General features: G+C 37.4%; 66 protein-coding genes and 2 pseudogenes (1 of these 68 only partly in view). 41 read left to right on the top strand and 27 right to left on the bottom strand.

Annotated elements, in window-relative coordinates; genetic code table 11:
* Together AMD01_RS04305 and AMD01_RS04300 are read left to right on the top strand one after the other, a co-directional pair.
* Positions 1–199: the 3' end of an ABC transporter permease gene (locus AMD01_RS04305; protein ID WP_053400182.1), read on the top strand. It extends 923 nt beyond the left edge of the window; only the last 199 of its 1,122 coding nucleotides appear in the window; the start codon falls outside the window, past its left edge; the stop codon is at positions 197–199.
* Positions 200–901 (top strand): annotated as a pseudogene (locus AMD01_RS04300) (ABC transporter ATP-binding protein). It abuts the gene before it with no gap.
* Positions 902–942: 41 nt separating this feature from the next.
* On the opposite strand, the gene AMD01_RS04295 reads toward AMD01_RS04300, so the two are convergent.
* Positions 943–1,884 carry a DMT family transporter gene (locus tag AMD01_RS04295; protein WP_053400181.1) on the bottom strand — a complete coding sequence of 314 codons (942 nt, stop codon included), beginning with the start codon at positions 1,882–1,884 and terminating at the stop codon, positions 943–945.
* Positions 1,885–2,042: 158 nt separating this feature from the next.
* On the opposite strand from AMD01_RS04295, the gene AMD01_RS04290 reads away from it, so the two are divergent.
* From AMD01_RS04290 to AMD01_RS04250, 9 genes are all read left to right on the top strand, one after another.
* Positions 2,043–3,419 carry an aminotransferase-like domain-containing protein gene (locus AMD01_RS04290; RefSeq protein ID WP_053400180.1) on the top strand — a complete coding sequence of 459 codons (1,377 nt, stop codon included), beginning with the start codon at positions 2,043–2,045 and terminating at the stop codon, positions 3,417–3,419.
* A 264-nt stretch (positions 3,420–3,683) separates the two neighbouring features.
* Entirely contained in the window at positions 3,684–4,304 is a 621-nt protein-coding gene (locus tag AMD01_RS04285; protein ID WP_053400179.1) for a hypothetical protein, read from the top strand.
* A gap of 193 nt (positions 4,305–4,497) precedes the next feature.
* Positions 4,498–5,304: a class I fructose-bisphosphate aldolase gene (locus tag AMD01_RS04280; protein ID WP_053400178.1), complete on the top strand. Its 807-nt coding sequence runs from the start codon at positions 4,498–4,500 to the stop codon at positions 5,302–5,304.
* Positions 5,305–5,369: 65 nt separating this feature from the next.
* Positions 5,370–5,915 carry a glycerol-3-phosphate responsive antiterminator gene (locus tag AMD01_RS04275; RefSeq protein WP_053400177.1) on the top strand — a complete coding sequence of 182 codons (546 nt, stop codon included), beginning with the start codon at positions 5,370–5,372 and terminating at the stop codon, positions 5,913–5,915.
* A 144-nt stretch (positions 5,916–6,059) separates the two neighbouring features.
* Entirely contained in the window at positions 6,060–7,322 is a 1,263-nt protein-coding gene (locus tag AMD01_RS04270) for a PTS galactitol transporter subunit IIC (protein ID WP_053400176.1), read from the top strand.
* 11 nt (positions 7,323–7,333) lie between these two features.
* Positions 7,334–8,851: an FGGY-family carbohydrate kinase gene (locus AMD01_RS04265; protein WP_053400175.1), complete on the top strand. Its 1,518-nt coding sequence runs from the start codon at positions 7,334–7,336 to the stop codon at positions 8,849–8,851.
* Position 8,852: 1 nt separating this feature from the next.
* Positions 8,853–9,611: a 3-oxoacyl-ACP reductase family protein gene (locus tag AMD01_RS04260; protein ID WP_053400174.1), complete on the top strand. Its 759-nt coding sequence runs from the start codon at positions 8,853–8,855 to the stop codon at positions 9,609–9,611.
* Between the two features lie 15 nt (positions 9,612–9,626).
* The gene (locus AMD01_RS04255) at positions 9,627–10,622 is read left to right on the top strand and encodes a 2-hydroxyacid dehydrogenase (protein WP_053400173.1); all 996 of its coding nucleotides are present in this window, start codon (positions 9,627–9,629) and stop codon (positions 10,620–10,622) included.
* 417 nt (positions 10,623–11,039) lie between these two features.
* Complete coding sequence (locus AMD01_RS04250; RefSeq protein WP_053400172.1) at positions 11,040–11,645, top strand: hypothetical protein; 606 nt, start codon at positions 11,040–11,042, stop codon at positions 11,643–11,645.
* A gap of 193 nt (positions 11,646–11,838) precedes the next feature.
* On the opposite strand, the gene AMD01_RS04245 is transcribed toward AMD01_RS04250, so the two are convergent.
* From AMD01_RS04245 to amaP, 3 genes are read right to left on the bottom strand one after another with little or no spacing between them, the layout of a single operon-like run.
* A complete protein-coding gene (locus tag AMD01_RS04245; protein WP_053400171.1) occupies positions 11,839–12,282 on the bottom strand; it encodes an Asp23/Gls24 family envelope stress response protein in 444 nt (147 codons plus the stop codon).
* Positions 12,283–12,307: 25 nt separating this feature from the next.
* Positions 12,308–12,520, bottom strand: coding sequence for a DUF2273 domain-containing protein (locus AMD01_RS04240; RefSeq protein WP_245638883.1), 213 nt, complete (start codon positions 12,518–12,520; stop codon positions 12,308–12,310).
* A 12-nt stretch (positions 12,521–12,532) separates the two neighbouring features.
* Positions 12,533–13,075 (bottom strand): alkaline shock response membrane anchor protein AmaP, encoded by a 543-nt coding sequence (gene amaP / locus AMD01_RS04235; protein WP_053400169.1) that lies wholly within the window; start codon positions 13,073–13,075, stop codon positions 12,533–12,535.
* Positions 13,076–13,449: 374 nt separating this feature from the next.
* Here amaP and AMD01_RS04230 point away from each other — a divergent pair, with 374 nt between their 5' ends.
* Positions 13,450–14,202, top strand: a complete 753-nt coding sequence (locus tag AMD01_RS04230) for an SDR family oxidoreductase (protein ID WP_053400168.1) — start codon at positions 13,450–13,452, stop codon at positions 14,200–14,202.
* 301 nt (positions 14,203–14,503) lie between these two features.
* Here the strand turns inward: AMD01_RS04230 and AMD01_RS04225 are convergent, their stop codons facing one another.
* The 3 genes from AMD01_RS04225 to AMD01_RS04215 form a co-directional block, all read right to left on the bottom strand.
* Positions 14,504–15,034, bottom strand: coding sequence for a BclA C-terminal domain-containing protein (locus AMD01_RS04225; RefSeq protein WP_245638882.1), 531 nt, complete (start codon positions 15,032–15,034; stop codon positions 14,504–14,506).
* A 103-nt stretch (positions 15,035–15,137) separates the two neighbouring features.
* Positions 15,138–15,497: an S-Ena type endospore appendage gene (locus tag AMD01_RS04220; RefSeq protein WP_053400166.1), complete on the bottom strand. Its 360-nt coding sequence runs from the start codon at positions 15,495–15,497 to the stop codon at positions 15,138–15,140.
* A 30-nt stretch (positions 15,498–15,527) separates the two neighbouring features.
* Positions 15,528–15,902 carry an S-Ena type endospore appendage gene (locus tag AMD01_RS04215; RefSeq protein ID WP_053400165.1) on the bottom strand — a complete coding sequence of 125 codons (375 nt, stop codon included), beginning with the start codon at positions 15,900–15,902 and terminating at the stop codon, positions 15,528–15,530.
* A gap of 138 nt (positions 15,903–16,040) precedes the next feature.
* Between AMD01_RS04215 and AMD01_RS04210 the strand changes: the two genes are divergently transcribed.
* Positions 16,041–16,859, top strand: a complete 819-nt coding sequence (locus AMD01_RS04210; RefSeq protein ID WP_053400164.1) for an S-Ena type endospore appendage — start codon at positions 16,041–16,043, stop codon at positions 16,857–16,859.
* A gap of 123 nt (positions 16,860–16,982) precedes the next feature.
* Positions 16,983–18,860, top strand: coding sequence for a molecular chaperone HtpG (gene htpG / locus AMD01_RS04205; RefSeq protein WP_053400163.1), 1,878 nt, complete (start codon positions 16,983–16,985; stop codon positions 18,858–18,860).
* Between the two features lie 64 nt (positions 18,861–18,924).
* Here the strand turns inward: htpG and AMD01_RS04200 are convergent, their stop codons facing one another.
* Positions 18,925–20,286, bottom strand: a complete 1,362-nt coding sequence (locus AMD01_RS04200) for an amino acid permease (protein WP_053400162.1) — start codon at positions 20,284–20,286, stop codon at positions 18,925–18,927.
* Positions 20,287–20,708: 422 nt separating this feature from the next.
* On the opposite strand from AMD01_RS04200, the gene AMD01_RS04195 reads away from it, so the two are divergent.
* From AMD01_RS04195 to AMD01_RS04170, 6 genes are all read left to right on the top strand, one after another.
* Complete coding sequence (locus AMD01_RS04195) at positions 20,709–20,969, top strand: hypothetical protein (protein ID WP_053400161.1); 261 nt, start codon at positions 20,709–20,711, stop codon at positions 20,967–20,969.
* Positions 20,970–21,139: 170 nt separating this feature from the next.
* A complete protein-coding gene (locus AMD01_RS04190) occupies positions 21,140–22,240 on the top strand; it encodes a hypothetical protein (protein WP_053400160.1) in 1,101 nt (366 codons plus the stop codon).
* A 124-nt stretch (positions 22,241–22,364) separates the two neighbouring features.
* Positions 22,365–23,495: a hypothetical protein gene (locus AMD01_RS04185; protein ID WP_053400159.1), complete on the top strand. Its 1,131-nt coding sequence runs from the start codon at positions 22,365–22,367 to the stop codon at positions 23,493–23,495.
* Between the two features lie 120 nt (positions 23,496–23,615).
* Positions 23,616–24,326 (top strand): pirin family protein, encoded by a 711-nt coding sequence (locus AMD01_RS04180; RefSeq protein ID WP_053400158.1) that lies wholly within the window; start codon positions 23,616–23,618, stop codon positions 24,324–24,326.
* 3 nt (positions 24,327–24,329) lie between these two features.
* A complete protein-coding gene (locus tag AMD01_RS04175) occupies positions 24,330–24,605 on the top strand; it encodes a hypothetical protein (RefSeq protein WP_053400157.1) in 276 nt (91 codons plus the stop codon).
* 147 nt (positions 24,606–24,752) lie between these two features.
* Positions 24,753–25,166 (top strand): hypothetical protein, encoded by a 414-nt coding sequence (locus AMD01_RS04170; protein WP_053400156.1) that lies wholly within the window; start codon positions 24,753–24,755, stop codon positions 25,164–25,166.
* A 99-nt stretch (positions 25,167–25,265) separates the two neighbouring features.
* Here AMD01_RS04170 and AMD01_RS04165 read toward each other — a convergent pair whose 3' ends face one another.
* The 3 genes from AMD01_RS04165 to AMD01_RS04155 all read right to left on the bottom strand — a co-directional run bounded on the left by AMD01_RS04165 (position 25,266) and on the right by AMD01_RS04155 (position 27,518).
* The gene (locus AMD01_RS04165; protein ID WP_053400155.1) at positions 25,266–25,529 is read right to left on the bottom strand and encodes a GlsB/YeaQ/YmgE family stress response membrane protein; all 264 of its coding nucleotides are present in this window, start codon (positions 25,527–25,529) and stop codon (positions 25,266–25,268) included.
* Between the two features lie 357 nt (positions 25,530–25,886).
* On the bottom strand, positions 25,887–26,672 hold the full coding sequence (locus tag AMD01_RS04160; RefSeq protein ID WP_053400154.1) for an SDR family oxidoreductase: 786 nt from the start codon (positions 26,670–26,672) through the stop codon (positions 25,887–25,889).
* 108 nt (positions 26,673–26,780) lie between these two features.
* Positions 26,781–27,518, bottom strand: a complete 738-nt coding sequence (locus AMD01_RS04155) for an SDR family NAD(P)-dependent oxidoreductase (protein WP_053400153.1) — start codon at positions 27,516–27,518, stop codon at positions 26,781–26,783.
* A gap of 194 nt (positions 27,519–27,712) precedes the next feature.
* Between AMD01_RS04155 and AMD01_RS04150 the strand changes: the two genes are divergently transcribed.
* The 3 genes from AMD01_RS04150 (at position 27,713) to AMD01_RS04145 (ending at position 29,012) form a co-directional block, all read left to right on the top strand.
* Positions 27,713–28,342, top strand: coding sequence for a TetR/AcrR family transcriptional regulator (locus AMD01_RS04150; protein ID WP_053400152.1), 630 nt, complete (start codon positions 27,713–27,715; stop codon positions 28,340–28,342).
* Between the two features lie 4 nt (positions 28,343–28,346).
* Positions 28,347–28,628: a hypothetical protein gene (locus AMD01_RS23900; RefSeq protein ID WP_157052613.1), complete on the top strand. Its 282-nt coding sequence runs from the start codon at positions 28,347–28,349 to the stop codon at positions 28,626–28,628.
* Between the two features lie 165 nt (positions 28,629–28,793).
* Positions 28,794–29,012 carry a hypothetical protein gene (locus tag AMD01_RS04145; protein WP_157052612.1) on the top strand — a complete coding sequence of 73 codons (219 nt, stop codon included), beginning with the start codon at positions 28,794–28,796 and terminating at the stop codon, positions 29,010–29,012.
* 113 nt (positions 29,013–29,125) lie between these two features.
* Here the strand turns inward: AMD01_RS04145 and AMD01_RS04140 are convergent, their stop codons facing one another.
* The gene (locus AMD01_RS04140) at positions 29,126–29,704 is read right to left on the bottom strand and encodes an SMI1/KNR4 family protein (RefSeq protein WP_053400150.1); all 579 of its coding nucleotides are present in this window, start codon (positions 29,702–29,704) and stop codon (positions 29,126–29,128) included.
* Positions 29,705–30,111: 407 nt separating this feature from the next.
* Between AMD01_RS04140 and AMD01_RS04135 the strand changes: the two genes are divergently transcribed.
* Genes AMD01_RS04135 through AMD01_RS04125 form a run of 3 tightly spaced genes read left to right on the top strand, consistent with a single transcriptional unit; the run spans position 30,112 to position 31,527 of the window.
* On the top strand, positions 30,112–30,546 hold the full coding sequence (locus AMD01_RS04135) for a MarR family winged helix-turn-helix transcriptional regulator (protein ID WP_053400149.1): 435 nt from the start codon (positions 30,112–30,114) through the stop codon (positions 30,544–30,546).
* An 18-nt stretch (positions 30,547–30,564) separates the two neighbouring features.
* Positions 30,565–31,200: a nitroreductase family protein gene (locus AMD01_RS04130; protein WP_053400148.1), complete on the top strand. Its 636-nt coding sequence runs from the start codon at positions 30,565–30,567 to the stop codon at positions 31,198–31,200.
* Positions 31,201–31,227: 27 nt separating this feature from the next.
* Complete coding sequence (locus AMD01_RS04125) at positions 31,228–31,527, top strand: putative quinol monooxygenase (RefSeq protein WP_053400147.1); 300 nt, start codon at positions 31,228–31,230, stop codon at positions 31,525–31,527.
* 127 nt (positions 31,528–31,654) lie between these two features.
* Here AMD01_RS04125 and AMD01_RS04120 read toward each other — a convergent pair whose 3' ends face one another.
* A complete protein-coding gene (locus AMD01_RS04120; RefSeq protein ID WP_157052611.1) occupies positions 31,655–32,083 on the bottom strand; it encodes a hypothetical protein in 429 nt (142 codons plus the stop codon).
* A gap of 290 nt (positions 32,084–32,373) precedes the next feature.
* Here AMD01_RS04120 and AMD01_RS04115 point away from each other — a divergent pair, with 290 nt between their 5' ends.
* The 3 genes from AMD01_RS04115 (at position 32,374) to AMD01_RS04105 (ending at position 34,759) form a co-directional block, all read left to right on the top strand.
* Positions 32,374–32,943 (top strand): MEDS domain-containing protein, encoded by a 570-nt coding sequence (locus AMD01_RS04115; RefSeq protein WP_053400145.1) that lies wholly within the window; start codon positions 32,374–32,376, stop codon positions 32,941–32,943.
* Positions 32,944–33,171: 228 nt separating this feature from the next.
* On the top strand, positions 33,172–34,005 hold the full coding sequence (locus AMD01_RS04110; protein WP_053400144.1) for an STAS domain-containing protein: 834 nt from the start codon (positions 33,172–33,174) through the stop codon (positions 34,003–34,005).
* A gap of 397 nt (positions 34,006–34,402) precedes the next feature.
* Complete coding sequence (locus AMD01_RS04105; RefSeq protein ID WP_053400143.1) at positions 34,403–34,759, top strand: hypothetical protein; 357 nt, start codon at positions 34,403–34,405, stop codon at positions 34,757–34,759.
* A gap of 260 nt (positions 34,760–35,019) precedes the next feature.
* Here the strand turns inward: AMD01_RS04105 and AMD01_RS04100 are convergent, their stop codons facing one another.
* Both AMD01_RS04100 and AMD01_RS04095 read right to left on the bottom strand, forming a co-directional pair.
* On the bottom strand, positions 35,020–35,280 hold the full coding sequence (locus AMD01_RS04100) for a hypothetical protein (RefSeq protein WP_053400142.1): 261 nt from the start codon (positions 35,278–35,280) through the stop codon (positions 35,020–35,022).
* 97 nt (positions 35,281–35,377) lie between these two features.
* Complete coding sequence (locus AMD01_RS04095) at positions 35,378–35,563, bottom strand: hypothetical protein (protein ID WP_157052610.1); 186 nt, start codon at positions 35,561–35,563, stop codon at positions 35,378–35,380.
* A 534-nt stretch (positions 35,564–36,097) separates the two neighbouring features.
* Between AMD01_RS04095 and AMD01_RS04090 the strand changes: the two genes are divergently transcribed.
* Both AMD01_RS04090 and AMD01_RS04085 read left to right on the top strand, forming a co-directional pair.
* Positions 36,098–36,589, top strand: a complete 492-nt coding sequence (locus AMD01_RS04090) for a hypothetical protein (RefSeq protein WP_053400140.1) — start codon at positions 36,098–36,100, stop codon at positions 36,587–36,589.
* A 75-nt stretch (positions 36,590–36,664) separates the two neighbouring features.
* Complete coding sequence (locus AMD01_RS04085; protein ID WP_157052609.1) at positions 36,665–36,922, top strand: hypothetical protein; 258 nt, start codon at positions 36,665–36,667, stop codon at positions 36,920–36,922.
* A gap of 644 nt (positions 36,923–37,566) precedes the next feature.
* Here the strand turns inward: AMD01_RS04085 and AMD01_RS24640 are convergent.
* The 6 genes and pseudogenes from AMD01_RS24640 to AMD01_RS04055 all read right to left on the bottom strand — a co-directional run.
* Positions 37,567–37,827 (bottom strand): annotated as a pseudogene (locus AMD01_RS24640) (CPCC family cysteine-rich protein); the annotation flags it as partial.
* Between the two features lie 123 nt (positions 37,828–37,950).
* Entirely contained in the window at positions 37,951–38,475 is a 525-nt protein-coding gene (gene msrA / locus AMD01_RS04075) for a peptide-methionine (S)-S-oxide reductase MsrA (RefSeq protein ID WP_425415111.1), read from the bottom strand.
* 224 nt (positions 38,476–38,699) lie between these two features.
* A complete protein-coding gene (locus tag AMD01_RS04070; protein ID WP_053400137.1) occupies positions 38,700–39,851 on the bottom strand; it encodes an MGDG synthase family glycosyltransferase in 1,152 nt (383 codons plus the stop codon).
* Between the two features lie 262 nt (positions 39,852–40,113).
* A complete protein-coding gene (locus tag AMD01_RS04065) occupies positions 40,114–41,487 on the bottom strand; it encodes a sensor histidine kinase (protein WP_053400136.1) in 1,374 nt (457 codons plus the stop codon).
* 4 nt (positions 41,488–41,491) lie between these two features.
* Positions 41,492–42,190 carry a response regulator transcription factor gene (locus tag AMD01_RS04060; protein WP_053400135.1) on the bottom strand — a complete coding sequence of 233 codons (699 nt, stop codon included), beginning with the start codon at positions 42,188–42,190 and terminating at the stop codon, positions 41,492–41,494.
* A 69-nt stretch (positions 42,191–42,259) separates the two neighbouring features.
* Positions 42,260–43,000, bottom strand: coding sequence for a DedA family protein (locus tag AMD01_RS04055; RefSeq protein WP_157052607.1), 741 nt, complete (start codon positions 42,998–43,000; stop codon positions 42,260–42,262).
* Positions 43,001–43,380: 380 nt separating this feature from the next.
* On the opposite strand from AMD01_RS04055, the gene AMD01_RS24635 reads away from it, so the two are divergent.
* From AMD01_RS24635 to AMD01_RS04040, 4 genes are all read left to right on the top strand, one after another.
* Positions 43,381–43,551 (top strand): hypothetical protein, encoded by a 171-nt coding sequence (locus tag AMD01_RS24635; protein ID WP_245638881.1) that lies wholly within the window; start codon positions 43,381–43,383, stop codon positions 43,549–43,551.
* Between the two features lie 12 nt (positions 43,552–43,563).
* Entirely contained in the window at positions 43,564–44,223 is a 660-nt protein-coding gene (locus AMD01_RS04050; protein ID WP_245638880.1) for a COG4705 family protein, read from the top strand.
* Between the two features lie 212 nt (positions 44,224–44,435).
* Positions 44,436–44,699: a hypothetical protein gene (locus tag AMD01_RS04045; protein WP_053400133.1), complete on the top strand. Its 264-nt coding sequence runs from the start codon at positions 44,436–44,438 to the stop codon at positions 44,697–44,699.
* A gap of 261 nt (positions 44,700–44,960) precedes the next feature.
* Positions 44,961–45,314 (top strand): hypothetical protein, encoded by a 354-nt coding sequence (locus AMD01_RS04040; RefSeq protein WP_053400132.1) that lies wholly within the window; start codon positions 44,961–44,963, stop codon positions 45,312–45,314.
* Between the two features lie 124 nt (positions 45,315–45,438).
* Here AMD01_RS04040 and AMD01_RS04035 read toward each other — a convergent pair whose 3' ends face one another.
* Both AMD01_RS04035 and AMD01_RS04030 read right to left on the bottom strand, forming a co-directional pair.
* On the bottom strand, positions 45,439–46,545 hold the full coding sequence (locus tag AMD01_RS04035; protein WP_053400131.1) for a cell adhesion domain-containing protein: 1,107 nt from the start codon (positions 46,543–46,545) through the stop codon (positions 45,439–45,441).
* Positions 46,546–46,985: 440 nt separating this feature from the next.
* Entirely contained in the window at positions 46,986–47,561 is a 576-nt protein-coding gene (locus AMD01_RS04030; RefSeq protein ID WP_281176834.1) for a GNAT family N-acetyltransferase, read from the bottom strand.
* A gap of 422 nt (positions 47,562–47,983) precedes the next feature.
* On the opposite strand from AMD01_RS04030, the gene AMD01_RS04025 reads away from it, so the two are divergent.
* The 3 genes from AMD01_RS04025 (at position 47,984) to AMD01_RS04015 (ending at position 49,514) form a co-directional block, all read left to right on the top strand.
* The gene (locus AMD01_RS04025; RefSeq protein WP_053400129.1) at positions 47,984–48,268 is read left to right on the top strand and encodes a CD3324 family protein; all 285 of its coding nucleotides are present in this window, start codon (positions 47,984–47,986) and stop codon (positions 48,266–48,268) included.
* 142 nt (positions 48,269–48,410) lie between these two features.
* Positions 48,411–48,854, top strand: coding sequence for a GNAT family N-acetyltransferase (locus AMD01_RS04020; RefSeq protein ID WP_053400128.1), 444 nt, complete (start codon positions 48,411–48,413; stop codon positions 48,852–48,854).
* Between the two features lie 69 nt (positions 48,855–48,923).
* A complete protein-coding gene (locus AMD01_RS04015; RefSeq protein ID WP_053400127.1) occupies positions 48,924–49,514 on the top strand; it encodes a GNAT family N-acetyltransferase in 591 nt (196 codons plus the stop codon).
* Between the two features lie 135 nt (positions 49,515–49,649).
* On the opposite strand, the gene AMD01_RS04010 is transcribed toward AMD01_RS04015, so the two are convergent.
* Complete coding sequence (locus AMD01_RS04010; protein WP_053400126.1) at positions 49,650–50,102, bottom strand: VOC family protein; 453 nt, start codon at positions 50,100–50,102, stop codon at positions 49,650–49,652.
* A gap of 241 nt (positions 50,103–50,343) precedes the next feature.
* Between AMD01_RS04010 and AMD01_RS04005 the strand changes: the two genes are divergently transcribed.
* From AMD01_RS04005 to AMD01_RS03995, 3 genes are all read left to right on the top strand, one after another.
* Positions 50,344–50,994: a suppressor of fused domain protein gene (locus tag AMD01_RS04005; RefSeq protein ID WP_053400125.1), complete on the top strand. Its 651-nt coding sequence runs from the start codon at positions 50,344–50,346 to the stop codon at positions 50,992–50,994.
* A 616-nt stretch (positions 50,995–51,610) separates the two neighbouring features.
* Positions 51,611–52,012 (top strand): hypothetical protein, encoded by a 402-nt coding sequence (locus AMD01_RS25005; protein ID WP_342666964.1) that lies wholly within the window; start codon positions 51,611–51,613, stop codon positions 52,010–52,012.
* A gap of 134 nt (positions 52,013–52,146) precedes the next feature.
* The gene (locus tag AMD01_RS03995; RefSeq protein ID WP_053400124.1) at positions 52,147–52,572 is read left to right on the top strand and encodes a hypothetical protein; all 426 of its coding nucleotides are present in this window, start codon (positions 52,147–52,149) and stop codon (positions 52,570–52,572) included.
* Positions 52,573–53,687: 1,115 nt separating this feature from the next.
* Here the strand turns inward: AMD01_RS03995 and AMD01_RS03985 are convergent.
* The 3 genes from AMD01_RS03985 to AMD01_RS03975 all read right to left on the bottom strand — a co-directional run.
* Positions 53,688–55,391, bottom strand: coding sequence for an MFS transporter (locus AMD01_RS03985; protein ID WP_053400122.1), 1,704 nt, complete (start codon positions 55,389–55,391; stop codon positions 53,688–53,690).
* Positions 55,392–55,521: 130 nt separating this feature from the next.
* Positions 55,522–56,148 (bottom strand): TetR/AcrR family transcriptional regulator, encoded by a 627-nt coding sequence (locus tag AMD01_RS03980; RefSeq protein ID WP_053400121.1) that lies wholly within the window; start codon positions 56,146–56,148, stop codon positions 55,522–55,524.
* A gap of 695 nt (positions 56,149–56,843) precedes the next feature.
* The coding region (locus AMD01_RS03975; RefSeq protein ID WP_157052606.1) for an MBL fold metallo-hydrolase at positions 56,844–57,201 on the bottom strand (358 nt) is incomplete at its 5' end.

Raw genomic sequence — 57,201 nt, 5'->3', positions numbered from 1 at the left:
GTTCGGTATTGTCATCGGAATTGGATTAACATACTTAACGGCCCTTGTATTTCCAAAGGATATGCCCTTTAACTTAGATGTAAAATTACTCATTTTATATGGTATTTCCTTATTAATTATCAGCTTATTAAGTTCAATCGTCTCGGTACGACAAATAACAAAAATTGATCCGCTAACAGCTTTGGGGAGAGTGGAATAAATGAGTGGTATTGAATTACATCACGTAACAAAACAGTATGAACAAGGTTCTTCAACTGTCATAGCACTAAAGGAAGTATCTATGCGTGTAAATTCGGGTGAACTGGTTGCAATTGCAGGACCATCTGGATCAGGTAAAAGTACGATACTTTCCATTATTGGGGCATTAATTAAACCCACATCTGGAAGTGTACTCGTCAACAACCAGGACGTAGCTCGTTTAAATGAAAAAGAGTTAGCTGAATTTCGCTTGACTGAAATCGGATTTATTTTACAATCATCGAATTTAATTCCGTATTTATCAGTGCTAGATCAGTTAATTTTAGTCAAAAAAATGGCTGGTATGGTACAAGCAGAAGACCGTGTGTTTGCCAGAAAGCTACTTGCAGATCTTGGATTAGGAGATAAGTTTGCCAAAAAGCCTAACGAATTATCAGGAGGAGAGCGCTAGCGAGTAGCAATTGCTAGATCTTTATTCAATCAACCAAGCATTATCCTTGCCGATGAACCGACAGCAAGCCTAGATTCAAACCGTGCCCATGAAGTGGTAAATCTAATTGGCGACGAAGTGAAAAAAAGAAAAAAGGCGGCTATTATGGTGACACATGATGAGCGGATGCTAGCATATTGTGATCGTGTTTATCACATGGAGGATGGAAAACTAACCTTACAAACAAAAGTAAAACCTTCAACGATCGGTTAAATGACTAAAAACAGCGGAGATTATCTACCGCTGTTTTTCTATTATAGGGGCTGATTATCACTCTGGTTTTTAGAAGAAGGCAAGATTTCTGTTGCCGATCCCTCCTTTTTTAATACCGGCGCATTTTTCCCAATCATCACAGAGAACACAACAATAAGAGCCGTAATCATCGTAAATAACGTAATCGATTCTCCTAAAAATAATCCGGCAAACATAATCATTAAAAACGGCTGTAGATATTGGATTTGACTTACTCGTGCAATCCCACCTAGCGCCATTCCTTTATACCAGGCGACGTACGCAAGAAATTGACTGACGATGGTTAGATAAAGAAAGCCTCCCCACGCTTCAATCGGTGCATGAAGCATGCTTGGGGAAAATTGAAAAATAACTGGAAGGACAAAAAACGGTGCCCCGATCATAATCGACCAGGCAATGACTTGCCAGCTTCCTAGTTCTTTTGCCAGTTTTCCACCTTCAGCATAGCTAAGACCAAGAATGATAATGGCTGCGATGAGGGCGAAATCGGCTAATTGAAATGAGCCTAATCCGAGATGAATGGCATAGACGATGACAGCCAACGATCCGATAATACTTGAAAGCCAAAACTTTAATGAAGGACGCTCACCGCCTCGAATAATGGAAAAACCTGCAGTCGATAATGGAAGCAGCGCAACTTCCACAGCCCCATGTGAAACAGGAAGTGACTCCATTGAAAACGATGTTAAAAGTGGAAAACCAAGCACCGTACCAAAGGCGATAATTAGCAAGCTTTTAAAATGTTGCCGAGATGGTAACGCTTCTTTTCGAATGAATAAAATAATACCGACTAAAATAGAAGCCGCTACGGTTCTTCCTAATCCAACGATCGTTGCTCCAAAATACTCAACGGCTACACGCGTAGCAGGAAGTGTTAAACTAAAACAAATCACACCTATTGCTCCTAACAACAATCCTACCTTTTCCTTCGATTCCTTTTGCATCTTTTTCTACTCCTATCGTGTGTGTTTGTATCAAAACTGCATGGATGAGGACGTTTTTAGAAACAGTTTTGCTATAATTAACATCATAGTATGGTACAGCCTTTAAAAGAACGACACTTTTTCCCATCTGTATGGGTACAAAAAGGAGAGGGCAGGTAATGACTGCAAAATACATAGAAGTAATGGCGAACATTCAGCAACGTTTGGATCGTGGAATTCTACACGCTGGTGATAAACTTCCGTCCGTTCGTCAACTGGCGGAAGAGCTAGCTTGCAGTAAAAATACGATTATTAAGGCATATACAGAATTAGAAAAAGAGCACGTCATTTATTCAATTGCAAAGAGTGGTTATTATGTTGTGACAGATGTAAAACAGGCAAAATCATCTGACAACACGATTGATTTTTTATCGGCAGGACCTGATCAAACCGTCCTACCTTATCGTGAGTTTCAACATTGTCTAAATCAAGCGATTGATCAATACAAGGAAGAGCTGTTTACCTATTCAGATCCACAAGGAAACGTATCACTGCGTAAGGAACTTGTGACTTATCTACAAAACCTTCAAGTGTTTACGTCACCAGAGCGTTTAGTCATCGTATCCGGCTCTCAGCAGGCTCTAAACCTGTTTGTTTCCATGCCATTTCCGAACGGAAAGAAGAATATTTTAATTGAGCAGCCTACATATTTTGGATTTATTGAGTCCGCACATTTACACGGTGTTCAAACATTTGGCATTCCACTTTCGATGGACGGCATTGATCTTGAGCAGTTGGAGTACATTTTCCGAAACAACGATATTAAATTTTTCTATATTATTCCTCGGTTTCATAACCCTTTAGGTCATTGTTATACAAACAAGGAAAAGAAGAAAATCGTGGAGCTTGCGGAGAAATACGATGTGTATCTCGTAGAGGATGATTTTTTAGGTGACTTAGACCCTGATACAAAAGCAGACCCTTTATTTGCGTTTAATCCTTCTGGTCGTGTGATCTACATTAAAAGCTTTTCTAAAGTGTTTCTTCCTGGACTACGGGTGGCTACCGTCGTATTACCACCTCTTATGCAACATCATTTTTTACGCTACAAATTTAGCGCGGATTTTACAAGCTCGGCGCTGTCTCAAGGAGCACTTGAAATCTACTTAAAAAGTGGCATGTTTGAAACACACCTGAAGAAGGTTCAAAAGCTGTATGATAAAAAAATGAAGCTGTTACAAACATCTTTTGAGGAATTTTTATCATCACAGGTCTCTTTCACAACCCCCACATCAGGATTTTACGCCTCCGTTTTTTTACCACAAAACGTACGTGCAAAGCGTGTTGTGGAGAAGCTAGTCGAACACGGAGTGCACATGGACGATGGCGCGCGTTTTTATTTGCCCGAATATCAACATCAAAACCTACTACGGTTAAGTATTTCACAAGTTCACGAAGATGATATTTTACGAGGAGTACAAAAAATGGCCCAGTGCATTCAGGAAATAGAGAAACGTAAAGAACAGAGGATACCGAATTCTATTTTTCGTATGTAAGAAAAAGGAGGATGGAAATGGAGAAACAGGGAGTCGTTTCGATCTGGTTAGGAACGTTTGCATTCAAGAGAAGTTTGAAAATGGCAAAAGAATTAAGATTAGCTTAGAAATAATGGCTAATTTAATTGAAGGGGGCTATGAGATTTCTCGTCAGCTTCAAGACTATGATGACCATGTTTTAGCAGAAGAAGAAGAACAAAAATAATATATGATGGTTGATAATACCATTTTGGTATAATAGAAGACGAGGAAAGGAATGGTAACATGAAAAAACAAACCATATTTATTTATCCATCAATCGCACTTCTATCATTTTCCTTGCTTATGACAGGGTGTAGCGATGATGAAGCAGCAACAGGAAATTCTACGAAAGTAGTAGAAAATAGTGAGAAAAACCCATCTGAAGAACAACGAAATTCTAGTGAACATAACGTAGACAGTACAAAACCGGAACAAAAAGACACGTCCTCAGAGAATCAAGAAAATTTGAAAGAAAAAACAGATCCACTTTCAGCATACTCTTCGAAAAAGATTGAATATGCACGGGTTTGGCTTCAGCTTGGGCTGAATCAACAAATCGATCACCTCTATATTCAACATATCAAAGCTGGTACAAAATTAAACCCTGATGATGAAACAAGCGGAAGTTACCCAGAGGATGTCATTCAACTAGCAGGGTCGCGCTTAGTAGATGGTTCAGTAACTTATAGCGGAAATGGAAACGGGACAATTAACGTATACAATGTCCCACTTCGCTGGGATGGACAGTATCCTGCTGGAGAAGACTTCTACAAAGATATTATTAAACATACAAATCTTGTTTCAGTAGATGTTGGAGATGATGAGCAGGTTATTCAGCTCATCAAAAAGATAGAGAAAAATTAAAAATAAAACGCTTTCAAAAATGTCTTGACTCTTTGGTTTTATTGTCATAAAATTAAGTTAATTCTTTCGATACAACAAAATAGCATGTATGGGTATGTGATACGGAGAATCCCCACAAAAGGCTGACAGGCAACTGTTCATTCTTTGTGGGGATTTTTTCCGTTGTTAAAGTATAAAACATGGAGGAGATTACATGGAAAAAACAAGAAGAATGTCCCGCATATTTGCAAAAGACGGAAAATCAATCACGTTGGCCCTAGATGGCTATTATTTTTCAACCAAAACAAAAGGAATTGATGAAACCATTTCACAACTTCCAGGCCTGATTGGAAATGGCCTTGATGCGGTTCTTGTGACATATGGAATGGCCAAAAGGTATGCAGAAGAATTTTCGGATATCGGTATGCTTGTAAGAGCCGACCTTTCCACAAGTGTGTTTGATCCAAGCGTTCCTTATACGACAGGAATCGTTACAGTAGAAGAAGCGTTAAAACTTGGGGCGGACGGCATTATTTCAATGACATTTCCAGGTGCCTCTAACGAAGTAAGCTCTCACAGAATTGCGTTTGACCTAGCGAGACAGGCCGATCATTGGAACCTGCCATTTATGTGTGAAACGCTTCCTTACGGATACGCGGTTACGAGCGAAGCATCAAATCGTCCTGATGTTATCGCTTCAGGTGCTAGGTTGGGCGCGGAGTTAGGCGCAGATATTATTAAAACACGATTCTCTGGTAACAAAGAAGATGAAGAAATTGTTCGATTAGCGAATCGCCCTGTTCTTGCGTTAGGAGGTCCTAAAACTGGACATATTTTGGATTACTTTACCTTTGTTCGCCATTGTATGGACGTGGGGGCTAAAGGAGTAGCCGTTGGTCGTAATATTACGCAAGATGAAAATCCGGCGGGCGTAGTAGCGGCGCTTGACGTCCTTGTGCATCAAAATGGAACAGCACAAGAGGCGTATGAAGCCTATCAATCAGGGCATGTGACTGCATAAGGAGCATTGACACAATTCCAGATACTACCTAAAATAAAACTATACATATATAAAAGGGTGGTTCTGTGTTTTCTAATCAAACGATTATTCCATCAATTAGAAAGTTAAAAGACATGGACAAAGCGCTATCAAGTCAATCTGATTACGTGTTACTTTCAGAGGCGCATATTGGAAACTTAAAAATGCTTACCGATCGCTGTCATCAAGCCGGAAAAAAAGTTTTAGTACACGTTGATTTAATTGAAGGTCTATCAAAAGATATCAAGGGCATAAAATGGTTAAAGGAACTATTTAAAGTTGACGGAGTAATCTCTCCCAATAAGCGCTTATTAAATGCTGCTAGAAAGCTAGATTTGCTTGCCATTTACCGTGTTTTTTTACTCGATTCACGATCTCTTGAGCAATCTCTTCATTCGATAGCAGACGCTCAATTTGATGCGGTTGAAATTTTGCCCGGTCCTTTTGCGACTCATTTTGTGTCGCAAATTCAGGAAGCTATTCCGAATACGTCACTTCTTGCAGGAGGATTTTTGAATTCGAGAGAGCAGATTGATCGTGTATTCCAAGCTGGCTTTAAAGCAGTAACAACAAGTGCAAAAGAAGTATGGTGACCAACAACAAAATAGAAAAATTGGGTTTGAGACGATGTGAGAATCCCACAAAGCAAGCAGCTTTTTATGCTGTTATTCTTTGTGGGATTTTTTTACGCTCCGTTGACCAAGGAAAAGGGTTAAAAACGTAGAGGGGGAAATGCAATGGGAATTATTAATTGGATTATTGATTTAGGTCCGTCTGTCATGATGCCGATTATCTTTTTTGTACTTGCGCTTTGTTTTCGTGTTAAAATTGGAAGCGCATTCAAATCTGCAATGCTTGTCGGAATTGGCTTTGTAGGAATTAGCTTAATTATTACACTTCTACTTGAAAGTATGGGCCCTGCGGCGGAAGCAATGGTAAAACGATTTGGATTAGAGCTTACAGTTATTGACCCAGGGTGGCCCGTTGCGGCAGCCATTGGATGGGGAACACCTATTGTCCCTTTTGCCGTTGCAGGAATTATTTTGTTAAACATTCTCTTCCTCTTTTTAAAACTCACCAAGACTGTCAACATTGACATTTTCAACTTCTGGACGTTTATGATCATCGGAGCACTTGTCTACAGCATCACGGATAATGTCTGGATTTCAACTCTTATTACGCTGATCCATTTTGCTGTTGTCTTGAAAATTGGGGACCTTACAGCACCTAAAATTCAATCCACTTTTAACTTAAAAGGAGTTTCGTTTGCGCATGGAATTACCGCGGTATTTGTTCCGTTTGGTATTCTTATTAACTGGATTATTGAACGAATCCCTGGACTACGAGATGTAAAAGCAGATCCGGAATCCATTACGAAAAAATTTGGGGTATTCGGAGAGCCTTTAACACTAGGAGCTATTATTGGAGTAGTGCTAGGAATATTAGCAGGGTTTAACATAGGGGACGTCTTGACTCTTGGAATTACAGTTGCAGCCGTAATGGTGTTACTTCCAAAAATGGTAGGAGTGTTAGTGGAGGGTCTCACAATTATTCGGGATGCAGCGGAAGATTTCTTAAAGAGAAGGTTTCCGGATCGAGAGTTTTATATCTCAATGGATACGGCTCTTTTAATTGCACATCCATCTGTCCTTGCGACGGGGTTACTCATGATTCCGTCTACTCTTCTTTTAGCTGTTATTTTACCTGGTAATCGCCTATTGCCATTTACTGATCTTGCTTCTTTATCCTTTTTGTTCGCTATGTGCGCACCGTTTCTTAAACAAAACATGGTTCGTCTATACATTACAGGGCTCGTTATCATGACCATGGTGTTATATATCGGTACAGATATCTCAGGTACGTTCACAGATGCAGCCAAAATTGCCAACGTGTCATTACCAAGCAACATCAGTGATTCTACAGAACTTGCCAATTTAGTAGGAGGAGCTTCTACACCTTTGGGATGGCTACTCATTAAGATCACATCTATCTTTTATTAGGGGGAATGAACATGGAGAACTATCTACTAGGAATTGACAATGGGGGAACCATTACCAAAGCTGCTTTATATACACTTGATGGCAAAGAAGTAGCGATCGCTTCACAAAAAACAGCCATGATTATGCCAGAGCCCTTTCATACAGAGCGTGATATGCATGAACTATGGCAGGCCAATATTAAGATAATTAAAGAAGTATTAGAAGTATCAAAAGTAGACGCAGAAAAAATTGTAGGTGTCTCTATTACAGGGCATGGAAATGGACTGTATTTAACGACGAAAAGAGGGGAACCGACCTACAACGGGATTATTTCAACAGATAATCGGGCAAAGACTTATATTGACACTTGGTACGGAGATAGTCGATTCGAAACGGAAGTTCTGCCTAAGACTATGCAATCCATGTGGGCTGGTCAACCCGTCGCGCTTCTAGCGTGGCTTCAGGATCATAACCCTGAAGTTCTTGATCGAACAGAGTACATTTTTATGGTGAAGGACTTTATTCGATTTAAATTGACGGGGGAAGCATACATGGAGCTTACGGATGTATCTGGAACGAATCTTTTAAACGTTCGCGATCAATGCTATGATAGCGAGTTATTATCATTCTTCGGAATAGAGCGCCTATCTGAGAAGCTACCACCTTTAAAGTCTTCAACAGAAGTGTGCGGATATATTACCAAACAAGCTGCAGAGGAAACGGGTCTAAAAGAAGGTACGCCTATTGCCGGTGGGATTTTTGATATCGCTGCTTCCGCAGTAGCTTCTGGTCTTGTAGCTGAAAATAAACTGTGCATTGTTGCAGGGACATGGAGTATTAACGAGTATATTACGAAAAAACCGATTATTGATAAAGATCTGTTCATGACGTCTATTTACTGTATTCCAAACTATTGGCTTACAACTGAAGCAAGTCCTACTTCCGCTAGTAACTTAGAATGGTATATTGATAAATTTATGGTTCAGGAAAGGCTGGAGGTAGAAAAAGAAGGTGGCTCCATTTATGATGTGTGCAATCAGCTGGTGTCGTCAACAACTCCGGAAGAAAGCAATCTTTTGTTTTTCCCTTTCTTATTCGGCTCAAATACGGTTCCGTCTGCTAACAGCTGTTTCATCGGCATGAACAGCTGGCATAAGCAACAGCACTTTGTACGTGCCGTTTACGAAGGAATTGTTTTTAGTCACATGCATCATATTGAGCGCTTGCTGAAATATAGCGCTCAGCCAGATTCTGCGCGAATTGCCGGTGGCGTAACAAAATCAGACGTCTGGCTTCAAATTTTTTCAGATTGCTTACAAATTCCACTTGAGATTGTTGAAGTCAAGGAGCACGGAACGCTTGGTACAGCGATGTGTGCAGGTGTGATGACCGGATATTACGAATCTGTACAAGAAGCAGCGGAAAAAATGGTTAAGGTGGAGCGAATCATTTATCCAAACACTGATCAAGCATTAATATACAAAAATAAATACAAACGCTATAAAGCGACGCTAGAGAAAATGGAGCACGTATGGAAGGTGGACGTTTGAGATGGATTTAGGAATTAGCGGTAAAACGGCAATTGTGACTGGAGGTTCAAGAGGAGTCGGAAAAGAAATAGCAATGACCCTAGCGAAAGAAGGAGCAAACGTTGCGTTAACATATCAAGGAAATGAAGAAAAAGCGCAGGAAGTCGTAGCGAAAATCCAAAAACTTGGATGTAAAGCGATAGCTTATCAAGTAAATCTTGCTCATGCAGAAGAAGCAGTAAAACTAATTGAGAACAGTATTGCCGATTTTGGTGAGGTAGATATTTTAGTAAACAATGCAGGCGTATGGCCAAAGAGCTACGTGAATGAAATGGAGCTAACGGAATGGGAGCGGACGTTGGATATTAACTTAACAAGTGTATTTCTAACGTGTAAAACGTTCTCGAACTATCTGTTAAGAAGCAACAAGCCTGGAAAAATACTAAATATTACATCACAAGCTGCTTTTCACGGATCAACAACAGGTCATGCTCACTATGCAGCTAGTAAGGCCGGAATGATTGGATTTGCTATTTCCCTTGCACGTGAACTAGCAAAGCATCAAATTAACGTTAACAATCTTGCATTAGGAATTGTAGAAACAGATATGATTCGAGAGTCACTAGAGCAAAACAAAGACTATTACGTAAATCGAATTCCACTCGGTCGAGTAGCGACGGCAAAGGAAATTGCTGAAATTGCTAGTTTCCTCGTGTCAGAAAAAGCGAACTATATGACAGGGGCTACGCTCGATGCAACCGGTGGAATGTTAATGAGATAAAAAGGAGTGATGATAATGAAATGTTTGGCTATTGCCGATTTATTTATTACAAAGGAAATGATGAAACAAGGACTCGTAAAATTAGAGAAATCTGGAGTAGACGTTACGGTACGCGAGTGGAAACACGAGAGCTTAGAGCTTCTTCAAAAAGACAACCTAGCGATTGAACAAGGAGGAAGTGAAGTCGTAAAGTTGCCTGATGAATTGCTAGAACAGATTGAGTCATTTGACATGCTTATTACCCAGTTTGCGCCCATTAATGAACGAGTCATTAAGTTTGCCACAAACTTAAAGGTTATTGGCGTACTTAGAGGTGGCACGGAAAATATAAATGAAGAGCTAGCGAAACAGCGAAATATTGACGTAATTAATACACCAGGCCGAAACGCAAGAAGCGTAGCGGAATTTACGGTTGGACTTATTTTAGCTGAGATGCGAAATATCGCCCGGTCCCATGCCGCATTAAAGCAAGGAAAATGGCGGAAGGACTTCCCGAATAGTGAATTTGTTCCTGAGCTAGAAGACCGCACAATCGGTATTATTGGCTATGGAAATATCGGACAGCTAGTCGCCCGATTTATGCGCGGGTTTGATACGCGTATTATCTTCCATGATCCTTACTTCAACGGTCAAACGGATTTCGAAAACGTTGAATTGGATCAATTGCTGAGAGAATCCGATATCATTACCTTACACGGCCGTTTAACAGACGAAACAAAGCACATGATTAAATTTAAACATTTCCGAGCAATGAAACAAACGGCTATTATCGTAAATACCGCACGGTCTGGCTTAATTAAGGAAGATGATCTTATAAAAGCGCTCCAAGAGGGAGAAATCGCTGGTGCAGCGATTGATACATTTGACCATGAGCCCCTAGACCAAAGCAGCCCGTTTTTCTCTCTTGATAATGTCACCATTACATCACATATGGCAGGAAGTACCCAAGACGCATTTCGAAATACGCCTAAGAAGCTAGCGGAGCGGATTTTGGGAATGAGCTTAGTGTAAGAAACGAAAAAGAGCCCTTTACCTAAGAAAGCGTAATACTAGGTAAGAGGCCTTTTTTGTTTGAAGAATACTTTTTACATGACATCAGAATCATCAACATATGCTTAACAATTGGCGACACGCACTGACAAGTATATACTTAACAAATACCAATAGAATGACAGGTCAGAAAGGATTTGAGAGTATATGAAAAACATCACATTTCGTGCTGTTGATTTACCATCCACACTCCAAAAGAGTGGGGAGATACAAAAGGTTTATGCTGGTAGAACGAATAACTTAATTTACTTAATATAAGATGATAAGAAAGATCTCTTCATTCTGCATACGTGTAATGAAGAGAAGATAACCCTCCCGCCTCATATTCCAGATCATCAAGCCATTATTAACATACAGGAGATCGAAATAAATCATTGGTTGATTGCCTATCATCAAGAGGACGAGAACATCGTGTGCAAATGTAATGGTTTCGGAAAGGTACTCTCTGAATTTTCAATTGGAGAAGGTGTTGAAGACTGTCAGGTCGATATAAACGATCACATATGGGTGAGCTACTTTGATGAAGGGATTTTTAGTGAAGATCCGCGATCACAAGCAGGCATAGTAGCTTTTGATGTAGCAGGAAACGTTGTGTATGACCGCTATGGAAAGCTTGTGGTGGATGAAATTGTTCCTCCAATTGATGACTGCTATGCTTTAAACGTCACAGGTGATGAAGTGTGGCTATACTATTATTCAGATTTTCCTGTTGTAAAGTTAAAAAACCATCAATTAGAAACTATCTGGAAGAACATCGATATAGAGCCATCTGCTGTGCATGCCTTTGCTGTTGGAACAGACCATCTCATATTTTGCACCAATAAAGGACCTCTACTTCATTACTCTCTGACCAACAACAAGCTTGAACAGTGTGTACCAACTGATAAGAACGGAAAAGCACTGCAAGTAGAACGTTACGTTTGTAGAGGGCCGATCATCTATCTACATACACTTCAAGGGATCTATACGTACAAACTTACATAATTTCGTTACTTTTTTAAAACGATATAATTTTCTCTTTTTAATCTAAAAAGGTCATGGTTTTCTTGGGACAATGTCACGTACTATGAATTAACGTTTGATTAGTGTACTTTATAAGGGAATAGACGATTCTTATGATCGCAAAAAAGCCTGCCTCTAAAAGGAGGCAGGTCACTTGTAAGAGTAAGACGAAGCGTTACACTAGTTCACGCTTTGATTCTTGCTCTTTTTCTTTTTTGTTTTTCTCTTCAAATTCTTCACGCGTCATAATGTCTTCAACATGCATGTTGACTTCAATGACTTCTAGTCCTGTTATATCAAAAACAGCTTTTTTTACTCTGCTTACCGTTTCAGAGAAGATGGTTGGTACATTTTTACCGTATTCTACAATTACTTTCAAATCAAGCGCAACTTGTTTTTCGCCAACTTCAGCATTAATCCCTTTTGTAATGTCTTCTGTACTACGAAAGCGATCTGTTAATCCACTCATAAATCCGCCGCTCATTGATAAAATGCCTTTATTTTCGTTTGCTGCAATACCCGCAATCTTTTTAATTACTTGATCTTCAAATGTTAGAGTATTTTTGTGTACAGCTTCCTGAGTGTTTACTGTTGTTGTATTTGTTTCATTTACTGCCATTGTAAATCTCTCCTTTTAAGATCATTTATCTATCTTTGGCAAAAAATCGCATCCAAGATTCGATGTTTAATTGCCCATCTCGCCATTTTCCGATGATAAAACCAATTGCCATAAAAGCAACAATTAAAATAGTTGGACCAAAACCAATTGTTAATAATAGTACCGCAAGGACAAATCCGATGAGAATACCAATTATCCGTCCGCGGTAGGGAATAAGCTTATCTGGAGTACTCATCATTTCCCTCCTTCATTACAAAACACGTTCTTTCTTTCGTGTTTTAACATCCATTAAGTGGATACGGACAGAACGAACGGGCAGTTCAAGCAGTGATTCTAGTGTTTGCTTAACATCTTCTTGCATTTCTTTCGCTAATGTAGGTAATCCTGTCCGACCAAATAAAGAACAATCAATGCGAACATCTACTTGCTCCTTACGAGGATGGATAAGAGCTTGCACTTCAGGCGAACGAATTCCCTCAAAGTGACGAATTGATCGTAATGCTGCCGACTCAATGGTAGCTTTTGAGATTGTAATTTTCCCTTCTCCCGTCACAATGGCCATTTGCTTGCCAGGTGGTCTACTGAACAAACCTGTCAAAATAAAAATAAAAAAGATAACGGCTAAAAAGGCACTGATAGACAAGATGGTGTAATAGAACCATTCCTGCTCTGACCAGTTTGCTATCCATTGTGAAAGTTGAGGAACATCATAGACCGTTAGTGCTAGTATACCGGAGGATACCAGACCAATAATTCCAATAAAGACGATTAATACGCGATTAAAATTATTCAATTGTCCACCTCATCTCAACGTGAAATCTTGCTGTTGTTTTGGCCAAATGCAGAAAAATGATGCGAGAATGTTATTATAGTACCCAAGCTTTTTTTATGTAAACTTTCGAATGTGCTATAGGAAAAATGTGGATGTGTAACCAACGTTGAATAAGTTGAATTATACAAAATACCAATGTATATGTATGATTCAAACTGTAGGAAATATCCTCTTAAATGGTTTAGTGTTTATGCATTTAATGCCGCTATAAATCCTATGTATAGATAATTTGTTGGTCTTCCAAACTTCGTATGTATAAATATCTTACTTCTGAAGCCCATTGCTTTATACTAGGAAATACGAGCGCTACAAAATGGTTATAGGGGGAGAAAGAGATGAGATTAAAAAACAAAACGGTTTTGGTTACGGGTGGATCAAGGGGATTGGGAAAAGTGATTTGTACATCAGCTGCTTCTGAGGGAGCAACGATTATCTTAAATTATGCACATAATCAAAAGCAAGCATCAGAAGTGGTAAGCGAGATTGAAGACAAAGGCGGAAAAGCATACGCAGTACAAGGAGATATTACATCAGAAGAAGGCGTGCGCACTGTAATTAAAGAAGCAAAGCGTTTGTCAGGTTCGGCAATTGACGTTCTCGTGAATAATGCTACGGGACCTCAGCCAGAGCTTTCATTAGAAGATGCAACATGGGAGGATTATGAAGACCAGCTCCGATTCTTTGTAAAAGCGCCGCTTTTGCTAGTGAAAGAGCTATTAGCTGATATGAAAATGAACCGAGCGGGAAGCATCATTAATATTGGAAGCGATGTCATTCAAAATGGAAATCCACACTTTTCAAATTATGTAACAGCAAAATCCGCGATGCTTGGAATGACGAGATCATGGGCGAAAGAACTTGGTCCTTACGGAATTCGAGTAAACCTACTCAACCCAGGATTTATTCCCGTTGAGCGTCATGATCACATTTCTAGTGAGGCCATTGAAAGCTATCAAGCATCCATTCCGCTACAGCGTATGGGGACTCCAAATGATTTAGCTCAAAGCGTCATCTTTCTTGCTTCAGATGAATCATCGTTTGTGACAGGTCAATCGCTAACGGTAAACGGCGGTTATACGTTCGGTTAAAGTTACCATTCACTCGAATGTTTGATGAAGCTCCGCTGTATAAAAATCATCATTCAAAATGGTTACACAAGATGTGTTGTGTGACTTAGCGTGCGCAACACATTCAGGAACAATTTCAATGGTTGTTACTTCATTCCCCCTTGTGCCAGTTGATTTGCAATCTGACCTGTTCCCGCTCTCAGTTCAAGCATAGTGGAAAAGGGGGTGCCTGCTTGCATCATCACTTTACTTGCTTGATGTTGAATAACCTCATCAGAAGAAAGGTCTTTCAAAACCTAACATAAAATGGTAATTATAACAATCACTGAAGCTTAATAATTGTAAGTGCAGCACCCACTGAGCCGTTAGCTGACAGTAAGGTAGCAATTAACAAAATAGTGCTAAACAGCTGTAGTGAAAGGGTATCTCCTGCATTTAAGCTTGCAATACAGTCGTTATTGTACGTAGAAGTTCCTAAAGCAGGAGTTAAAATGGTTCCGGGAATAGCTGCTCCGTTTCGAAGGATTCGCGTTCCTGCTCCTACGCCTAATGAAGCAGTTGTATTAACCTGATACGTTATATAGTAACGCCCAGATTCTAGTACGATAAAGGATGTATTTGTAGGATCAACGGAAAATTTATTAATATTTTGATTGTTCGGAAGAGAAATATTACTTGCGCCTCCTCCTAATCCAAAGGAAATAGATCCGCCAGAAGTATTGGATGCGTACATGGAAGTAGAGGTGGAACCATCCGTTGAAGTGTTGCAATCTCCTATCTTACTACTGTAAGAGTTACAACTATCATTACAATCACCTATAGAGTAATAGACATTTGGAGGAATATTATTCATACATACAGGTCCTTTCTGCATCATTTAGAAATCTAAATTCCTATGTATAAAAAGAAAAAAATAGAAGAGAGGGAAATGAATATCCCTCTAAATAAAAAGAAAATTAACCAATTGTATAGCGAACAACAATATCTAAATCGCCTTTAGCTGTCGTTCCAGCACCGCCAGCATTAGTAATTGAAATTGTACCTAAACTGTCAATGGTGCGTATAATTACTTGCCCGGGTGCTACATTTTCAGCAGTAATGACCGGTGTTCCGGCAGCATTTTCAACATCTACTGTGAAGGCAACGATCCCTGTATTTTTTAAAACAAATGAAGCAATCACTGTTTCATTTAATGCCTCATAAATAACTTCAGTTGTTGCAATACTAAACTGAGCACATACCTGATCCTTTACGTAGTCTGGAGAGGTAGAGCATTGACCTAAAACAGCCGAGCTATAGTCTGAATTGCATCCCACTATACATACACACCTTTCCTTACACTTTTTTTATAAGACGTAACGTACCACAATATCAAGTTCGCCTCTAGCAGCTACGGTACCTGTTGCAGGACCGGTAATCGCAATGTCACCTAAATTGTCGACTGTGCGCATAATTACTTGACCTGGCGTAACCACTAACGCCGGAATCACTGTGGCTGCAGCAGCATTTCTAACTACAACTGTAAAGTTCACTGTTCCGGTATTTTTTAAAACAAATGAAGCGATGACCGATTCGTTAATGGCACTATAAATGGTTTCTGTCCCCGCTACTGGAACGGTAAACTGTGCGCATAGTTGGTCTTTTACATAATCAGGAGAAGTAGAGCATTGGCCTAAAATAGCCGAACTGTAATCAGAGTTATTCCCTGAATTACATCCCATAAGTTCTTCACGCCTTTCTTCGTTTTTAGGGTATATGTATATGTAGTCTAGGGAAAAGCAATTGGTGTCTGTTCAACGTATTTTTCATGTAAAAAATCATATGATGAGTAATAAAGTTGTGAAGAAGGGGGTGAAGACGTGCCTGAAAATCAAAGCGTGGAAAGAGCGATTTCTGTAGAGGTAATCACAGACTGGATTCAAAAAGAAGTTGAGGTTAAGCAGAAGGAACGATTAAATCGCTACGTAATCATCACGGACCAATTGTGTAGCAATTTTTCAATTCAAGCCTTCGATGAAAGTCCTTACATTATTTGGGAATCGAAGAACACCGGAGACATATCAGGCACCCTCACCTTATCTATTCAACAAGATACCAATGAACCGATTATTCTATGGATTAATGATAAGCCTGCATCTCACATTAAAAGCGGAACTATATCGTTAACACTGCACCATGTGTATAAACTACAACTCCATAAACAAAGAGGTACGGCTTATAAAGGTCGATTTGATTTTCAATACCATTACTCAATTCCTGCTTATAATGTTGATTTTCGTTATAAGGCTACATGTACTATTGCCAAAGACGCTATTACAATAAAACCACTAACCTCTTCCTTACAAAGAAGTTGTTTTTCGACGGTGCACGATCATGCTTGTACTTTGGATAAGGTTGCGTTTCACATTAGTGGATGTGCGAATCTTATGTTCAAAACCGTCAGCGGTGGTACGTTTGTTTTTAAATGGCCTTTTGAAGAGTTAGTTACAGCGTGGCTTTTGGCCTCAAATGAAGGAAAAGTAGAGTGTGAAGTAACCTCTATTGAGTGTGAAATTCACGTAGTAGAAGATCACTGTGATTATGTCACAATCTATCTTGTTATTAACCTCTGTATAAATATGTTGTCCGTAAAACAAACCATTATTTCAATTTTATCTTCTTCCACCTCTCCTCGATAGTATCTCAATCCTATTGACAAAAACCTCCTAAATGTGATAATTAATAAATGGTTAGCACTCACATCTATAGAGTGCTAACTTACTACATAGGTTCATTTTAATTGATTGAAAGGGGAATGAAAGATGACCAAGCATGAATTTAAGGCAGAGTCCAAACGTTTATTAGACATGATGATTCACTCGATTTATTCACAAAAGGAGATCTTTCTACGCGAATTAATCTCAAACTCTAGTGATGCGATTGATAAAATTTATTACAAAGCATTAACAGATGATTCACTTCAATTTGATAAAGAAAATTATTATATTAAAGTAACCGTTAACAAAGATACAAGAACGCTTACGATTTCTGACACGGGAATTGGAATGACGGAGGAAGAGCTAGAGAACAATTTAGGTATTATTGCGAAAAGTGGTTCTCTGGCATTTAAAACGGAAAACGAAGCAAAAGACGGCCACGACATTATCGGTCAGTTCGGAGTAGGCTTTTATTCATCCTTTATGGTCGCAGACGTTGTGACGGTTATTACAAAGCCATTCGGTAGTGACGTAGCCTTTAAATGGGAATCTGAAGGAGCAGATGGCTATACAATTGAAACAACAGAAAAAGAAGCCATTGGAACAGAGATTACATTAAAGATTAAGGAAAATACGGAAGAAGAAAACTATGATGAGTATTTAGACGACTATCAGCTGCAGTCGATCATTAAAAAATATTCAGACTTTATTCGCTATCCAATTAAAATGGACGTCACAGAAAGTCGTCCAAAAGAAGGAAGTGAAGGGGAGTTCGAGCAAATTCAAGAAGAAAAAGTCATTAACAGAATGGTACCAATTTGGCGTAAAAACAAAAGTGAGCTGACAGATCAAGATTACGAGCAGTTTTACCAGGAAAAGCGCTACGGATTTGATCAGCCGCTAAAGCATCTTCATATTAGCGTCGATGGTGCCATTCGCTACAATGCGATTTTGTTTATTCCAGAGCGTACGCCTTTTGACTACTACACAAAAGAATATGAGAAAGGCTTAGAGCTGTACTCAAACGGTGTGCTAATTATGAACAAGTGTGGCGACTTACTTCCTGACTATTACGGATTTGTAAAAGGTCTTGTGGACTCTGAGGATTTATCGTTAAATATTTCACGTGAAATTCTTCAGCACGATCGTCAACTAAAGCTGATTGCAAAAAACATTAAAAACAAAATTACAAGTCAGCTAAAAACGATGCTAGAAAACGAGCGCGAGAAATATGAGCAGTTTTATGAAGCGTTTGGAAAGCAGCTAAAATACGGCGTCTACAGTGACTTTGGCGCAAACAAAGATGATCTTCAAGATTTATTGTTATTCTACTCTTCGAAGGAACAAAAGCTAGTAACGCTAGATGAGTACGTATCACGTATGCCTGAAGATCAAAAATACATTTACTATGCATCTGGCGAATCCTATGATCGCATCGCTAAAATGCCACAAACAGAGCTTGTCCAAGACAAAGGCTATGAGATTTTATACTTTATTGATGAGATCGATGAATTTGCGATCAAAATGCTCATGAACTACAAAGAAAAAGAATTTAAGTCTGTTGCAAGCGGAGACCTTGGAATAGAAGATGAAAACAACAAAGAAGCTGAAGAAACAACGGCCGAACATAAAGAGTTGTTCGAGCATATGAAACAAGTTCTATCCGGTAAAGTAAAGGACGTTAAAGTATCCACGCGTCTTAAAACACATCCTGTTTGTTTATCAGCGCAAGGGGACGTAACGATTGAGATGGAAAAAATCCTAAAAGCGATGCCTGATAATCAAAACATCCAGGCTGATAAAGTGTTAGAAATTAATCCAAATCACGACGTGTTCAAAGCTCTTATAAAAGCCTTTGAGCAAGATAAGGAAAAAGCAGATTTATACACAAACTTATTGTATAGCCAAGCGCTTCTAATTGAAGGGCTTCCACTTGAAGACCCTGTAGCTTTCACAAATGATATGTGTAAGGTGATGGCGTAGCATTCGTCTATTCCAAGGAAACAAATAAAAAAATCTCGAAGCCAAGTGCTCCGAGATTTTTTATTTACGCTTGTTCAATCTGCTTTTTTCTACTTTGAATTTTATAGATAATTACAAGTAGTACGAACCAGACTGGTGTAACAAATAGGGAAGTTCGCGTGTCCGCTGCAAGCGCTAATACGACGACGATAAATGCAAGAAATGCTAAGATTAGGTAGTTCGTAAAAGGATAAAGCGGCATTTTAAATTTGTTGACCTTGACTAGATCAGGTCTTGTTTTACGATATTTTAAATGACAAATAATCAAAATCCCCCAAATGTAAATAAAGCAAACCGTTGAGATACTTGTGATGAGTGTAAATACATCATCAGGCATTACGTAGTTAAGAACAATTCCGACTAAAATAATAACAGCTGAGAAAAACAGCGCGTTAGAAGGAACTTGGCGACGAGTAAGCTTCGTCAACGGTTTTGGTGCATTGTCTTCCTTCGCTAGCGAGTACATCATACGGCTCGTACTAAAAATAGCACTGTTGCACGCAGAAGCGGCAGATGTTAACACAACAAAGTTGATAATTGTTGCTGCTGATACGATTCCCATCGCAGCAAAGACTTGTACAAAAGGACTTTCAACTGGGCTTACCTTATTCCAAGGATAAATGCTCATGATAACAAGCAGTGCCCCAATATAGAAAATTAAGATACGAATCGGTATGTTGTTAATCGCCTTTGGCATCACTTTTTCTGGATCTTCCGTTTCGCCAGCCGTTAATCCTACCATCTCAATTCCAACGAATGCAAAGACAACCATTTGGAACGATAGAATAAACCCGTTTGATCCGTGTGGGAACCAGCCCCCATGACTCCAAAGATTCGAGAAGCTTGATACACCTTCACTCGTAGAGAAACCTTTGAAAATTAAGAACAATCCAACTACGATTAATGCAAGAATCGCAATGATTTTAACAAGCGCGAACCAAAACTCTAGTTCTCCAAACAATTTAACCGTTGCTAAGTTCATAATTAGTAATACAACAAGAGCAATCAAGCCTGGAAGCCATTGTGGAACGTTTGGAAGCCAGTACTGCGTATACTTCCCGACCGCAGTCAAATCCGCCATCGCAATACATACCCAGCAAAACCAGTATGTCCAACCCGTTACAAAGGCCGCTCCGTTTCCTAAGTATTCTTTTACGAAATCTACAAACGAGTGATACCCAAGGTTACTTAAAAGCAGCTCCCCAAGCGCACGCATAATTAAAAAACAAATAATACCCGTAACTATGTAAGCAAATAAAATCGAAGGCCCTGCTAAATTAATCGATTTTCCTGATCCAAGAAACAATCCTGTCCCAATCGCGCCGCCGATTGCAATCAGCTGTACGTGTCTATTTTTTAGGCCTCTTGCTAAATTTTCTTCCTGCATCTACAATTCCCTCTCTCTCTCTATCCATGCTATGATGCGACCAATAGACTATTTTTTATTTTCGAATAACATCATTAGCAATTTCTAAGCTTTTATGTATTTTTATACCCCTCCTCTATCTGGTTTAATCTTCTTCATCCAAGTGTTCATATACTTTGTTATGCCATGCTTTATCATAAAAATACAAGTTGTTGCGACTTCTGTATTTTCATGTCTTCCATTATAACATCATTATCTGAAAGTTATAATAAAATAGGATACAGGCAGTTAGCGAATTAGTAAACAGCTTATTAAATAGATCGGATAACTACGTAATGAAAAAAGGGACTAAAAACCCATATAAATGACGGGTTTTCAGATATTATTTGAATAGATAGACGAGAACCGTTACAATAAGATCACTATAGGGGGTATTATAAAGAATGTTAGAAATTCCGGGTCTAATTATTATTGTAGCGCTCATTGTTTACATTGCGACGTTACGTAATCGAATTAAAGATCTTGAGCAAAGGCAGTTGCAGCAAATGACGCTCGAGCAACAAAGCATCCTCCGAACCCAAATCCAAACGATGCTTCAAGGTGGGAAAACGATGCCAGAAGTCATAAAATTTGTTCGAGAAGAAACGGGCTTTGGACTTGTCGCAGCTAAACACTACGTAGATCAAGTTCAAACTGAAGAATAAGAAAGTTGTCGCTCTTGTGCAGATGCAAGGGCTTTTTATTTTTTAAGTCCCTATATAACCTCTATTTTAGCCTCTATAAATTCTTTAATTTCTAACTTTATCAGAAAAAAGGTTTATGAACAAAACCCATGTTATGTAAAATATTCATATAGAGGATGGGGGGAAGGTTCATGCTAAGCTTTGAGCGAAAAAAAACAATTTTTTCTAGCTTTACGTCTTTAAAGGAGAAAGAAATTAGTAATAACCGTACTAACTTTGTATATCCATATAGCTTACGCCGCGCAAAGGTAATTGCCACTCAGCTACATCCCAGTGGAAACGGCTATTTGCTAGGTCTATATATGGATTCAGAAGTAATTGCCAAACGAGACTATAAAGTGGATGAAAGAGGTTGGATTTCGATTAAGAATTTCTCAGAAGAACAATTACGTGTCGCAATTGAAGACGCGATTTTCTCTATGTCTGGGGAACGTGAGATGGAACCTAGAGAAGAAGCAAACCTACAATTAAATACGTCAGCATCTGTAACGAGAAATTTAGTAGAACCATGTCTTTATAATTGGCTCGGCTATGGCAATCTAAATGCACCTATTTGGTTTATGGGAATTGAAGAAGGTGGTGCAGAAGTTTGGCGCAACAAAACAAAAAGTCTGTCTGAAAGCCTGGAAATACGATCGCACTTCCAATTAGAAATGGATTTTGTCGACATTTGGGAAAATCAACATGGGCTTTCATTACAGGATTTTAGGGGTCCAACGGTATGGCGTTTTATGGCTGCCTTTTTATTAACGCTAGAATCAATCCCTCCAACTAAAGAAGCAATTAATGACTATCTGTTTGTATCGAAAAAGCTAGGCAGAAAGAATAGCAATCATTTTTTAGGGGAGTTTATGCCTCTTCCAAAGCAGTCAAAGCTTGATATCTCTCCTTATTCTGAAATTTGGCCAACAATTCAAAGTTATTATAGCGAAGTGTCCTTTCATCGGTTTGAATTGATTAAAAACACGCTCCTTCAGAATCCTCGTGTTCGCCTTTTAGTATCCTATGATCAAAGCCTTACAGAGCGTATGAAAAAATATGCAAATGAAATGGAAGAAGTGAAGAGTTGGACGTATAAAACGGAACAGTACTATTTGTATAAATGGTCGTTTAGTGGAAGAGATCTCTATTTTCTTTCTACACCATTCTTTGGAAATGGTAGAATTGGCTATGAGGGAATTCAATATGCTGCTACAAAAATAAAATCTATACTAGGAGGAACGCTCTATTAAACGCATTATTCAAGAGATCTTAACAGAAACCAAACAATCTCTTAACCTACATAACTATCACTTATTCCAACATTCGATCAACCGCCACATTACAAATGATAAACAAACGACGTATCTTCTTACGATGGAATGGTTTCCGGAGCATGTCATTGATCGCGAAGAAGAATGTAATCCGCCAGGGACGGTCGTAGTAGATGTGAATATCCATAGCGGAGAGATCGTTAGTATCATAACAGTAGAGGATACGTCTTACACATCGCTGATGGAATTTCAGTCGTTTGAAGAAATGGTTTCACAAATTGAAACAATAACGGATTTAACATACGGAGCCCATTTTAAGTTAAAGGAAGAAAAAGATCAAACGTATCGATTTCAGGCGTATTTAGATAAAATTCTGTCTCCCATTGGAGAAATTGAAGTTCGCCTTGATGAGAACGGCCGTCTTCTTTCTTATTTAAAATATGGAGATTTCCCTTCACCGTCTAGTCACAGTCAGCGCTCTTTGCTCACAAAGGAAGAGTGCATGGGCATTATTCAACAGCAGATACGCCTTATTCACATTCCGTCTTTGGAGGAAGAAGCACATATTCTTGTATATGGACTAGAAGAAATATATATTGTAGGTGAAGACCGGTTTTTACGCCCATATAATATCGTTCAACACAATGGGACGATCGTGGACGTTCATCAAGTGTTAACATGGGATACACCGCTTCAGGTTCCATTTGAACAAGGGAACGTCTTCTTTCAGGACAACATTTCACTAGATGAGGTGAAACAAAAAGCGACTCATCCGGATTTGTTGCCGATTTCTGATGAGCAAAAGCAGTTATGTATAGCAGCTGTGACTGATTGCCTTCGTCAAGAGTTTCCAAACGATTCTGGGAAGTGGGAGTTTGCACGTATAGAGCGTCACAATGGATACATTCACGGAATACTTCATCCACTCGCTTCCCATGACCCACATTCGGTATTTAAAACAAAATGTACGATGATTGTAAATCCTGAAACGAATAAAGTCATGACGTATATAAATAATGAAGTGCTGATGGCACCATTTAAAGAGTTTGCAGCAGCTCCAAAGGCTGTTGTCACAAAGGCAGAAGCGAGAGAAAAACTGTTGTCTCGTATAGAGCTTAAGCCTTGCCACATCTTTAATGAGGAGAAAGGGCAATATGTTCTAGCATCACTCCTTGACTGTGATTATGGCGTTCATGCCGTAACGGGAGAACTGCTGCGATTAGCAGATATTTAAGGCGAAAAGTGCAGTTTTGCTACTGCACTTTTCTTGACAAACAAAATTCCTTCATCATACAATTATCTTGAATTAAAAATAAATGAATACATGATAATAATCATTTAATGGGGTGAGGATTTGATTCAAGTACATAAAGCAAACGCAAGACATACGGTTAAGACGGATTGGCTAGAAAGTCACCTTAGCTTTTCATTTGGTCCGTACTATGATTCAGAGAATATTCAGTTTGGTCCACTTCGAGTGTTTAATGATGACACGGTACAGCCTGACAAGGGATTTGGAATTCATCCTCATCGGGAAGCAGAAATTGTTTCCATTGTTTTAAAAGGTCAGTTAAAGCATGAGGACAGTCTTGGCAATTCAGGAACGTTGCACGTAGGGGATGTTCAAGTAATGAGCGCAGGTACGGGCGCGCTTCATTCTGAATTTAACCCGTCTTCGACAGAAGAAACGCAATTTTTACAGCTTTGGTTTTTACCGAATAAACGTCAGTTAACGCCTTCGTATGAAGACGTCTCTTATGACCAAGAACAGCTTCGTAATCAGCTTCTACCGATTATTTCGCATACACCATCTGCAAACGTAGCGAAAATTAATCAAGATGTGATCCTATATCTTTCAAAACTTGAAACGGGCAAAGAGCTAACGTTTGACCAACCAAAAGGTCGAAAAATCTATGTGTTTACAATTGAAGGCGAGCTCCGCTTAAATGCAGAAACTGTAGTAGAAAACCGCGATGCTGCAAGAGTAACAGATACGGAGAATCTTCATATTAAAGCATCAGAAGACAGCTTCTTTTTACTAATTGACCTACCAGGAGGGGAGTAACATATGTTAATGATTCGACATGCTATTGGCAGCCGCTTATTTCTGCAAACAGAAGATTATTCGATTACTCCTCGTGGAGAACAGTGGCTCATTTCTTCCCGCGCAACCGAAGAAGAACAAAGCAATTTACTAGAGTTTCGCCACGAACTGAACTTATTTCATGTGACCGATGAAAACAAAACGTGGTATTACTCCTCAAAAGGAGAAGTTCATGAAGGGGACGGAGCAATTACGATTGTTGCGGATCATCAAACCGTATATCCGAAAGAAGAGAAGTAGTTCTCAAAGGAGAGAATCAACAAAAAAGTTGGTTCTCTTTTTTGTTTAAAGGAATTTAGAACTGTCTGTTTCTTACAGATAAAACTTATGGTAGCCTTAAACTATTGTATTATCGCAAGGAAAATAATTAAGCAAAGGGGGATTATAGTGGATAAAGAAATAGAGAAAATAATTATAAAAACATTTTTCACCAAAAGGCTACAAGACAGGGTTTTATTCGAAATGTCTTCAGCTAAGAAATGCAAAGATGCTTTAAGTCGTCTTTGTCATTCTTATGGAACAACTCTTCGTACTGAGTGTATGGTAGATATTCCGAAGCCAAATTCCCACCCCGAAGCAATAGCAAAGGTATTAAAGCAAAATGGAGCCGGAAACTCCTGTTATGTAATTTCCTGGAATGAAGAAATTGATGGCCAAAAACTACCGTTATTGACCGCCTTAGAACATGCTGTCGGGATGGGGATGCCCTCAATTATTTCATGTATACCCGATAAAATTGCTTATTTTGAAGGTGAGCTAGAAGCTCTTCCTTCCCCAAGATTTTTATTAAAAAGGCCATAATAAAGCGACCTCATATGTAAATAAGTTTACTGAGGTCGCTTGTTTTCTATTATATCTTTGTTTGTTATGTTCTCTTAATGATTAAAATCCATCCACTTCTTATGCGTGGCTGTTTCGTCGGCCTGTTCTTCTTAAAACAAAGCTAACAATTAGGATTAAAATAATTGCTCCGATGATTGAAGGGATGATAGCAAAATTACCGATTACAGGTCCCCAACTTCCTAAAATAAGTCCACCTAACCAAGAACCAATAAAGCCAGCAATAATATTTCCGATAATACCTCCAGGAACGTCACGTCCTACGATTAGCCCAGCAAGCCATCCAATAATTCCACCTACGATTAAAGTCCATATAATTCCCATTTTTAATTTCCTCCTTCTAAGTTAGTTAATTATTTCTACCCCGTACGAAAAATTGTTAATCATTTTTTATCAAAAAATAAGAAATTTTTATTAAAAAAGAAAACACAAGAACGGTAAATACTCTCTTATAAACGATTAAAATTAAACATTCCTTTTAATACATAAGTGTCTTTTTCTATCGTACATAGAGAAAAAAGAAGGTGAAAAGGGGACCGTTACGTTACGAGGGATAACATTCTAAAATGAATGAGGAGAAGCGCCATATACAGAAAAAATAGGGATGAATAAAAAACACGTATCACCGCATAGTGCTAGTGATACGTGTTTGACAAAAAATAAAGAGATCCTATTCGTGTTTTAATATTTATAAGATTGCCCGCCATCGATTGGAATAACAGTGGCATTAATAAAGTTTGCTTGATCAGATAGAAGGAAGGCAACTAAATAACCTACTTCTTCCGGTTTTCCAAATCGTTTCATTGGATTAGTCTCAACGAATTGTTTTCCTGCTTCTTCCCAATTTTCAGGATCGATTTGTTTTAGTGAACCTTCGACCATTGGAGTCATAATGGCACCAGGGGCAATCGCTTTAATGCTAATTCCATATTGACCATATTCAATACCAGAGTTTCGCGTTAACCCAACTACGCCATGTTTACTAGCTGCGTAACCAGATTGACTTCCGATTCCACGAATACCACCTACTGAAGCAGCATTAACGATTGAGCCAAAACCTTGCTTGTGCATCACTTTTAATACGTGTTTTAGACCGAAAAAGACACCATTTAAGTTCACGTCCACTACTTTTTGAAATTCTTCGGTACCATATTCTTCTGTTAGGCTTTGTTTTCCTTCAATTCCTGCATTGTTGAAAAAAGCATCGATTTTCTCAAATGTCTCTACTGTTTGATTAACAAAACTTTCAACGGCTTTTTCGTCCGTTACATTTGCCGTAATCAGCAATACTTCTGCGCTTGGAATAGCTTCTAGAACTTTTGCTTTTGTTTCTTCTAATGAAGAAGAATTCAAATCAACGAGTGAAAGTTTTGCTCCTTCTTTCGCTACTTGTAAAGCAGAGGCTTGTCCAAGTCCAGATCCAGCACCTGTAATTAAAACTACTTTTCCATCAAAACGGTTCGTCATTGAAAATTCCTCCCTAATGATTTTTATAAAATTATTTTTAGTTGAGTATTCTCTAACTAAAGATCTATACGTATATCAGGCTTTAATAATATCTACAAAATGTATTACTTACTGAGCTGTATATCCACCGTCTAAAGTTAAGCTACTACCAGTCATAAACGAAGAGTCATCAGATGACATGAATAAAACTGCTTTTGCCATTTCTTCTGCTTTACCTAAGCGTTTTAAAGGTGTAATAGAAGCTAATGCTTGTTTGTCCTCTTCCGGTATAATAGGGGTATCAATAAAACCAGGGCACACAGCGTTAATGCGAATATTTTGATCTGCATATTCAAGGGCAAGAGAACGAGTTAAGTTAATAACGCCACCTTTTGCAGCATTATAAGCCGCTGAGCCAGGTGAACCTACCCATCCATACATAGAAGCCGTATTAACAATCGTACCGCCGCCTGTTTGTAACATGTTACGGATGGACTCACGTGCTACTAAAAAGACTCCGTCTAAGTCAACATTTACTGTTTTGCGCCATTCTGAATATTCCAAGTCATGTGAAGGGTGAACACGGCCGATTCCCGCATTATTGAAAACGACATCTACTGTCCCAAATGTAGAAACAGCTTGTGCAAAGATATTTTCAACTTCTTCTTCACTCGTAATGTCAGCTTTTATGAAGAGAACATGCGGTGTGATCGCTTTCAATTCTTCTTCAAAAGCTTTTCCTTTTTCTTCGTTTAAGTCCACCAAAACGACTTTGGCACCCTCAGAAACAAATAAACGTGCTGTTTCTGCTCCAATACCAGAAGCTCCTCCAGTTATAACGGCTACTTTATCTTGTAATTTCCCCATTTCTAATCCTCCCAGCATGATGAATCAGCTATCATATTATGAACAAAAATGCTAGATTAGTTGTATACATGTGCGTTTTTGTTCACAATTTAATTTTACTCCTCAGCTTATATTTAACAATCATTAATAGTTCAGCAAGTGTCTACTAGATAGACACTCAAAGAGAATGTGTCTATTTTTAGGGAGGTTTTTTTATGCACAGTGAAAAAAGTGAAGAATCAAAGCGCCAACATCGAACGAAAGAACACTTAAAACAAGCGCTGATTAAACTCATAAAAGAGAAGGGGTATCATAATGTGACGGTGAAGAATATCGTTGATTCCGCTGCTTACAATCGTAGTACCTTTTACGTTCATTATCCCGACAAAATGGAGCTTGCCAAAGATTTGTTGACCGCTATGCTGCAAGGTCTAGAAAAATCATTAGGAATGCCATATGAGAGGGGACGTAAAAAGTACACAGCCAATCTCAATGAGCTCTCTCTTGACATCGTCTTCTACATTTATAAAAATCGCCATTTTTTTGAGCTCATTAATCAGGACGATACGTTGCCAGGATTGCATATACAGTTTCCGCAAACAATTGTGAAAATATATAAAGAGCAATTTGTTTTTGAAACGATTAATCATATACCCGTCAATATGGAATATTTTAAACGCTATACAGCTTATGGATTTTATGGGCTTCTTCAAAATTGGATACGAAATGGTTTTCAAGAAACACCGCAGGAATTTATCCGTGAAGTACTTGATTTAGCAAAAACACATATCTATTCAATCGAGTATATCGGAAATGAACCATCAATTAACGGAAGGAGCAATTAAATACATGGATGTACGGAAATACAATTTAGTGAATGATACAATCAGCCAAAACCCTAGGTATTTGCTTCCTAGCGAGATGCATTTTGACATTTACGTTGGGCCAGATCAAGAGCTTTGTATCGTAGGCAGAGTAGATCATAATTATATTTGCTGGGCATCGATCACTCATTGCACGGAAACCGATTTGTCTGTTTCAATTATCAACCATTTATTAAACTTGAATCCGACTATATTTTCAACAACAGGTTATGCGCTATCATCCCATTATGAGAAAGTAATGACCTGACATCGGTTTAGCATCCTTAAAAAGGAGAGAGGCGGTCAAAGTCAATACTTTTCTCAAGGTACTCATTTGTATTTTGATACAAATCACAGGTATCTCGCAAAATGGCTAGCGAATGAAATATCCTGTTTCTATACGCAAGAATCGTTAAAGTGTCAGTTTCGTTTGGTGGATAAAACTTACGTAACCATTTTAAAAGGATACGAAAAGCTTTTAAAACGAGAGAAAAGCATGGAGCACTATTATGATACAAAGCCACTTCGCTCAATATTAGAAGCGGAAAGTTATTTACGGTTAGCTAAGGATCAAGACGTTCGAAGTACATATTTGAGCTGTATGAAAGAGTGCCAAAGCCTTTATAATCTTTATATGTCAAAAGTGAGATAGGAAAAAATTTGCTGATGTAGGCTTGATTGATAGCACAAACGCTTATGTGCTATCAATCAAGCCCTTTGTTAAATAGGGGAGGGAGCGGTTAGTCTAAAAGTCCACGTGTTCTGCTACTCTTCTTCCTCTAGAAAAATAAAGCCGCGATCAATGATATTCTGCAAGTATCCATCAAAGCCTGTAGCAATCACTTCATATTCGTCTAGATCGTGGAGAAAGCGCACGATTTGCCCAGACACGCCCTTATCAGAAGGATTAAAGTCAATATAGAGGCTTGAGGTTCCACCGTTATTCATGCAGTCTGAAAAATGAATGTATGTTCCAGGGAGTAATCCTTCTTGATTTATCTTCGGATCAACAGCATCCTCGTCTTCTAAAAGATAAGAGACGTCTTGTTCTTCCTTTGAACTTTCTATCATCTGCTGTGTGGACAGTAAGTAGTATGGGTATCTACCATCTTCGACATCTGACCCAAGCACACACACCGCAATTTTACTTTCCCCGTACGTTCTCCAAAAGGTGCCATCAATCTGTTGGAGTAAAGTGAGCAGTGATTCTGGACAGTTCGGATACGTTGATCTTAATTGTTCCAAATCCTCCTTCGTCGCACCGTGCGCTTTTTGAAGTTCTTCAAGTTCGTCAGCTGGCAATGCGGCTCTTAATCCATCTAAATAGTGGGTGACCAAATTCATTTCTTCAACCTCCTGTGAGTGACGATGACATATCTTGACATCATTCATCTAACTAATAAGATAATTTTATCATATGTAGGAGTCATAACCCATGAATAATAAGGTAAGGTTCATCATCTCTTAATAAAGAAACAGCTTCGTTCATTTCCCACTATAAATCATGCGCGTATTTTGTTGGGTGAAAACCCTGTGAATTAATTATATAATTGATGGGTCATTTATTTTTACGAAAACGAAAACTAAAATGATTGACATATCAATTATATTGATTTAATATCATGATTATACCTTATAAATAAAGGTTAATAACATTAATTGACGGGTCATTTATTTTGTGTTACATTTTGACAATAGCTCTTCCTTATAGTATATTAATTGATATATCAATTATATAGAGGAGTGGTGTTTTGCCTAGCTATTGTTCAGAACAAGGAAAGATCATTTATCAGCTGAATGATATTTATAAATTGATGAGTCCAAAGTTTGAGCGCTGTACCGGAATTAGCCAGTCGCGTTTGGAACTTCTTCATAAATTATTTGATGTGGATGAAATCAGTCAAACCCAGCTACAAAAAGAGGTTTGTATAGATGGAGCAGCCGTCACAAGACATTTAAAGCAGCTTGAAGCTAAAGGAATGGTGGCGCGCAGAAAAAACCCTGCGGATAATCGTTTTACATTTGTTCGTTTAACAAAAGAGGGAAGAGAGCAGATCGAATCCTTTAAAAAAGAAAAAGAGCAATTCATCGATAGAGTTCTTGATGGACTTACTGAACAAGATTTGAAAGGATTGTCTGTCACTCTTTCTCGAATTCAAGACAACGTCAATAAAATACAGTATTGAAGAAGAGGGGAAATGAATATGAACAGCACGAGAAACAATGATTTTAAAGACATTATTACAGGTCGTCGTTCCATTCGAAATTACGATAAAAGTGTAAAAATCAGCAAAGAAGAAATGACGGAGATTTTAACAGAAGCAACGCTTGCACCATCTTCTGTTAACCTTCAACCATGGCGCTTCCTCGTTATTGATAGCGAAGAAGGAAAAGCAACACTTGCACCACTTGCGAAGTTCAATCAAACGCAAGTTGAAACATCATCTGCAGTGATCGCTGTTTTCGTTGACATGAACAGCCTTGATTATACAGAGCGTATTTACAATGAGGCCGTTGAAAAAGGATATATGCCGGCTGAAGTAAGAGATAGACAAATTCCTGGAATCAAAGGATTACTAAGTCAATTACCAGATCAAGCAATGCGCGAAATGAATTTAATTGACGGTGGTCTTGTCTCTATGCAACTAATGCTTGCTGCTCGTCACCATGGATATGACACAAACCCAATTGGTGGGTATGAAAAAGATCAAATTGCAGAAGCATATGGAATGGACAAAGAACGCTACTATCCAGTTATGTTGCTTTCAATCGGAAAAGCAGTGGACGAAGGATATCCATCTGTACGTCTACCAATCGCTGAAATTACAGAGTGGAAATAAACCAATACGAAAAAGAGGAGAATGAACATGATTATTACACACGCTGAACTACAAGTAAACCCTGCAAAGGTAGAAGACTTTTTAGTTGAAATTCGCACGCTGATCGCTGCATCAAAACAAGAAGAAGGAAACGTAGACTACACGCTTAAACGTGATGTAGAAAACCCAAATCATTTCACAATGATCGAAATTTGGAAAGACATGGACGCTGTTCAAAGCCATAACACAAGCGCACACTTCCAAGCATTCGTTGGGAAAGCAAAAGAATTCTTAGCTGGACCACTTTCTGCTCGCATGTTTAACGGAGAAGAATTAAAACTTTCTTAATGTGAAATAAATGAAAAAGACCTATGCTATATATAGCATAGGTCTTTTTCATTTCCATGATTATAATTTGAATTGAGGACTGTCTTTAAGTAAAAAGAGTAAGGTGTTTTTCCTTGCTGGTAATCATCTACTTACCTGATGATACTAATTTTCGTGTCTTAGCATCATATATTTTATAGCTAATTTCAAACTGATGGTCCTTTGTAACGGTTACTTGGCAATAATAAGGAATTGACTTGCCATAAGCATCAAGGTTAGAAATATTTCTGAAGATAAAATCTTCATCCGTATCAGTCATTGCAAAGTCAGCTTCCGAAGAACGACCTGCGGAATCAATGTCGATGACACATTTTCCACTGACAGTGTCATATTCCTTCAGGACAATATATTTTAGGCTAGGAAGAGTCATTACCAAACAAAAAACACCGATTACTAAAGCTATTAGGGTTTTACCTACATTTAATAGGGTATAACCCTTATTACGATGCATTGCAATGAATCGAATGATCGTTACGATTAGTGATAAAAAACCAACCATTAGTAGTACATAATACATTAACATTTTATTTTATCCATTTCTTTTACCTATTTTTATCTCAAAATGACCCATAGATTAACTATACGCTTGTCCACTCACTTAAAAAAGCTTTAATTCTTAAAGGACTGAAAGTATTATAATGAACTTATTTTTAGAGACTTGTTGCTATAGTCTAGCATTTAAAAAGTGATTAAATTACCAAGCCTGTTTTTGACAGGTAATCATTTAAAGCGTAGAATTGGTCTAAGCCACAAGGAACCCACGTGTAGTAGCATTTGGGTTGACCTTCAATAAAGGAGCATTCACATTTGAAAAAACAATTTTCGCAATTAATCAAAGATAACGACAGTATTCATATCTATTATAATATTAAAGAACGTGAAAGCTACTTAAATAATCTTGTCTCCTACATTGTTTCGGGAGTCGAAGAAGAGAGACATACTTTAGTAATTGAAAGTGAGAAATTAATCCCTTTGCTTTTCAAAAAATTAGAAGGAATTCTCACGAACGAACAGCTTACATACATCCATACCATTAATAATTTTGATTATTATTGTTCAAGCGGTAGTTTTCAACCACCTGTCATTTTCGATCGCCTTTCTAAACATTTAGATCCTTTTTATAAAAATAATTTGTCGTTTCAGATATGGGCTCATGTAGAATGGGGTCAACAAGAAGGGGTTGTACCTATCTTAGAAGAGTTTGAAAGTGATGCAGATAAATTGGTAAATGAAGGTGGGTTGTATTTAGTCTGCGCGTATGATGAAGAGAGAGTGACGGACGTCCTTAAGGATGCATTATTGAAATCCCACCCATACGTTATTTCAGAAAATAAGATCATACTATCTAATTTATATACACTTACGAGTGCAATCTAATAGGTGATGTGTAAGAAAAAATTAATTTGAAGGGCAAAAACTGAGATAAACATCGCTACATAATCAAGCACTTTACTTGTCGTTTTCTAGAATCCATCTTCTACATAGAAAATAAGCCTTCAACTATGGCATGTCTTCCACTTGATTACAACACTTTGGTTTAAACCCTTTTTCCCTAAATGATGAGAAAGTGACAACGAGCTACTATCAACTATTTTCGGAGGCGCTATGCATAGAAATCAGGATTTATACGCTTTTCTAATGGACAATATTCCAAACTTAACAGAGGCATGGTATGCTTCGTTAAGCAAAGAAAGAAGGAATGGTATTTATTCTTCTCATAATCCCAGCGTAGTGGAACAGCTGAAGCATCACAATTATGAGTTTCATCTTCATTTTTGTGAAATTTTTGTGCGAAGCGAACGCGACTTTAAAGTTAATTTTCAACTTTGGATTAGAAAAATGGTTCAAGATCCTACATATCATAATACACCTCTTCACCTCATCATTCAGGAGTTTATGAAAAACCGAGAACTTTATTTTTCCCTACTTGATACATATACTTCTCAACACCAAGATGTAACTGCAACTTTGGAGAAAATTTGGTTTCATATAATTACAAGAATGTTTGATGACGTCATTTGTACAATTGCTGAAGAAGCTCATGAGGCCTCTCAGGTTCGATTGAAAGCACAGCGTGAGCTTATTAATGAACTCAGCGCGCCTGTTATTAGTCTAAAAGAGTGTGACATTTCCCTATTACCGTTGATCGGAACAGTAGATGAAGAAAGAGCGCAAATTATTTTAGAAGCTACGTTAGAACAATGTACCATGATGAAAATCAAAAAACTTTATATCGACTTATCAGGAACAATTATCGTTAGCGGCTTAGTATGTCATCATCTTGATAAATTAATTGCTGCACTACGAATCATCGGAATTGAAACTGTACTTTGTGGAATGAGAGCAGAATTTGCACAAGATGCTACACAGCTTGGATTTGGGTTTGAAGGGGTTGAGATAAGGTCTAGCCTTTCCCACGCTCTAGCTATTCACTCGTAGTTGTAAAACAAAATATGTATGGAAAGCCTTTAGGAGAGATCTTAGAGGTTTTTTCTTGCGGGCAAATAAAAACTATTACATGAGTTTTTTAAATTTGATAGCTATTAGCCACGTGGATCGATCTTGCAGAAATTCATACTGCTGCTGTTTCAGTATTGGAGCATTCATGCAACATTCCTCTTTAAATTTTTCTCTTGCATATACTATCCATTAATTAGGGGATGTGAAAATAATATTTTGTAGTACGTGTAACGTTTTTGCTTCATGTTCCGTCTATGTATGAGATCAGCTTTTACAAAAGGGGGATGAAGATGAATAAAAAGAAATTACTCATGAGAGTGAAGCCGCACCCAAAAGGGAAATCACAGGAATCTTTCCGTCCTATACATTAGAAGAATTGAAAGAGAAGGCGACGTTAATTGTAGTAGGAACTCCGACGAAAATCCTTGATAGTTATGAAAAACAACATGCACCATTCACTAAATACAAGTTTCATCTTTCCAAAGTATATAAAGGTGACGGTGAAGAGGGGACAGAAATTGAGCTTCTCCAGGACGGGAATAAAGATGCCTCATATAACGTTCATCCCCTAATGGAAGTAGGAGAAAAGTATATATTATTTCTCGAAAGAAGTTCCACTGGCGCTTTAATTATGGTTGGAGGTCCAGCTGCAAAATATAAATATAATAAAGAGGAAAAAGTATTTGAGAGTATCGATGGCGGAAGAATAGATGAACATTTGGAACGAAAGTGAATTTTCTTCCCAACCATGATGATAGAGGATTCACAGCATTTTTAATTAGCACTAGGCTACCTTTTCAATTTGTAAGACAGTTGAAAAGAAGCCATTGTTTTAATCTAAAAAGGACAGCCGCCTAAAAAATAAGTGACTGTCCTTTTTAAATATATATTCTTTTGAAAAAGTGCGTTGTTTGCTTAGACTCGAGCAGTGCATGTCTATTGATTAAGAGTTTGTTCTTAGTATCAAATCGCTAGGTCAACTCTTAGAAACCCTTAGGCTAGTTCAATAAATCCTAAAAAACTTAAACCAAGTCCGACTAATATAAAGAAAACCTTCCATACATACCAAGGCGTTTTATTCATGACAAGAAGAAAAACGTTTATGATAATGGTGTCTAAAATGCCATCTCCCATTGCTGGACCAACACCTTTTCCTATGTCAGGGCTATGTCCTTTTTTATTATACCTAATTCCTAAAATCAGGGCCACTATGCCCATTAAAAGAATGAATACTTTACATAAAACTAGAACCATCTTGTTGCTCCTTTTACAGTTTTGTTTTTTTCGTCATTTTAGTATGGGGAAAGGGGGACAACCTTAGAAAAATCGTTTCGGTTCTTCACGCTACCTGTTAAATATCCTTTTTTCCAAGCTCTTTACGAATTCGATAAGAGGACGTAATCGTTGTATATCCCATAAATGTAAACAATAAGATAACAGGCATAGCAATTACTATTTTTGCTTGTGCTACGACAGATAACACCAAACCCGATAAAGCTCCTTGAATCGCACTCACTATAGCAATACGGTTCTTCACGTTTCTCTGACTCTTTTTAATTTTTATATATAAAATAAGCCATATTATCCAAGAAACAAATAAAAAGCTCAAATAAATCATAAAATATATATCCAAATTAATACCGCTCCTTCATTATACTTAAAGTAATACATATAAAATTTCTTTAGCGAGTATTTTACTGAATATCTAATAGTAAAGAGGTATTTATGATTCTAAGTGTGATTTGTTTAGTAGCTTTTTCACCCACAATTCTTTCGAAGAATCTTGTCATATCTCCATCTACAATGGCATAAGCTAGATACTTTACACTTTTTTATTATATTTTTAGAGGTTTCGTTTCCTGTAACATCATAGTAAAACGGCTCGTTCATGCATCTATTTCTAACGTTTTTAAGTAATTAATGGTAAAATAGGTTTTTTTGACTTTAGTTTCAATTTTATTGATATAGTTATAAAGTTAATTTAAGCCCTTTTATTACCTGTCAAAGCAACATTAGGAAAAAAGGAATCTATGAGTAATAATATCACATCAGATAGAACGGAGAACAGAGCATGGAACAGAAAGTTCATTTTATTAAACCTAGTCCAGTAGGGGTTGATAAATATTATAAAATGTATAAGTTAAATGGAGAGTTTGCTTTTATTAAGCTTGGTGGGCAATTCTTCGCTGAAGGTTCGATTGATAATACGTTACCGATATTTGGTGACATTGTTTTTTCACTTCTTTTCGGGAAAGAGTGGAAGAAAATACGTTTAAAGAAGGAAGAAAAACTTGATCAGCAAATGCAACTAGATAAAACCGCGGTCCTTCAAAGAAAACATAGCTTTACTATTCCTTTTAATCGTATAGAGCAAATTAAGATTAGATACCGATCGTCCTTCCATACAGCTTGGAATGATAACGGAAAAGTGGTTGTCACCTTAACTACTGGGGAAGTCTATAAGTTTTTGGTTCCTCTTACCATTCCAATAGAGTCTGTTATTCATATGTTTGAGGAAGAATCTCTCTTAATTGAATATCAAGATAAGAAGAGGGCGTATTAAAAAGAGAATTTTTCTTTTAGAAAACCATAATACACAAACAAAAAAAGCATCGGCCAACCGTTGCTTTTTTATGTTTTGTTCATTGTGCTATTTCAATATATTGAAGCGATTGGATACAAAAACGAGCACGGAATGTGGAACATTTTCCTAGCGGATGTTTCTGAAGATACGATCGCACTTCCCGAATCCGTTCTTCAAAAAGATCCTAACTTTCCTTTACTGTTTCCAGTTAAATTAAGAGCAGATGGAGAGGGGAAATTAAAACACTTTGCTATACGTGGAGTCCTACGGTTAAAAGAGAGTGGCCTTAATAATGATAAGATTGACAATTGAAGCATTCAACTCTAGTTACATAAGGCAAGAAGCGCTATTAAAGCGGCAAATGAGTGAGGAGCAACTGTATGAGTGAAAAAGGTTATATTTGTAGATGCTGTGGAGAATTCCACGATGAGTTACCTATGAGTTATGGAAGCAGCGCCCTCAATTATTTTTATTATTACTTTTCATATTTTGAGTGGTGGGGATGTCAAAGAAATGAATTATTATCATAGAGATATCCCGGAAAATGAACAACCCAAGTTGAAATTCCGCTGAGGAACATAAGAGCAGCTGTTCATCATAAAGATTACAAAAAAATATTACTTCGGTTAGAATATGTTTTTTACTCATATCTCGTCTTTCTAGGTAACATGATGGAGAAAGCTGATATTTTCAGAAACAGCACAGCGGAAAAAAAGAGGGCGAAATGAAATCCCTCTTTTGCTTACATGTTCTTGATATGTAATTTAGTCCCGGTCGTCATCAAGACTTCTGTCTCTAATATCACCCGCAAAGGACCACCCTTTACGGTCAAGAAAGCTCGTAAACTCATCCAAAAATTCATTTATAGATAAAGGGCTTGAAAAATCTTTCACTGAAATGGTTCCTTCTATTTTCACTTCGGTAACTTCGTTTTTACTGCGCTTCTTTTCATTCTCCCATACAGGTTTCCATAAGGGATCTTTCTCGTAACCGCTGTTCTTTACGTTTTTTAAATATTCGGGTTCACTAGCACCAATAGTAATGAAATTTCTTTGGGCTTGTCTTAGGCATACGCCGTTGGCTCCGCCCCAATAGTCTGGATCTTCATTCATCACGTAATCGTCTTGCCAAAAACACATTTTACAAATTTCATCACTACCATTTTCTTCTTCCGACAATGTTCTATAACCGCAGCAAGGACAAGTATATTTTTGCATCATTTGTAAACCTCCCCATTATCTATCACCTGATAACCTTCTAAATAAATCAAACTATAGCATCAGCCATCGCTTAAAAGAAATATAAGGAAGAGAATCATCATTCTCTTCCTTACGAATCCTTTACTTCCAGTTTTTACCAATGAACGTATCGCGACCTGATGTTTCACGTTCTTCTTTATACGCTTCAGGATTTTTCTTATAAAAATCTTGGTGACGTTCTTCGGCTTCATAAAACTCGCTCGCCGGCAAAATCTCCGTTACGATTGGGTCTTTGAATCGACCGCTTTCTTCTAAAACCTTTAGAGACTTCTCAGCTAGTTCTTTTTGTTCTTCTGTATGATAGAAGATAGCTGTTCTGTACTGACTGCCCCGGTCAATGAACTGTCCTCCGTCGTCAGTTGGGTCAATTTGTGGCCAGTATAGATCGAGCAACTGTTGATATGAAAAGAGCGCTGGATCGTACGTAATTTGAACGGACTCACGATGTCCAGTATCGCCCGTTTTTATTTGTTCGTAGGATGGGTTTTGAACCTCTCCACCTGTATAACCAGATACGATGCCATGAATACCAGGAAGCTCGTCAAATGGTTTTACCATACACCAGAAGCAGCCTCCTGCGAATGTTGCAAGTTGTTTAGTACTCAATTTTATTCCTCCTTAACGCAAAATCGATTTGTTTAAAATGATTCTAACGTGATTGGAGGAAAAATAAAAGTGATTGAACTGTAAGGTTCTTGAGATTCTTTTTTTACGCTCATTTTCATCGCAGTTCGTTCACCTACATGATCGTTTAATAGTAACTATTTAAGCTTTTAAAAGTAGACTGATGGTAGGACAATAACAAAACCTTTTGGATAATGATCCTTGTTTTATCCGATTTTTTCTGTTTTCGCATGCTTCATGAGTTGCACAGTCACTTTTATCGTATCCATTGCTGCAAACTTTGTTTGGTGTTTTATCATGTTTTGCTGAATAGTCGTTAAGATCTGTGGGTTAAGCAAAACTTTTTTGAGTTGGTCTATGATTTCTGTTGAATTGTTGGCTAGTAGTCCAATTCCTGATTGTTCAATAAACAAAGAATTATCTTGTTCTTGTCCTGGAAGGGGAGAGGAAACGAGTAATGGTGCTCCCATTGCAATGGCTTCTGACATCGTAACTCCTCCAGGCTTAGTCATGACAAGATTAGAAATAGCCATGAGCTCATGGATGTTATCCATATAGCCCATAATCCTAACATCGTGCTTAGAATAGGCAAATGCTCGTTGCAAAGAGTCCTTTAATTTATCATTTTTTCCACAAACGATCATTAATTGAATAGGAGTAGAGAGGGTTTCTAATTGCTGAAACGCCTCTTTTGGGAAAAATCCATCTCCTCCACCCATCACAAGAAGTGTGAATTTGTGAGGCGATAAGCCATATTTTCCGGATACGCCTTGTTTTGAGACACGTTTTGAAAACCCTCGTTTTAACGGAATTCCAGTTGCTTGAATTTTATATGCTTCAATGCCTATATCAATAAGCTTTCTTTTCAATTGTTGTGTGGCAACAATATATTGATCAGTACACGGATGAACCCAGTAAGAGTGATCTCCATAATCGGTTATAATCGTGATGGCTGGAATTCCTACAGCCCCTTCCTCTTTTAATTTCGAAATCATCCCCGCAGCGAATGGATGGGTGCTAATAATGGCTACGGGCTTTATCGACTGGATTAATTCTAATATTGAATGGCTTCCCATGATAAAAAAAGAATGTAGTTTCGTAGAAAATGCACTTTGAATGCGTGTTTTTCGGTACAAATAACCGTATAGTTGAGGTAATTTTTTAATGCTTTGTTTATACATGAATGTGCTGATTTTCGAAAATGCAGGATGAATAAGTGTCGTTAAATCAACAGTGACTGGCTCTAAGCGTGGAAGATAGTCTTTGATCGATTCGCTCATGGCTCTTGCTACTTGATTATGACCATCTCCTATAGATGCTGATAGTAATAGAACTTTTTCTCGATATGCAAATTTCATTCGTCATTCCGTCCTCTCTTGTTAAAGCTTCCACCGTTGAAATGATTCATCGTGTATATAAAATTTTGTTTTATTCGTCCAGTTTTTTAAATGCTCCCAGTATCTTAGCTATATGATCGGTTTATAAAAAGGGAGGCTTTCATGATTTATCTCTATGTTACGAGACAGAGATGAAGGACTGCTTAACGCTAAATTAAAAAACCATTAATAATAAAAAACACTGGAGCACGTTTTTCATGCTCCAGTGTTTTTTCCTAACAGTTTATGTTGCTTTTGATTCTTTTGGTAAAAGAAGGGCTACTTCCGTTCCTTGTCCTTCCTTACTACGTAGCTTAATTTCACCATGATGTTGCTTCATAATATTTTTCGCAATAGGTAACCCTAGACCCATTCCTCCAGTTTCTCGACTTCTAGCTTTATCAACCCGATAAAAGCGCTCAAAAATGGAGTCGATGTCGTCTGCTGGAATCCCAATGCCATAATCTACTACGCGAATGATAACATGACGTTCGTTTTCTTCCACAAAAATTTCTACCTGTTCTTTACTGTACTTGAGGGCATTATCAACGATAATGATAATGACTTGTTTTAACTTTAATTCATCCGCCAAAACGGCTATTTTGTTATTTTCTGTGTGGAACTTTAGTTTTCTACTATAGGCCACTTCTAGTTGTTGTATGATTCTTTGACAAAATTCAGTTAAGGGAATGAGCTTGAAATCGAGATCTTCATCCACTTCGGTTTTAGCTAAATCTAAAAAGCGCTCCGTCATCTTTTGTATTCTTGTTGCCTCTGAATGAATGGATTCAATGGCTTCTAACGTCATGTCCACATTTTGAATTCCGCGTCTTCGCAACAAATCAGCATAGCTTTTAATCACGGTCAACGGGGTTTTCAATTCATGAGAAGCATCTGAAATAAATTGTTTTTGCTGCTCAAGAGTTACATCTAATCGATCGATCATCCGATTAAACGTGACGGCCAGCTTATTCAACTCGTCTTTTGTCTCACGTTGAATCACAATCTTTTTTGGTACTCCGCTTTGTTCAATTTCCTCCATCGATCCAATAATGTTTGAGATGGGACGAATGATAATATTTGATAGCCATTTCCCACCTAAAAGGGATAGAACAGCTCCGAGTAGCGTACAGAAGGAGAGAATACCAAGCAGCACGTCTTTTCCTAATTCTAATCCTGGAACTCGCTCTGCAATTTCAAGCGTTCCTGTTACTTTTCCACTGTTACTAATAGGGTGCTGATAAATAATAATTTGTTCTTCTCCACCATGTGGACGAATAATTCGTTTCGTTGTTTTTTCTTTTCGTAAAAATTCCGGATCAATTTTTTTAAGCAAATATTGATCGTTAGAAACTTGAGTTTGAACATGACCCTGATCATCAATAATTCGAAGAAATCCATGACTGGCTAAGTAGGGCAGCAATTTATCATTTAGTGAACCTTGTTCATCATTTTTCTTCATTACTTTTATGATGTCAGAGGATTTTTGTTGCACTTCATTTTGAACCAAATTAAACGTGATGGTCATAAATGATAAAAAGACGATGGAATTAATGGCAATAAGGATTAATAGAAGCCAGGCGGTGGTGATTACATTTATTTTTGTTGTAATTTTCATTCTGTCATGACTCCCTTATAATATAGCCAACTCCTCGTACGGTTTGAATGATTTGAGAATCTGAAAAATCATCATTAAGCTTTTTTCTTAGATGTCTGATGTACACATCAATCACATTTGTTTCTCCCTCATATTCATAGCCCCAAACGTGATAAATAATATCATCACGAGTTACAATGCGATTTTTATTCATCAATAAATAGACAAGCAAATCAAATTCTTTTGGCGTTAAGAAAATAGAATTCCCACCACGTTCTACTTCACGTGTTTGCAGATTGATCATGACATCTTGTATAGAAAGCTTCTCCTGATCGTTTGTTGCCATTTTCTTTGAATAAGCTGCTAGCCTTAAAGCAGATCTTACTCTCGCGAGGACTTCCTCCATTTCAAATGGTTTTGTAATATAATCGTTCGCTCCAAGGTCTAGACCTGCTACTTTATCCATTGTCATATTTCGAGCTGTAAGCAAAATAACCGGCAATAGATGATTTTCTTTTCTGATCTTCCGCAATACTTCCATACCATTTAGTTCTGGTAGCATTAAATCCAAAAGAATTAACTGAAACGAGCCTTCAAGGGCTAGTGTTAAACCTAGTCGTCCGGTGTGAGCAGTAACCACCTCGTAGCCCTCAAACTCTAATTCAAGTTTTAAGATTTTGGCAATTTGACTTTCGTCCTCTACCACTAAAATTCGTTCTTTCACGTTGTTCACTCCTTGATCCTTCTTAATTGATGGATGTTGTCTCTTGTGTACATGTATTTGAATAAGGTCTTATGTTATTCCTGTTGCTAATAATAGGATCCCGATCATAGATAAAATGGTTAATACGAGTAAAGTGTCTGTCTCTGTTAGAATGGTCAATAAATGAATCACATATTTTATCGTCTTCTTATAAAGTGCTTTCAGTTGTTTGTTATACACGTGATAGACAGCGAAAAGAACTACTATTGCGATGATTACAAGAATGATCTCAATCATATAGCTTCCAGCAATATTTTGAATACTTTTCCACTGTGGTCCCATGATTTTTCCTAATGTAATAAAGCTTGTAGTCCATAAAAAAAGGCCGATGAAGGAAGGGATGATAAAGCGTCGATATGATCTGGTTGATATTCCGTATACATATCCAGTAAAATGTCGAACTCCTGGAATGAAGTAGACGAATAGTAAAAGGGCACTACCTGAACGATCGAACCAAGACATCGACTTTCTGAGTTTCTTAGGACTAAACCCAATATACTTCCCGTATTTTTCAAAAAACGTGTATCCTACCGTTTTTCCAATTAAAAAAGTCAGGCTAACTCCAATGCCTGCTGCTAAATAAACGAGACACAATGCAAAGATATAGTTCATTTTTTCTTGGTAAACCAAGTAACCAGCATAGCCCATGAGTAATTCCCCTGAGACTGGAACGGCTAGTACTTCTAAAAAAATCCCTAAAAACAGAATGAGATAACTGTGATGTTGTAATGCACTAAGTAAGTGTGGCATGATCGTCTCCAACTTTCCCAAACAGTACTTCTAGAACGAAGCTCTATTTTTAAACTACTTTCTTTTTTACTGTAGCATAAAGAAAAACGAAAACTGGTTTTTTAATCATTAATTAATCTTCTTTATCTAAATTACTGTGTCGATTCATGTAGGGCCGATAACTAGAAAATAATGATTTATTAACTTACAGGGGCTTCGTTACAAACATAACGAGAGTGATCTACATAGTATGACTATTATCACAGTAAAAATGTTTGAAGAGCATGGAATTAGGACAAGCTGTTTCTTTATTATTTATCAATCTAATTTTCATGGAATTTCCATACAATCTTTAACAATTTTTAATTGAGTTATGAGATGATAAGCAGGCTTTTATAAGGAAAGAAGGGGGAGGGGATTAGATGAAAAATGATCAACTAAACATGCGATCAGCATTAAACAAAATCCCTCAATTAACGCTTTTATTTTGGATTATGAAAATTGCCGCTACTACTTTGGGTGAAACAGGAAGTGACCTTTTCACAGTTCCAGGTACAGAAGACAATTACTTTACACCACTTCTTTTCTTTTAAGGAATTTTCGCAGTGTTCTTAACCTGTCAGCTGTTTGTGAAGAAGTATATTCCTCCTGTGTACTGGACTGTGATCTTATCAACTATTTTAGCAGGAACCGCTTTTTCAGATTATATGGATCGCTCCCTTGGGTTAGGCTATATGAAAGGTTCTCTAATTTTGGTTACGTTACTCGCTCTAATTTTTGTCTTTTGGTATTTTACAGAGCCCACTTTAAACGTAAAGAACATTCAGACGAAAAAAGTAGAAGTTCTTTACTGGATTGCCATTTTAGTATCAAATACGCTTGGAACTGCTGCAGGGGATTTCCTCTCACATCAGCCGAAAGGTGTTTCCCAATTAGCTGGCGGGGGTCAGTATTTGGAGCAAGGCCTAGGGTTGACGATCGCTCAAGGAGCCATGTTGACAGGAGGGTTAATTTTACTCGTTCTCTTAGCTTACTGGTTTACGAAAATTAATCGCGTGTTTTTATTTTGGACCGCATTTGTACTAACTCGTCCTTTCGGTGCTACGTTTGGCGACTTTCTAATTAAGCCCCATGAAAAGGGAGGGCTAGGTCTACAAAACGGAACACAAATTGCTTCGGCTATTTTACTGGGGATTTTAGTGATTTGTATTATTGTTCAATACGCCTCTAGAAAATCAAATACAAGCAAATCACAGAGTATATAATAGAACAAAGCAAGCGCTGATCACTACGATCTTTTATTTAGGGATGCTTATGATAAATGAATAAGAATAGTGAGTTGCACAAAAAAACAGAGCGGTTATAGCATAATCGCTCTGTTTTTCAGATCAAAAAATTCAATTCATGCTGATGCTTTTCATTTACTGTATAATTGTACAAATAACCAACAATGCATAATCTAGGGGGAGTAAGTAGTTTGGAGAGTCAAAAAAACTTTAAGTGGCGGGTTACAAAATATAACCCCGCCTTTCGAGATGAAAATGGAATATATACACTAACAGATGAATGGACTTGTCCTTCTGAAATAGGAAATACAATTGATGGAAAACCATTTACAATGACCGAATATCAACGTGTTGAGAGGGCATATATAGATTCTGTTCAAAAATTTATGGAGGAAAGTGATACGGACTCTTTAACTATTTCCGAAATAGAGTACTACTTAACAGAAGAAGATTGAAAATCTCCTCTATATAACGAAGAATTTGAACAGCTGTCTTTGAAAAATCATTCAACGGTCACTACTCATGAAGTCCGCTTAATTTGTCAAATGATTTTGCGTAATTTTTTGTGGTGTAATCTGGATCATAAGGACGAATTTTTCGTAAAATTTGGGTGGGATTATTATATGTATATTGGCTCTCACACACCTTGTCCAGACGCTATTCATTTTGCTACAAGAACCGGTCTGTTTGTTGAAGAGTGGGAGGGTGAATGACGTATGTTTTGGAAACTGAGAAGAAAATGCAAGCACACTGCTTATAAACTAGAAGCAGATTTTTCTTTTGATCCAATTTGGTGTAACGATTGCGGCTGGAATTTAGATGTAGAAGACTTTCCATTATCAGATCAGCGGCAGGAAGAGTTATCTCAGTGGATAGTAGAATATGGTGAATGGATTGATTTTGAAACGGACTCCTTAAAAGAGAATGGATTAACATTAGAGAAACAGCACAATGAAAAAGGAATGAAATTATTTAACGAGGTAAAAAAGGAGCTAGGGGAGGAATACACGATTATATTTGTTCCGTCGACATCAGCACAATTTTACAAAGAAATGGAAGAAGATTTTTAATCATATATTCCTTACATAAATTACAATACATCTAAACTTATCAAAAATAGAGCCCTCATGCTGTCGCACTGGGCTCCTAGAAAAATCTGTTACTTAATTTAATTAATCCATTCGTTAAAATTCTTTAACGAGTAGTGACCTCAAATTTATCATCAGCAGGATTTGCCGTATTTTGCCCTGCATTTTGATACCACCTGTTGCTTGAGTTCATCATCGTTTGTATACGCGTAGTAGCCGTAGCGGCAGAAGGGCCCGTCAGTCCTGTTGATACACCACCCTTCGTTTCAGCAGGTGCAGCGGACCCCATGGAGTAGAAATACCAATCTCTTGCTGCGCCGTGCTTTCCGGCTTGATCAAGTGCAGAAACATACCAGGGTTTAAGTTCAGCGAACGCTGTTAACTGTAGCATTCCACTATTGCTGTCACCAATGCCTATGTCTGTGATCGCACTTGATTTATATTGTTCAAATACGACTCCTTTTGTCTTTAATTGCGTGACGTATTGACGACAAACTTCCCCAGTCCATGAACCACCTAAATAGCTTTTACCATCTTTCGACCAAAACGGATCAAGAAGAGCAACACGCTTTGGTCTTAAATTTGAGGACATGGTTCCACTATCAACCTGATCACTAATTAGCTTTGCACCATTCGTTACCATTTGACTTCCTAGCGAATGTCCCGCAAGACGAACTTCACTCCCCGTAAATCCTTGCATGGCTTGTTTGTATGTATTCACAAACAATTGTGCTGCTGAAACGGTTGGTGCACCTGATGTACTGTATGTTCCGTCTTTCTTGCGCCAGCGCATACCTTGAGTTCCAGAAGTGGACCAAATTTTAGCTTCTGCATCTTTCACTTCACTTTCGTCTGCTAGTTGATTCCAGTAAAAGATCCCTACATTCCAGCCTTTAGCAACCCAGTAGTCGACGGTGTTCACGTCTGGACCATTTGTTGGGTCATTTCGTTTAGGGTTAAATGTCTCGCGGAAAAGGGAGGCAGTGGTGCCGTTTTGCCAGCCATGAATATAGATAACGGTTGGTTTACTTGCATTAAAGTAGGAATTTGATTGCCCCGCAATAAACTTTTGTGAGACGTTACCTGAACCAAACCAGTAAATTCCCGTGTCCAGAGTTTGTCCGTCATATGCAGCAGCTGCTGGTGAAGGGAACCAAGGAAGCATAACAAACAATAAAATAAGACTGACCCATACATGGCGTATCTTCTTCAAATGATCAACCTCCAAATGCAATGTAATGTTTCAATATGGAGTATATGAGAATGAGCTGAATTTTCATTACACTATCGATGAAAAATGTATGCGCTTACTTAATTAAGGTGGATTTATTCTCTTTTTTCATATTTGTGGAGTCTTTTAATAATAGGATTTTAAAAAATTTCAACCTCACACATGGAAGGAAAATACATTTTAGGTGTGGAATTCACCTGTAATACAGTTTTATACGAGATCGACTAGTGTGTGAAAAGAATATGTTAATCATTTTTCCAAGGTATATTAATTTGCAAATCCTGTTACAAAAAAAGAAGGACTATTAATTAAAGACGAATTACAAGTGGATCACCTGAAGAATGGGAGGATGTTTATTTTTGATAGTTGTTTCTTCAACTAACGGGCATTTTAGTTGAAGAAACATTTTGAGGAAAAAATGATTAATGTACTACGTTCAATATTGGTATTGGATTAAGAAAATTCATTTCTAAATACTCCTGCTGAAGAATCCCGTAGATCCCACAATCCTTGTATTGATTATTTTTTCGAATCATATGTCTAATAATGCCTTCACGTTTCATTCCCACTTTTAACATGATCCTACCTGATGCAGGGTTATCGATATTATGTGTGGCTGATATTTTATGGATATTCATAAAACGAAATGCGAATTCAACAATTGCATGCAATGCTTCTGATCCATATCCTTGATTCCACCAATTAAATCCGATGTTATATCCAACTTCACAATTTTCCGTACCGTCATCGATATTATATAGATCTATCGTACCGATCAGTTCACCACTTTCCTTCATTTCAATTCCCCAATAACAAAAGTTTTCGCTCACATAGTGGTTCGTAATTTCAGTCAATCGATCGATTGTTTCAGAAATCGCTTTATGTGGTCCCTTGATTAAATTATCCATTACACGATGATCTGAGAATATGTAATCAAACATTCTACTTGCATCATTCATTTCTATTTTCCTTAACACAAGTCTTTGGGTTTCAATCATCGGTGTCCCTTTATAAATAATCATACAATCACCTTCGTTTCCTGTAATTATTTCTGTATGGAAAACTTATCTAAGCGTAGGATATGTTTCGATATTTCGCACTACATTTCCTTTAAGTATTAAGTTATTGATCGTAGGAGAGTTAACTTGATGTTTAGAGAATCCTGCTATTTAAAACCAAATAAGGTAGTGACTCAGTATCACTGGCAAACTCTATTTATCCCAAAAATCAGAAAATAGGGTTCTCGGAATTCAAAAAACTATGCTATGATTTCATTAAAGTAAAAATTCCAATAAAAGGTAGGAGGGTTTATTTATGAGAAGGCAACCTTTTTGTGCATAGCAAAGGCTATGTAAAAACCAAGTAAAGATCACATAGCCTTTGCTTCTTCTAATATAAATACACGATTAGGAGTGCAAAAATGAGCTATAAAAAAGCCAAAGATCTTTTACCAATAGAGTTAGTGGAGCTAATACAGCAATATGTTGATGGGGAATGCATTTATATCCCTCGAAGAGAAGGCACAAAAAGAGATTGGGGAACCAATACTTCTACACGAGGTGAATTAAATAGAAGAGACGCGAAAATTTATACGGACTATTTATCCGGTGTGGATCTAAACACGTTAAGCGTCACCTATTATTTGTCGTATAAAAGCATTCAAAGAATTGTATTGAAAGAAAAAAAGAAAAGAAACGTCTTATAACGAAAGCCAATGTGGTCGCGACCACGTTGGCTTTCGTTTGTTTATGAATGAAATACGAGGTATCTTATACCCCGTTCACATAATAAACTAGTAGTAATCGATCGTTATGAATGAACGCAGTGGAACAAAGGGGGATTTTATGATGAAACTTCATATAAGTAAGGAATGGAATCAAAAAGAGAAACAATATATCGACGATCAGCTTTACTTGTTTAACTTGCAGCACTTTCCGAAGGAATTGGGAGGGCGATATGAAGAAGTAAATGTATTGGTAAAGGATGAAAACGGTGCTCTTCGCGGTGGGATTTTGAGCGCCGTATGCTGGAATTGGTTAGAGATTTATACTATTTTTCTTGATGAAGATAGTAGACGATCTGGATACGGAACGAAGCTATTATCAGAGGTTGAGAAAGTGGCCGTAGAGAAAAAATGTGACTTTATAAAAGTGGATACGTTAAGTTTTCAAGCGCTCGATTTCTATAAGAAGAATGGCTTTCAAGTGTTTGGCAGTCTAAAAGGTGTGGGGAGAGATTTCGAGCACTACTATCTGAAAAAGGATTTAAACTTGCAAAATTTATCGGTGTAATGTTTACCCGTGTTAACGTTGAAAGTGAAGTGCTAAATTCAATTAAAATGAAGCAGGAGAGGTAACGATATGGGTGATCAAACATCAACGCACTTATTTCGAATAGATGGTGAAGATATTTACCTTCAAGAGTTTTCAATTCAAGATGCGAACCGTATTTGCAAAATATCAAATGAGCCAGAAATAGCTGAATTTTTGCCAGACTGGAAAACAACAAAGAGCCAACGGATAAATTGGATTACTAATTACGAAATTCCAGGAAACAAAGCGTTTCTTGATGTTGCAGCCAATCTATCAGATAAAGATCACCATATCTTAAAGCTGGGGATATTTATCAAACAAACAGGTGAATTCATCGGCTGGTGCTGCACAGGTATAAAAGATGAACTTCCTTTTCCAAATAGAGAAATCATGTACGCTATTTCAAGCAGCTATCAAAAGAAGGGATACGCAACAAAAGCCTCTAAAGCACTCATTCATTACTTGTTTACTCATACAAAAATGGAAACACTTAATGCAGTAGCTCTCATTAATAATAATGCATCCAATAGCGTCATTCAAAAATGCTGTTTTACTTATCAAGGTGAACGCATGATAGACAATAAGCGTTACTACCATTACATGCTGAGTAAATCAGAATGGGATAAAAAACACAAATAAGTTTTAGTTGTTCAGTAATTAGCAGTGAATCTGAAACAAATATTCATACAAAATGCTTGGAGAAGGACTTCAAGCATTTTTGTTTAAGCACTTTGCGATCAATCGCTGGATTTGACGTGTAATGAATGTGTTCTCTTATGTGTGAACAAGCTGTTCAGCCAACCCAATAAGAATTCCTTCCACTCCACGAATGTAACAGAGGCGATAGGCGTTTTCATATTGCACTACTTCACCAACGAGCTTGGCACCATGCTTTTCGAGCCTAGAGACCATTTCATCAATGTCTTCAACAGTAAACATGACCCGTAAATAACCACAAGCATTTACCGGTGCATTTCGATGATCGGATTGAATAGATGGCTGAAGAAAGCGCGAAAGTTCAATACGACTGTGACCATCTGGAGTAACCATCATCGCTATTTCTACACGCTGAGACGCTAATCCCGTTACACGCCCCGACCACTCTCCTTCAATAGTCGCCCTTCCTTCAAGACTTAAGCCAATCTCCTCGAAAAAAGAAATGGCGTTATCAAGAGATTCTACCACTATACTGATATTGTCCATTCGAAGTAATTTGTTTTTTTTCATTTGTTTTTTTCCTCATATAGTAAACTAATGATAACTTTATCTGTTTTTATGTATTCTGTTTAGAAGGTTTGAACTCCTTTTTACACAATGAAAGGAACAAGTGACCTAACTATAAGAACAAGCTAAAAATCTTCGAATGTAATAAAAGCTCTCTTTGTAGAGAAAGGATATACTCAGGAAGTAAGGTTTCTATATTCCCTTTTCTTGCTAGTTGTTGAAGAAACAATGAAAAATTAGGAAGGTGAACGTTATTTTTTGGAAAAATAATGGTCGAAAGAAAAACTTAGCACAGATAAAAGATCGTTATGATGAGAATTTTGGAACTCCTCATCGAATCGTGAAATACAACTGGAAGGGCGGGGAAGAAACTTCTATTTTAAAAGACGAAGATTTCACGATTTCTCGTGGCTTTTTTTATATTTTTGAGTACGCTCCTACAGCTGAACGGGTAGTTTGGACGTACGTATCATTAGGAATGTCAGAAAAGAGTATGTTAAATGCCACAAAATCAGAGTTAATTTGGCTTTCACACCAACAAAACGAAGAGATTTTTGAATTTCTTCCAAGCTTAGTGAGTTATCCATTTCATTATGATGCCTCTTTTGATTATGGACAAACGATATCTAACTCTGAAGCGATTTCTCCCTTTGCTATGAATACGCTATTAATTTGTCCTGCTTTTATTGAATATCAGGATTCACGAAGCCTCTTAGAACTGTTTGATTGTCAGCGTAAAGAACTACTATGGCTGTTACCTATTCATAGTAATGAGAAAGAATACATGCAGGAAAAGGGAGATTTTAGTAGCCTTTTTGATTTATGGGAGGAGAGAGAAATTGATTCACTAATGCTCTGTGATCTAAATCGCGTATCTACTTTAAAACCTATCTAAATTAGAATCCAAGTCATACATATTTTGAAATGAATTACAGCAAATGCTAGGAAAGCAGGAAAGAAAGGACACGATGTTTACCATGAATAAAAACGTTACGGTAAAAAACTTTGGGAGGGCTGCATGCTTTCATCCATTGATTATGCAGTCGGAATAGCAGAATACCCTGAACTTGCTTATGAGCAGTCTTAGGATGGAAGTAATTATAGTTTGCAAGATGGTGAAGGTACAAGGGGGATTCTTACATTTCACAGGAATTTTTCTATATTAAAGATTCGTAGTATGTGCGGAAACAAATTTTGTTCATTACATAATTACATAAAGAAAAAGAGGCTTAATAAATGGTAGATATTCAAATTTCTGATTGGGCAAAAGGTAGACCCAAAAAGCATTATATGCGCATACATGGACTTCGGATTTTTGAAATGATCTTTTGTAGGAAATTAGATCAGTTAGGATTTCAATTAGAGAATGTAAATGGTGTAACGTTTATTTTTTAGCAGATTCTAGGAAATCTGTAACCTGTAATGAAATCAAGTCTTTACAAGTAGTCGATGTGTTAGTTCCAGACGATTATATGGTGTTTTTAGAACTGGAGTCTGTAGAAGAAAAATATATGGAATTTTGCAGAGTTGTAAGAAAATATATTTTACCAACGTTTCAACAATATTCGTCTCTTTCACCGAGCATTGTTGAACGGTATGTGGAAGAAGCGTTAGAAGAAATTGTAAAGGAAAATTATGAAAAGGTATTTTTAGTCGCTAAAACGCCTAAGAAAAGCCCTAATCGCAAGAATACAGCTATTTTAAAAGGGATTCACCGCGTTTCGGGCTTTCAATTATGGTGTGAAATTTACAATGCAAGAAGCTTGGGAATAGTAAACCAACTATTGGTAGAAGAAGTTGGGAATGAAGTGGTATATGCGAGGTTTCTGGGGGAATTAAAATGGGAGAATAACGAGAAGGTCATAGTCAAATCGAAGACTAGCAGCTGGTTTAGTCAAATTGAAATCTCTTAAATATTTATATTTTGGGGTTAGTCGTTTTAGTTAGTATGATTCCTTATGTCATCTAGGCACTTGCTTTAAAAGAACTTATTCTTTAGATTTTAATCTGTTTGTAATGCTGCCGTTATTGGTGGGAGGATCTAAATATGAACAAGCGTATATTGATCTTTATTTGTCTTATAACACTCATAGGTTGCAGTGAGCACAATAAAAGTCAAAATGAGTGGAGAGCCGTCACGAAACAATCAGGAAAAATGTTGGTGCCAATCCGTGCTACTCTCGAGGTAGTAGAGGAAACGCTTGTCCGGAAACATATGAAGCTTAATTTGCACGTGGAGTACTTACGTGCAGAAGGATCTGGCAGGGTTGTATTTGAATCATCCGGTGTTATCCAGAATGCGGAACCAGATAAAAAGATCCTCGCTGAATGGACAGATATTAAAGAGGGTCAAACGGCGCTTATTCCCATTACAATTAATGCACGAAATTTCGGAAAGGGAAGTATAAAAGTAAAAGTAGAGGCCTACGATCAGAACGGAACATTTGACTATTCTTTAAATCCCGCCCAATAATTTTTAGTCACAGAAGAAGAAGTGCTAGCAGGACGAAGTGGATTTACTGATTTGAAACTGCAGTATATTGCTCATTTAAAAAAGAACGGTAAGATTCTCCACATTAGAAGAGATTTATAAAGCATTGGACTGCCAAGGAGGAAACATCTCGGAATACCGAATAGTAAATGTAGCCAAAGAAAAAGCCACATCCCTATTTTTAAGCATTAAAAAGGGATGTGGCTTTTTAAAATTTACATTTTGTTTTGCCACTTGCTTTTTTATACCTTTTCACTAATGAAAGAGCGTTACCTGAGTGATATTTTTGCGAGGTTGGGGAGATAGTAAAAATAATCATCTCTTGCTAGGAGGTCATTTAAAGTGACGAAGCATCCAAAAGTGTGGCTATGGTGCATTATGCTTGTACCTTGGCTGAGTGTTCCTTTTCTAGGTAAAAAAGCAATTAAGCGCTTTTTCGCAGCCAGTTTATTTATATGTGTTTTAATTCGTTTGGAAAGTTACATAGCAGAAAAAAGAAGATGGTGGTGGTTTTATGATCGCTTATTTCCAAAAGCTAGAGGTGAAACACCGCTTTTATGGGGACAATTTTTAATTGGAAGTATATGGATTTTAAAATATACATACGGCCATTTTTTCAAATATCTCGTTGTTAATTTTTTTACCGACCTATTTTTTATCTTTCCGTTTTCAAATTTCTTAAAAAGGCTCGGTTTGTTTTCATACGTAAGGTTAAGCCATCCTCGAGTGATGATTATTTTCTTTTTAAAATCAATCCTTTTGTATGCGTTCCAATTTGTTAAAGAGGGTTGTACATCACACAATGAGATAAAACAGAAAAGTTAACAAGGCTTGTTGTTATGTGGAGAAAGAGCATAGCTAGAGCAGAGAAGTTACATTGGTTATGATGTGAGAGATGCTTCAATTGAAAAGATAAACAATCGTTCAAGCTATTACTGAGTGTGCACACCTTATATCATCCTTTACGACAAGAATTTTATAACCTTTGAAATTAACCATAATTTGTAATATCCAAAAAACTTAAACGGTGCGTCATATCTAGAATATAAAAAGGGCCCACTCTCCTAGAAATGAGAGTCGGCTCTTTTTATTCTCACTTATTTCCCTATGTCTTTCATCTTTTTTAGAGCGTTTCGAAACTCTTGGTCACCCATATGCAACATTTCTTTAGGAGCGTAATTAGCTTGACTAAATGCTTTTAACGCTTTTCTAAATTCACTGTCACCAATTACTGGATTAGGAAAAGACTTGTTACTCACACATTGAGGAGGAGAGACAGAAGCAGACGTTTCAACCTGAATTTTTTCCTCACTTTGCTTTTCTTTATGCTGCTCTTTATGATGAGGTTTGTGAGCTAGTTTGTGTCCTTTGCCTGTTAAAAACATGAAAATCGAAAGAACCAATACTAATAAACCACATAAGCATGAGAAACCAGAAAAAGTATGAGAAGTCATCATTTCGGATTTTATATGCAAAGACTGAATAAAATGTTCTTTACTCGCCACTTTCACCTCAATACTTGCTTGTGTGAGATGATCTTCATACACTTTTCTAAAGATGATACTAACACTCAAGGGAATGATTGCAGATGAGATGACTCGTAAAAATTGAACCGTAACCATTCTAGGGATCAGGCTTGGCAAAGGTCCTCCTAAAGCTGCACCCATTAGACCAGCCGCTACTGTAAAACCGACTCCAGCTGTTGAAGCTATAAAACTAATCACAAAAAGGATAGCAGGAGCATCCCCATCTAGATACATCCATTGTATATTAACGACCATAATAATAATGGCTCCAATAATACCTAGTACTCCGGGCCCAACTTTATCATAGAGCAAAGTACTTAAGATAGCAGCAATGATGATTCCAGCAAAAAGCCCAATATAGATAAGGGAAATTTGCCCTCTATCAAACAAAGATTCACTTTTAAGTAGCCCTTGTAGTGACAACAGAGTTAAAATCATGCTAATATTTCCTACAATAGCAATTAGTATAGCTAGGAATGGTTTTGGAGAAACAATTAACCCAAAGGAAATTAAAGGGTTTTTACTATGCAGTTCAGCGATAAATAGTAAGTATAAAAAGAGAATGCTTCCCACTATACCTACCCATACATAGGCCGAATTCCATCCAGACTTTTGGAGATTCAATAAGGTAAACGTAATAAATCCTGTGAAAATAAACATGAATGTTAAACCAACGATATCAAAAGGCAGAGGATTTTTCTCGTGTGGCTTCGCATGATCATTCGATAAAAATTTATAGCTGAAACCAATCCCTAGCAGAGAGAGTATTAGCGCAAGATAGAATAGCCATTTCCAATGACCATAGCTATTCACCAACATACCTAAAAAAACCCCCGTAACACCCGAACCATAAAAACCACCTATAAGAACAAGCAACGCTAGATTTCGCTTATGAATCGGAAATGAAAGTACGAGCATGGGAATCATCATCATGAGTGTTAACCCGGTCCCTACTCCTTGTAGAACACGCCCTATTCCCATTGTTAAAAAGCTATTCGAGATCATACTTATAAGAGCCCCTATAACAAACAAACACATGGAAAGAACATAGGTCCTGCGTTCGCCAATTTTATGGCGTAGAATAGGGCCGAATGGGATGCAAAATGCAAAGCTCATAACGCCGATTAAAACGGGAGTTATTGAGGTATAAGATTGGTTGTCAAATGACCTTTGGAGAATTTCCCTGATCGAATTTAATGCCGTATTTAACATTAAACCTGGACCAATTGCCAAAACGGCAAGTAAAGAAATACCCCAATGTTTTTCTATTTTCATATTAGTATTCCTTTCTGTTGTTCATGATTGTAAAAATTCCAAAACCAACGCTATCTATTTGTTGGATTTGCTGCCACGTTTAAAATAAGATTTTAAAACTCCATACTTGGACAAACGAAAAAATAAAGCTTCAGTAAGGAAGCTTTATTTTATTTTCTAGACCTGCCACTCGAATCGGCCCTAAAAGTGTCAGACTAGTTAATTTATCAGCCATAAAAGCAGCACTAAACTTCATGTCACTTTCCAACCAAGAGCCAATCACACCGATGTGAGCTGATGCAATATAGCTAATGAGAATATCTTTTGGAATATCAAGTCCATCTTCCACTTCATCAATAGAAGACATTAGCTCTCCATATACTTTGGTCTTCACAATTTCTGTCATGTAACTTCTAAATTGAGGCAGTCCTCGATCACTTAACATTACTTTAAAATAATCAGCGTTTTTCTGAATGAATTCAAAAAGCTTTAAAAAAGAGACCGAACCTTTTTGGGGATCTACATTGAGAGTGGATTGTTCGTCTTGCTTAGGTTTTACTTCTTCAATCAGTTCTTCTAAAACTTCATTCATGCTATGCACAAGAAAATCTTGCTTATCTTGATAGTGCAAATAAAAGGTTCCCCGAGTTAAATCTGCTTTTTCCGTAATTTCTTGAATGGTGATTGATGTCACGTCTTTTTCTTTAAGTAGCTCTACTAAAGCGTCTCGTAAATATTTATTTGTTCTTTTTATTCTAGGATCTAATTTTTTAGACATTGATTTTCTCCTTGCGGCACTTTTTTAGATAGTAGACAACAACATCATGTGGAGTTTTATAGCATTCATCGATCTTTAATGATTGAACGTTTAACAGGATACATCATCTTACACGAATAAAATCTATACACTGTGTAAATTAATAAACACAACGTATATTAAGTCTCCCAAAGAAAAAAGTGTTTGTCAATAACATATACTTCTCACATTGCTTTAATTAAACGAGAGATTTTATAAAAACAGTATGCGATTAGAGCGAAAAGAAATTAGGCATGACCTTTCAAAAAGAAAAATAAAAAGGGGTGCTTTTTTGCTTCATATATAAAATACATCAACGAAATGACTCACAGCATCAGTCTCATTGACGCATATACTTAGGCTGTCAAACACACACATACTTTTGAAAGTGTGGATCTATACTAATTCACGACATCTTGCATGGCACACTAACAGATGCCATCATGTTTAGAATTTTTGAAACATCTGTCTATTGCAATAAAAAAAGCGTAACCACCGGTGGCTACGCTTTTTTTCTACGCACTTAAGCAAAATATTTAAATAGAAAACCTTCTTCCTACTTAAAAAGCGCAAGAAGAAGGATCTGTTTTTTTAATGTATTGATAGGATTCAGTAATTCTATTTCTTTTTGTGATTATTCGTATTTGTGTAAAGGCAACTTTTCACCACCGAACGGCTCAGTCTCTATAAATAAACGCATATCGCTTGTATAAATCAGGATGATAAAACAGATCTTGTCCATGTGAAGATGAAATTAAATGTGGCTTTATTTCATCTATAATATGTCCACTATCTATATTTGTATTCATATCGACACTAAACTTTCGAATAGGAGGATGAAGATCACTGCTTCCTGTAATAAAAAGATCACCTGTTAATAGGACGTTATCTTCTGTATGGTGATAGACGACGTGGCCTGGGCAATGTCCTGGTGTTAGATAGTAATGCAGTGGAACATCAGAAAGGATTTCCTCTGTCAACGGTTGAACCTTGTGTTTTACACCATTCTGTTCAAGTACATTTTTATTCGGATAA

It is taken from the genome of Priestia koreensis, from assembly GCF_001274935.1.
In the GTDB taxonomy this organism is placed as follows: Bacteria; Bacillota; Bacilli; order Bacillales; family Bacillaceae_H; genus Bacillus_AG; species Bacillus_AG koreensis.
The sequence above is the reverse complement of the archived record's forward strand: the minus strand, read 5'-3'. Positions and strand labels throughout refer to the sequence as shown.

What these genes read in the sequence shown, in the direction of transcription:
- AMD01_RS04295 (WP_053400181.1), bottom strand. Translation starts at nt 1,884, where the DNA reads ATGCAAAAGGAATCGAAGGAAAAGGTAGGATTGTTGTTAGGAGCAATA.
- AMD01_RS04290 (WP_053400180.1), top strand. Translation starts at nt 2,043, where the DNA reads ATGACTGCAAAATACATAGAAGTAATGGCGAACATTCAGCAACGTTTG.
- AMD01_RS04285 (WP_053400179.1), top strand. Translation starts at nt 3,684, where the DNA reads ATGAAAAAACAAACCATATTTATTTATCCATCAATCGCACTTCTATCA.
- AMD01_RS04280 (WP_053400178.1), top strand. Translation starts at nt 4,498, where the DNA reads ATGGAAAAAACAAGAAGAATGTCCCGCATATTTGCAAAAGACGGAAAA.
- AMD01_RS04270 (WP_053400176.1), top strand. Translation starts at nt 6,060, where the DNA reads ATGGGAATTATTAATTGGATTATTGATTTAGGTCCGTCTGTCATGATG.
- AMD01_RS04265 (WP_053400175.1), top strand. Translation starts at nt 7,334, where the DNA reads ATGGAGAACTATCTACTAGGAATTGACAATGGGGGAACCATTACCAAA.
- AMD01_RS04260 (WP_053400174.1), top strand. Translation starts at nt 8,853, where the DNA reads ATGGATTTAGGAATTAGCGGTAAAACGGCAATTGTGACTGGAGGTTCA.
- AMD01_RS04255 (WP_053400173.1), top strand. Translation starts at nt 9,627, where the DNA reads ATGAAATGTTTGGCTATTGCCGATTTATTTATTACAAAGGAAATGATG.
- AMD01_RS04245 (WP_053400171.1), bottom strand. Translation starts at nt 12,282, where the DNA reads ATGGCAGTAAATGAAACAAATACAACAACAGTAAACACTCAGGAAGCT.
- AMD01_RS04240 (WP_245638883.1), bottom strand. Translation starts at nt 12,520, where the DNA reads ATGATGAGTACTCCAGATAAGCTTATTCCCTACCGCGGACGGATAATT.
- AMD01_RS04230 (WP_053400168.1), top strand. Translation starts at nt 13,450, where the DNA reads ATGAGATTAAAAAACAAAACGGTTTTGGTTACGGGTGGATCAAGGGGA.
- AMD01_RS04225 (WP_245638882.1), bottom strand. Translation starts at nt 15,034, where the DNA reads ATGAATAATATTCCTCCAAATGTCTATTACTCTATAGGTGATTGTAAT.
- AMD01_RS04215 (WP_053400165.1), bottom strand. Translation starts at nt 15,902, where the DNA reads ATGGGATGTAATTCAGGGAATAACTCTGATTACAGTTCGGCTATTTTA.
- htpG (WP_053400163.1), top strand. Translation starts at nt 16,983, where the DNA reads ATGACCAAGCATGAATTTAAGGCAGAGTCCAAACGTTTATTAGACATG.
- AMD01_RS04200 (WP_053400162.1), bottom strand. Translation starts at nt 20,286, where the DNA reads ATGCAGGAAGAAAATTTAGCAAGAGGCCTAAAAAATAGACACGTACAG.
- AMD01_RS04195 (WP_053400161.1), top strand. Translation starts at nt 20,709, where the DNA reads ATGTTAGAAATTCCGGGTCTAATTATTATTGTAGCGCTCATTGTTTAC.
- AMD01_RS04190 (WP_053400160.1), top strand. Translation starts at nt 21,140, where the DNA reads ATGCTAAGCTTTGAGCGAAAAAAAACAATTTTTTCTAGCTTTACGTCT.
- AMD01_RS04185 (WP_053400159.1), top strand. Translation starts at nt 22,365, where the DNA reads ATGGAATGGTTTCCGGAGCATGTCATTGATCGCGAAGAAGAATGTAAT.
- AMD01_RS04175 (WP_053400157.1), top strand. Translation starts at nt 24,330, where the DNA reads ATGTTAATGATTCGACATGCTATTGGCAGCCGCTTATTTCTGCAAACA.
- AMD01_RS04165 (WP_053400155.1), bottom strand. Translation starts at nt 25,529, where the DNA reads ATGGGAATTATATGGACTTTAATCGTAGGTGGAATTATTGGATGGCTT.
- AMD01_RS04160 (WP_053400154.1), bottom strand. Translation starts at nt 26,672, where the DNA reads ATGACGAACCGTTTTGATGGAAAAGTAGTTTTAATTACAGGTGCTGGA.
- AMD01_RS04155 (WP_053400153.1), bottom strand. Translation starts at nt 27,518, where the DNA reads ATGGGGAAATTACAAGATAAAGTAGCCGTTATAACTGGAGGAGCTTCT.
- AMD01_RS04150 (WP_053400152.1), top strand. Translation starts at nt 27,713, where the DNA reads ATGCACAGTGAAAAAAGTGAAGAATCAAAGCGCCAACATCGAACGAAA.
- AMD01_RS23900 (WP_157052613.1), top strand. Translation starts at nt 28,347, where the DNA reads ATGGATGTACGGAAATACAATTTAGTGAATGATACAATCAGCCAAAAC.
- AMD01_RS04140 (WP_053400150.1), bottom strand. Translation starts at nt 29,704, where the DNA reads ATGAATTTGGTCACCCACTATTTAGATGGATTAAGAGCCGCATTGCCA.
- AMD01_RS04130 (WP_053400148.1), top strand. Translation starts at nt 30,565, where the DNA reads ATGAACAGCACGAGAAACAATGATTTTAAAGACATTATTACAGGTCGT.
- AMD01_RS04125 (WP_053400147.1), top strand. Translation starts at nt 31,228, where the DNA reads ATGATTATTACACACGCTGAACTACAAGTAAACCCTGCAAAGGTAGAA.
- AMD01_RS04120 (WP_157052611.1), bottom strand. Translation starts at nt 32,083, where the DNA reads ATGTATTATGTACTACTAATGGTTGGTTTTTTATCACTAATCGTAACG.
- AMD01_RS04110 (WP_053400144.1), top strand. Translation starts at nt 33,172, where the DNA reads ATGCATAGAAATCAGGATTTATACGCTTTTCTAATGGACAATATTCCA.
- AMD01_RS04100 (WP_053400142.1), bottom strand. Translation starts at nt 35,280, where the DNA reads ATGGTTCTAGTTTTATGTAAAGTATTCATTCTTTTAATGGGCATAGTG.
- AMD01_RS04090 (WP_053400140.1), top strand. Translation starts at nt 36,098, where the DNA reads ATGGAACAGAAAGTTCATTTTATTAAACCTAGTCCAGTAGGGGTTGAT.
- AMD01_RS04070 (WP_053400137.1), bottom strand. Translation starts at nt 39,851, where the DNA reads ATGAAATTTGCATATCGAGAAAAAGTTCTATTACTATCAGCATCTATA.
- AMD01_RS04065 (WP_053400136.1), bottom strand. Translation starts at nt 41,487, where the DNA reads ATGAAAATTACAACAAAAATAAATGTAATCACCACCGCCTGGCTTCTA.
- AMD01_RS24635 (WP_245638881.1), top strand. Translation starts at nt 43,381, where the DNA reads ATGAAAAATGATCAACTAAACATGCGATCAGCATTAAACAAAATCCCT.
- AMD01_RS04040 (WP_053400132.1), top strand. Translation starts at nt 44,961, where the DNA reads ATGTTTTGGAAACTGAGAAGAAAATGCAAGCACACTGCTTATAAACTA.
- AMD01_RS04030 (WP_281176834.1), bottom strand. Translation starts at nt 47,561, where the DNA reads ATGATTGAAACCCAAAGACTTGTGTTAAGGAAAATAGAAATGAATGAT.
- AMD01_RS04025 (WP_053400129.1), top strand. Translation starts at nt 47,984, where the DNA reads ATGAGCTATAAAAAAGCCAAAGATCTTTTACCAATAGAGTTAGTGGAG.
- AMD01_RS04020 (WP_053400128.1), top strand. Translation starts at nt 48,411, where the DNA reads ATGAAACTTCATATAAGTAAGGAATGGAATCAAAAAGAGAAACAATAT.
- AMD01_RS04015 (WP_053400127.1), top strand. Translation starts at nt 48,924, where the DNA reads ATGGGTGATCAAACATCAACGCACTTATTTCGAATAGATGGTGAAGAT.
- AMD01_RS04010 (WP_053400126.1), bottom strand. Translation starts at nt 50,102, where the DNA reads ATGAAAAAAAACAAATTACTTCGAATGGACAATATCAGTATAGTGGTA.
- AMD01_RS25005 (WP_342666964.1), top strand. Translation starts at nt 51,611, where the DNA reads ATGGAATTTTGCAGAGTTGTAAGAAAATATATTTTACCAACGTTTCAA.
- AMD01_RS03995 (WP_053400124.1), top strand. Translation starts at nt 52,147, where the DNA reads ATGAACAAGCGTATATTGATCTTTATTTGTCTTATAACACTCATAGGT.
- AMD01_RS03985 (WP_053400122.1), bottom strand. Translation starts at nt 55,391, where the DNA reads ATGAAAATAGAAAAACATTGGGGTATTTCTTTACTTGCCGTTTTGGCA.
- AMD01_RS03980 (WP_053400121.1), bottom strand. Translation starts at nt 56,148, where the DNA reads ATGTCTAAAAAATTAGATCCTAGAATAAAAAGAACAAATAAATATTTA.